This window comes from Sinorhizobium arboris LMG 14919 (assembly GCF_000427465.1).
Lineage (GTDB): Bacteria > Pseudomonadota > Alphaproteobacteria > Rhizobiales > Rhizobiaceae > Sinorhizobium > Sinorhizobium arboris.
In genome coordinates this window covers 2,236,818-2,290,842 of record NZ_ATYB01000014.1, presented here as the reverse complement: position 1 = coordinate 2,290,842, position 54,025 = coordinate 2,236,818, and the positions used below count along the sequence as shown (strand labels likewise).

Genomic DNA, 54,025 nt, shown 5'->3' with positions numbered 1-54,025 from the left:
GGACTTCTCCATCGAAGTCGCCGCACTCCGTGAGGCCGAGGAGGAGATCGGCCTCGATCCGCGTTTCGTCGAGACGGTCGCGCGGCTGCCGCATTACATGGCCATGTCCGGCTTCCGCATCACGCCGGTGCTTGCCGTGGTCCAGCCCGGCTTTATGCTCGCGCCGAACCCGGAGGAAGTGGAGAGCGTGTTCGAGGTGCCGCTGTCCTTCCTGATGAATCCGCGAAATCATGGACGCGGAAGCAGTCACTGGCAGGGCGCGGAGCGCCATTTCTACCGTATGCCCTATGGCGAAAGGAACATCTGGGGGATCACCGCGGGGATCGTCCGCATGCTCTATGAAAGGCTCTACGCATGACTTCCGTTGCCGCCGAGGCCTGGTTTCAGGCTCCTCATCTTCGCCGGATCTTCGAATTGTTGAACGCCGATGGCGGCGAGGTTCGGGTCGTCGGAGGCGCGATCCGAAACAGCCTCATGGGTTTGCCGGCCGGTGATGTCGACCTGGCAACCACGTGGCGTCCCGAGGAAGTGACCGAGCGGGCTAGGGACGCCGGCGTCAAGACGGTGCCGACCGGAATGGACCATGGCACCGTGACCCTCGTCATCGAAGGCGTTCCCTATGAGATAACGACGCTGCGCCGCGACGTCGCGACCGACGGGCGTCGCGCGGAAGTGGCCTTCGGCACCGACTGGAAAGCGGATGCGGAACGCCGCGACTTCACCATCAATGCCCTCTACGCCGACGCGGACGGCGACGTCATCGACCATGTCGGGGGTCTCCGAGACATCGAGGCGCGGGCGGTGCGTTTCATCGGCAGCGCGGCCGAACGCGTGGCGGAGGATTATCTCCGCATCCTCCGTTTCTTTCGCTTCTTCGCGCATTACGGCAGCGGTCGCCCGGATGTAGACGGCCTGAGGGCCTGTGCGCAGGCACGCGCCAAGCTTGCCACGCTTTCCGCCGAACGCGTCTGGATGGAAACGAAGAAGCTGCTTTCTGCCGACGACCCGGGCCGTGCGCTCCTGTGGATGCGGCAGGCGGGCGTCCTGAGCGAGATCCTGCCGGAGACCGAGAAATGGGGTATCGACGCAATTCCCGGCCTGATCGCGGCGGAGAAGAGTTTCTCCTGGCAGACGGACCCGCTCTTGAGGCTCGCGTCAATCGTCCCGCCCGATACCGGCCGGCTCGAATCGATGGCCAAGCGTCTGCGGCTGTCGAAAGCAGAGAGCGCCTATCTCGAGCGGTTCGCCAAAGCGCCGGCAATTGCCGCGACATTGGCGGATGCGGCGCTCGAGCGTCAGCTCTATCGTCATGGCTGCGAAGGCATCGTTGTCCGGCTGAAGCTGTCGCTTGCGTCGGCGCGCCGCAAGGCCGAAACCGATCCGGCATTCCTTGCCGACAGCGCGTCGTTTCATCGGCTTCTCGCGCGGGCGGAGAAATGGCAGCGGCCCGTTTTCCCGTTAAGCGGGGCCGATGTTCTGAAAGCAGGAATCCCGGCCGGTCCGAAGGTGGGAGAAGTGCTGGCGGAACTCGAAGACTACTGGGTCGAGCGGAACTTCAACGTCGAGCGGGCGACACTCGTCGCCCGGCTTGAGTCGATGGTGCGGCCCGCCTGACACCGGTTCGGGCCGGTCGCGGTCAGGCGGCCTTGGTTTCGTCGACGATGCGAGCCTTGATGTTTTCGACCATGTTTTCCCGGATGATCGTCTCGCCATGAGTCTCGCGCATGTGCTCGACGGCCCGGCGCACGACTTCCGCATCATTGTCGGCGCGGGTGTGCCAGGCGCAACCCGGGACGAGCGAGCCGCATTCGAAAAGGCGCATGGTGTTCCTCCTTCCTGTAATCGGCAAAGCCTCCCCTTGAAAAGCCTAGCATCAACCTGCGCTCTCGCCAAATTGTTCCGCCCCGGACCCTGGGCGAAGAAAATCCTGTAAACGGGCGCTTTGTTGGTGCTATGCCTGTGGCAATCCAAGATTCAGCAAAGGCCGCATTCACACATGACCGCTGTCCAATCGGAATTGATATCCGCCATTCGAAGCATTCCGGACTACCCGAAGCCCGGCGTCATGTTCCGTGACATCACGACATTACTCGGCAACCCGCGGGCATTTCGCCGGGCGATCGACGAACTCGTCCACCCCTATGCGGGCACCAAGGTCGACAAGATTGCCGGCATCGAGGCACGCGGCTTTATCCTGGGTGGGGCGATTGCGCACCAGCTTTCGGCCGGCTTCATACCCATCCGCAAGAAGGGAAAGTTGCCGCACGACACGGTGCGGATTGCCTACAGCCTGGAATACGGCGTGGACGAGATGGAGATGCACAGGGACGCGGTCGCTCCCGGCGACAAGGTGATCCTCGTCGATGACCTGATCGCCACTGGCGGCACCGCCGAGGGCGCCGCCAGGCTCCTGAAGCAGATGGGCGCGGAAATCGTCGCTGCCTGCTTCATCATCGATCTTCCTGAACTGGGCGGACGCAAGAAGCTCGAAGCGCTCGGCGTCAATGTGCGCACTCTCATCGAGTTCGAGGGGCATTGAGCGCCTGCAGCGCCGCCTTCATGCGAATTCGATAACCTTGCTCTCGAAACGGATGACCGGCTCGCCATGCTGGTTCTCACCCTCGCAGAGGATCGTGTTGATCCGCCAGCCGGGTCGCGAGGCGACGACCCGTGCCTCGATCAATGTGACCGCATAGGTGACCGTGTCGCCGGCATAGACCGGCTTCAGCCATCTGAGCTCCTTGAATCCGGGTGAGGGGCCGAGCTTCGGCGCGTGCAGTCCTTCGGCCGCAAGGCGGCGGACCTCCTCCGTCCAGAACCGCAGGAAGCACTGCATCCAGCCGGCGCTGGTATGCCAGCCGGACGCGCAAAGGCCACCGAAAAGGGTATGTCTCGCCTGCTCCTCATCTACATGGAAGGGCTGCGGGTCGAAATCGCGGGCGAAGCGGATGATGTCCTCCGCGGTGAATGTCAGGCTGCCGGTGACGACCTTGCGCCCGGCCTGATAGAGTTCTTCCAAGGTCATCATGCACGCGTCTCCCCATTGCGGCGCCTGAACATGACGGAGCACTCCGAGACTGCTACGGCCTCGCCGCTCTGGTTCTCGATCTCGTTGCGAAACTTGACGAGGCCGATCGCGGGCTTGGTCTTCGACGGGCGCGCTTCCAGGACCAGGCTGAAGCCTGAAAGCATATCTCCGGCAAGGACCGGCTTCTTCCACTCCATGAAGTCGATGCCAGGTGAACCTTGCGAGGACGAATTGCCGAGAAACGCCTCTATCATCATCCGCATGCCGACCGCGCTCGTGTGCCAGCCGGAAGCGGCGAGGCCGCCGAGAATGCTGCTCTTGCCGATCTCTTCGTCCAGATGCATAGGCTGCGGGTCGAACTCGCTGGCAAAGGCGATCATGTCGTTGGCCTGCATCAGGACCGGGCTGTAGTCGAAACGCCGGCCCTGCGTGAAATCCTCGAAATAGAGCATGCCTCATTCTCTCCTTTACGGCGCCGTGCGTCTCATCAGAAGCGCAAAGGCGGCTGTAACGCGTCAACTGCTGCATGTTTTTGCCCTTCAATCGGCTACGGTCATAAGGAAGCATGCAGGAGCCCCAGCCGGCCATTACGTGGCCCCAGCCGGCCCGATTTTCCAGGTTGCGTATGTCGATTGTTCATGCGATCACCTTACCGCAAGTTGTACGTAGCTGGTTTTCCCTCGAGGATCCGACCGTGACCGAATTGAACAGGGCGCTAAAGGCTGCCGCCGAAAAGGGACTTATATCCGCCGATCGTGTCAATGATCTTGCTGCTTTTCTTTCGGCGCAGGGGGTCTGTGCCGGGACGGCAAAAACGTCGGCAAGCCGCTATGACGAGACACTGCCCGATGCGCAAGCGGTGGAAGAGAGCGAGCAGCCGCGTTTCCTGCGGGGATTTCACGACATCTTGATCACGATCGGCGTGGCGGTCGTGTTGGTGGGCCTCTGGGGCATGGGCGGCGCGATCCTCGTGCTGCCCGCGATCATCCTTCTCGCGGAAATACTCGTGCGCCGCCAGAGACTGGCCCTGCCTGCGGTTGCGCTGACGCTGGCGCTCGTTCATTGGGTCGGCCTCGCAGCGTACGACGTCCTGGCGGCCGGGCAGCGCGCTTGGATGGATGAGAGCGATGAAGTGCTCGCCTATGTCTGTGCTTTTCCGGTTGCTATCGGATTGTTCTATTGGCGCTACCGGGTTCCACTGTCCTTCGCCCTGTTCCTGCTGTCGATCGCAACCGTGGCGGTCGCGTTCGTATTTCTCGCACTGGGCAAAGCCCTCGGGGTCAATTTCATTCTGGAAACCCATCCTCTTCTGGCCGCAGCGATTCTTTTCGTGGCGGGGCTGGCGATTTTTGCGCTTGCCATGCGCTACGACATCTCGGATCCGCATCGTCAGACCTTACGCTCCGACATAGCCTTCTGGCTGCATCTCGCCGCAGCCCCGGCCTTGCTCTATGCAACGCTCGGTTTCATCGTCGTTTGGTGGAGAGGCGAGGTGGACCTGGGTCAGGCAGTCGCCATCATCTTCCTCGTGGCGATCTTCATGACGATCGGTCTGGTGATCGATCGCCGCGCCTTCGTGACGTCGGGCCTTTTGTCGCTGGGTGCAGCCATCTGGACAATCCTCCAGAAAAGCGGCGCCTCGCTCGACACCTATGTCTTCGTCGTCTTCGCGGTGGTCGGTCTGACGGTACTCGTCATAGGCATCTTCTGGCAGCCGCTGCGCCGCGCAGCGATGAGCCTGCTGCCGCCGGCGATCACCGCGCGGCTGCATGCCGTGCGGTGATCGTGGCTCGGACAGGTTCGATACTTACGTATTGAACCGGAAATGGATCACGTCGCCGTCCTGGACGACGTATTCCTTGCCTTCGTCGCGAGCCTTGCCGGCTTCCTTCGCACCGGTTTCGCCGCCATAGGCGATATAGTCGTCATAGGCGATCGTGTTGGCGCGGATGAAGCCGCGCTCGAAATCCGAGTGGATGACGCCGGCGGCCTGCGGCGCCTTGGTTCCGCGCGGGATCGTCCAGGCGCGCGTCTCCTTCGGTCCGACGGTGAAATAGGTGATGAGATCGAGGAGCTTGTAGCCGGCGCGGATCAGCCGGTCGAGGCCGGCTTCCTCGAGGCCAAGCGCCGCAAGGAACTCCTTCGCTTCCTCTTCCGGCAGCTGCGCGACTTCGGACTCGATCGCCGCCGATATGACGACCGTTTCGGCGCCCTGTTCCTTGGCCATCTGCTCGACGGCGCGGGTGTGCTCGTTGCCGGTCGCGGCGTCGCTTTCGGCGACATTGCAGACGTAGAGAACCGGGTGCGAGGTGAGCAGGTTGAGGCTCTGCAGAATGCGCAGCTCATCGGCGTCGAGCTTGGAAAGAAGCGTGCGCACGGGTTTGCCCTCCTGCAGCAGCTTCAGAGATGCTTCCATGATGGGAAGCTGCGCCATCGACTCCTTGTCCTTGCCGGTCGCGCGTTTGCGCGTCTGTTCGGCACGCCGTTCAAGGCTGTCGAGATCGGCGAGCATCAGCTCGGTCTCTATCGTGTCGGCGTCTTCGACGGGATGGATGCGGCCTTCGACATGGGTAATGTCGTCGTCCTCGAAACAGCGCAACACGTGCACGACGGCATCCACCTCGCGGATGTTGGCGAGGAACTGGTTGCCGAGGCCCTCGCCCTTGGATGCGCCGCGCACCAGCCCGGCGATGTCGACGAAGGAGATCCGGGTGGGAATGATCTCCTTCGACTTGGCGATGTCGGCGAGCTTGCGCATGCGCGGGTCTGGCACGGCGACTTCGCCGGTGTTCGGCTCGATCGTGCAGAAGGGATAGTTTGCCGCCTGCGCCGCCGCCGTCTTGGTCAGCGCATTAAAGAGTGTGGACTTGCCGACATTCGGCAGCCCGACGATACCGCATTTGAAGCCCATGGCTGAAACCCGTCGTTCCTGATTGTTTGGCCGTGGCTATGGGATAAAGGAGAGGGACGGTCAAGCTTTTCGCGCATTTCCGATTACAGCCGGGGGCGAGTTTCACTTGAATGGATGGGACCGGAGCACGATATTGACGAGAGCGGGATAAGGAAACCTTGCGCGGTTCACCACCGGCGGCCCGCGTGATCGCGAACGCGTTCTCATGTCATCGATGGCGGATTTTCCGATGAGCGACAATGACGTAGCCGCAAAGCGCCTGACCAAGCCGAAGCTGGAACGGCCGAAGCTCTACAAGGTCCTGCTCGTCAATGACGACTACACGCCGAGGGAATTCGTGGTCATGGTGCTCAAGGCCGTTTTCCGCATGAGCGAGGAGGCGGGCTACCGCGTGATGATGACGGCCCACAAGATGGGCACTTCGGTGGTGGTGGTCTGCGCGAAGGACGTGGCGGAGACCAAGGCCAAGGAAGCGACCGACCTCGGCAAGGAGGCGGGCTTTCCGCTGTTGTTCACAGCAGAGCCGGAGGAGTGAGACGACGGCGGTTAGAGTGGGATGCGGGCGGAAAACCGCGCACACTTTCCCTCATCCCGCTCTAATCCCCTTTCGGTCCAAACATCTTCTTCAGCATGTCGGCCATGGGGCCGGTCACCGGCAGCTTTTTCGGCTGGGCTGCGGTACGAGCCTGATGGATATGGGATTGCGCCGCCTGCTTCTTCGCAGTGACGGGCTTTTCCGTCTCGGGCTTGCCTCCGGTCGCCAGCGCAATCTTGTTCATGAGCTGCGAATCCTCGGCCTTCACCAGCATTGCCGCATTGTCGGCGATGGCCTCGAGAAGGAGCGAAAGCCAGGCCCGGTCGGCCTTGGCAAAATCACCGAGCACATGCGCGTGGACCAGATCCTTGACTCCCGGGTGGCCGATGCCGAGCCGCAGGCGGCGGTATTCCTTGCCGCAATGGGCGTCGATCGACTTGATGCCGTTGTGCCCGCCGTGCCCGCCGCCCGTCTTGATCCGGGCCTTGCCGGCGGGAAGGTCCAGTTCGTCATAGATGACGACGATGTCCTTTGGCGCGAGCTTGTAAAAGCGCATGGCTTCGCCGACGGCTTCGCCGGACAGGTTCATGAAGGTCTGCGGCTTCATCAGCAGGACGCGTTCGCCGTCGATCTCTCCTTCGGAGATTTCCGATCTGAATTTCTTCGACCAGGAGGAAAAACCCTGGCGCTGCTGGATGGCGTCGACGGCCATAAAGCCGATATTGTGACGGTTTCCGGCATATTTCGGGCCGGGATTGCCAAGTCCCGCGATGATCAGCATGCGGTTAAACTCCTGCGTTCGCCTGTGGCGAGATATTTGAGCGGGGAGGGGACTTTCCCCTCATCCCGCTGCCGCGACCTTCTCCCCGTCATGACGGGGAGAGGGACAACCGGCCCGCTCTCAGTCGCCTCTCTCCGCCTGCGGGGAGAGGGCCAGGGTGAGGGGCAATCGCCACGCCCAGTTCCCTTCAGCCCAAAATCACCGCCATCATCCAAAGTCAACGGCTATTTTCCGATGCCACTTTATCCGGTTCGGGCGCAGCGCGCAGCGCTTGACAGGCAAAAGAAAACCCGCCCCACGAAATGGGACGGGTTTCTTTCACTCGGGGCGCGACACAGCCCGGATCGGGCGGCCGCCTGAAGCAGAGATCAAGCCTCTTCTTCGCCGCCTTCGGCTTCTTCAGTCGGCTCGGCTTCCTGCGTACGGCCGGTGATCGTGGCGACCGTGAAGTCGCGATCGGTAATGACCGGGGTCGCGCCTGCAGGGAGCTTGACGTTCGAAATGTGGACGGTGTCGCCGATCTTGAGGCCGGTGAGGTCGACCGTCAGGAATTCCGGAATGCTGTCCGCGGAAACGTTCAGTTCGACCTCGTGCCGGACGATGTTCAGGGCGCCGCCCTGCTTGAGGCCCGGGGACTTCTCTTCGTTTTCGAAGTGAACCGGAACCTGAACGGAAACCTGGCTGCCCTTCGAAACGCGAAGGAAATCGACGTGCATGGTGAAGTCGCGGACCGGATCGAGCTGATAGTCCTTGGGCAGGACGCGGATCTTCTCGCCGTTGACGTCGATCGTCGCAACGGTGGTCATGAAACCGCCGGCGTGGATCTTCATCGTCACGTCCTTGGTGGACAGCGCGATGGAAAGCGGGGGCTGCTTGTCACCATAGATGACAGCCGGAATAAGACCGTTGCGGCGAAGTTCACGGGAGGACCCCTTACCAACCCGATCGCGCGTCTCGGCCTTGAGCTCGTAAGTTTCGCTCATAGGTAGACCTTTCTGTGTTATTTGGAGAGTTCGTCCGTCAAAGGCGGAAAAACCTGAAGCCGCCGCGGGGCGGCCTCACCCGCGTTGCCTCCAAGGGTGTCTGCGCGGACGCGGGGTGCATAGCCGAGAACGGTCGTAAATGCAAGGCGCGGCCGTTCGGGCACTCTTGGGCCGCGACACGCATCACGCCTTACGCTTGGCGAAGCGCGCGAGCGTCAGCATCAGGCCGCCCGCGACAAGACCCCAAAAGGCCCCGGACACGCCGGCGAAGCCCACGCCCGAGGCGGTGACGAGAAACGTGATGGCGGACGCTTCGCGCGTCTCGCCCTTCGTGAAGGCGGCAACTGCGGAACCCGAGAAGGCGCCGATCAGCGCAAGGCCGGCAACCGCCTCGATCAGCACCGATGGCGCGAGACTGACGAAGGTCGTGACCGCCCCGGCCAGGAGGCCGAAGAGGACGTAGGCGATACCTGCATTGATGGCGGACCAGTAGCGGCGGGCGCGATCGGGATGGGAATCGGAGCCGGCGCACATCGCTGCGGTGATCGCGGCAAGATTGACCGCATGCCCGCCGAAAGGTGCGCTCAGCAGCGTAAAGAGTCCGGTCGTGGCGAAGAGGGGACCCGGATCGGGATCGTAGTCATTCACCTTCAGGACTGCGACGCCGGGAATGTTCTGCGATGCCATCGTGACGATGAAAAGCGGAAGAGCGATGCTGACCAGGGCGGAGGTGCTGAAGGAAGGCGAGACGAACTCGACCTTCGGAACGAGAGCGGCGGAGAGTCCGGCCAAGGCGCCGTCCGGAATGTCGATCCCGAGCGCGACGACAAGAACGAAGGCGAAGAGCGCGGCCGGAACGGCATAGAGCCTGCTGAAGCTGCCGACGACCGCCCATGCAAGAACGATCGGCAGGCCGAAGAGGGGATTGAAGGCGATCGCCTTCACCGGCGCGAAGCAGAGACTGAGGAGCACGCCCGCGAGCATCGCATTCGCCAGCGCCGGTGGAATTGCGGAAACGATCCTGCCGAGCGGCTTCCACAGGCCGGCGACGATGATCAGTAATCCGCAGACGAGAAAGGCGCCGACGGCGGCATTGAACCCGCCCTCCACCGCGCCGGAACTGGCAAGCAGGGCCGCGCCCGGCGTCGACCAGGCGATGCTGACAGGAAGCCGCGTGACGGCGCTGATGAGGATGGCGCAGGCACCCATGGAGATTGACAGGGCCATCAGGCCGGAGGCCGCCTGCGCCTCGTTCGCGCCGACGCCGGCGAGGCCGTGCAGAACGACGGCGAAGGAACTGGCAAAGCCCACAAATGCGATCAGCACGCCCATGAACAGGCTTTGGACGGAGAAATCACGGAGCATGGCGGACAACCGGGTGTTGCGACGAGTCGAGAGTATTTGTTTCGAGTAGCATATCATCCGGTCTGCCGATACCGGTCCGAGGTATCGCCCGGCCGCCGAGGAAAGACTTTAGTCAGGGTGGACCTCCCGCGGTATCGATGCCTATAGTTGGCAGGGGAGAATATGCCGTTGCAGAATTTGCCGCATGTTTGCGCCGGAGAACGCCGTCCAGGCGAAGGAGGAAGCGCGGTCCGCGCGCCCGGCTTACAGGCGTTGATCACGTCCGCGGGTCGGTTGACCCGGTCGCGGCGATCCAGGGAGGAGTGAATGGCTTCAATCAGGGACCATTCCGAGCGGGTCTATCGCGTAGCACATCAGTCTTCCGCCGCGGTGATTTCGCCGGTGGCTGCATCATGGCGCCGCTGCATGACGCTGCACGGCCTGGCGCCGGAGGAAGCGCGTTCGCCCTGGCGGCTTTCGGAAGCCGAATTCCGGCAGGCGCGTGAAAGCTCCGGCGCGCTGATCGCAGAAGCGGCCGGCGAGCTCGACCGGCTGTTCGCCGCCGTCGGCAAGGCCGGGTGCTGCCTGCTGCTTACCGACGGGAAGGGTGTGGCGTTGGAACGTCGCGGGGCCGGCGGCGACGATGCGGACTTCCGCGGCATCGGATTGTGGTCCGGAACCGTATGGAGCGAGGCGAGCGTCGGGACCAACGGCATCGGCACGGCGATCGCGGACGAGCGTCCGGTCCTCATCCATCGCGACCAACACTTCCTCAGCCGCAATATCGGCCTCAGCTGCGCCACGGCGCCGATCCGCGACGAGAGCGGAAAGCTCGCCGCGGCAATCGACATCTCCACCTGCCGCGACGACGCCTCCGAGGCGACGCTTTCGATCCTCTCGCAGGCGGTGCGCGATGCCGCGGCCCGCATCGAGGCCAATCTTTTCCGCCGCGCCTTTGCCGGCGCCCGTATCGTGCTCGTGCCGGTCGATCGGGCGGGACCTGCATTGCTTGCCGTCGACCGCGACGATCTCGTCCTCGGTGCGACGCGGGCTGCGCGGCTGTGCCTTGGGCTCGACAACGAGCGCATCGCCGGCGGGATTCCCGCGTCCGACCTGCTCGAGGAGGAACTGCCGGGCGAGCGGGAGGAATTGCCCGGAGCCGAGAGGGCGGCTCTGCGCCGCGCTTTATCGCGGGCCAAGGGCAATGTGTCCATGGCCGCCGATCTCCTCGGTATCAGCCGGGCGACCCTCTACCGAAAGATGAAGCGGCTTTCTCTCAACTGATCCTGTCTCAATTCTGAAACAGTCGGCGTCGCCAAGCACGGCGCCGCTCTACCGGAAATGCGCGTTCGGTCTCACTCTTCCTTCCACAGCAAGCGCAATGCTGTTTTTCCAAGGGAGGAAACCCATGCTGCATCAGAAGATCGTCGAGAACCCTTACAAGCAGAAATACGGAAACTTCATCGGCGGCCAATGGCGCGAGCCCGTTGCGGGACGCTACTTCGACAACACGACGCCGATCACCGGCGGCACGCTTTGCCAGGTCGCCCGTTCGGACGCCGCCGACATCGAGATCGCCCTCGACGCGGCGCACGCCGCCCGGGAAAAATGGGGCCGGACCTCGACGACGGAGAGGTCCAACATCCTCATGAAGATAGCCGCCCGCATGGAGGACAATCTCGAGCTCCTGGCACGGGCCGAAACCTGGGACAACGGCAAGCCGATCCGGGAGACGATGGCCGCCGACATTCCGCTGGCGATCGACCATTTCCGCTATTTCGCGGCCTGCATCCGTGCGCAGGAAGGCTCGATCGGCGAGATCGACCACGACACCGTCGCCTATCATTTCCACGAGCCGCTCGGCGTCGTCGGCCAGATCATTCCCTGGAACTTCCCGATCCTGATGGCCGCCTGGAAGCTTGCGCCGGCGCTTGCCGCCGGAAATTGCGTCGTGCTGAAGCCGGCCGAGCAGACGCCGGGCTCGATCCTCGTCTGGGCTGAACTTATCGGCGACCTCCTGCCGCCGGGTGTCCTCAATATCGTGAACGGCTTCGGCCTCGAAGCGGGCAAACCGCTCGCCACCAGCCCGCGCATCGCCAAGATCGCTTTTACCGGCGAGACGACGACCGGGCGGCTGATCATGCAATATGCCAGCCAGAACCTCATCCCGGTCACGCTGGAGCTCGGCGGAAAGTCGCCGAACATCTTCTTCGCGGACGTTGCCAGCGAGGATGACGACTTCTTCGACAAGGCACTGGAAGGCTTCGCCATGTTCGCGCTGAACCAGGGCGAGGTCTGCACCTGCCCGAGCCGGGCGCTTGTTCAGGAGAGCATCTACGACCGCTTCATGGAGCGGGCGGTAAAGAGGGTCGAGGCGATCCGCCAGGGCAATCCGCTCGATGACGCAACGATGATCGGCGCCCAGGCTTCGAGCGAACAGCTCGAGAAAATCCTCGCCTATATCGAGATCGGCAAGGAGGAAGGCGCCGAGGTCCTGACCGGCGGCGGCCGCAATGTGCTCGAAGGCGACCTTTCCGGCGGCTATTACGTCAAGCCGACCGTATTCCACGGCCATAACAGGATGCGCATCTTTCAGGAGGAGATTTTCGGCCCCGTCGTTTCCGTCACGACCTTCAGGACGGAGGCCGAGGCGCTGGAGATCGCCAACGACACGCTCTATGGGCTTGGTGCCGGCGTGTGGAGCCGCGATGCCAATCGCTGCTACCGCTTCGGTCGCGCGATCGAGGCCGGCCGCGTCTGGACCAATTGCTATCACGCCTATCCGGCGCATGCCGCCTTTGGCGGCTACAAGCAGTCCGGCATCGGGCGCGAGACGCACAAGATGATGCTCGATCACTACCAGCAGACGAAGAACATGCTGGTGAGCTACAGCCCGAAGGCGCTCGGCTTCTTCTGATAGGATCGCTGTAGGGCCGGATGCGGGCGGGGCCGCCTAGCCTTTCCTCGTGCCGCTCAGCCGGATGCTCACGGCGGGCTCCCGATGCTTCATCGGGGGCCCGCCCGCCTTGCGAATGAGGAGATGCAAATTGAGCGAGGAAGCAGCGGAGCCGCGCGTGCTTGCGACGGATGCGGCGATAGACCTCATCCGCGAAATCCGGCGCGATCATCCGGATATACTCTTTCATCAGTCGGGCGGCTGCTGCGACGGCTCGTCGCCCATGTGCTACCCGGCGGGCGACTATATCGTCGGCGATAACGATGTGAAGCTCGGCGAGATCGACGGCGTGCCCGTCTATATCAGCTCGAGCCAGTACCAGCTCTGGAAGCACACGCAGCTGATCATCGACGTCGTGCCGGGCAGGGGCGGCATGTTTTCACTGGATAACGGCCGGGAGAGGCGTTTCCTCACACGTTCCCGCTTGTTCGGCGGCGGAGGGGCTTGCGCGGTGCAGCCCCGCGCGTGACCGCGGGCGACAATCTGTTCGCTTTTTGTTCATTTCGTGCTATCGCTGGCAATCTCGAAGCACGGATGGCGGCATGGAAAAGCAGCAGGACAAATATCGGGCCTTCCGCGCATTGCACGAGCGCGAGGGCGCTTTCGTAATTCCCAATCCCTGGGATGCGGGATCCGCCCGAATTCTCGCGGCAATGGGCTTCGAGGCTTTGGCGACGACGAGCGCCGGGCTTGCCTTTTCCATCGGCCGGAGGGATTCGGCGGCGGCTCTGTCGCGCGACGTCATATTGCAGAATGCCCGCGCTATCGTCGAGGCGACCGAATTGCCTGTGTCCGCCGATCTGGAGGACGGCTTCGGCGAGGATCCCCGGTGCTGTGCCGAAACGGTATCGCTTGCGGCAGGCGTCGGGCTGGTCGGCGGCTCGATCGAAGATGCGACCGGTGATGCCGCCGATCCCGTTTTCGAGTTCGACTTGGCAGTAGAACGTGTCGCCGCCGCCGCGCAGGAAGCCCGCAAGCGTCCCTTTGTCCTGACCGCGCGTGCGGAGAACTTCCTGTGCGGGCGGCCTGACCTCGACGATACCATCCGGCGTCTTGTCGCGTTCGAGGAGGCCGGCGCGGATGTTCTTTACGCGCCGGGGCTGCCCGACATCGAAGCGATCCGGACGGTCTGCTCTTCCGTCAAGCGCCCGGTCAACGTGGTCATGGGCCTCGCCGGGCAGGTCTACACGGTGGAGCAACTGCAGGAGGCGGGCGTGAAGCGCATCAGTGTCGGCGGTTCGTTCGCGCGGGCGGCGCTCGCGGGACTCATGCGCGCGGCGCGAGAGGTGAGGGAGCACGGCACTTTCACCTATGCGAGCGACGCCATGCCCGCCCGCGAGGCCGCATCCTATATGCTGGACGTCAAGAGATGAGCGGCGGCCGCTCTGGAATTCTACCGCACCCGCCTATCCGTGTTTCGGCTTACCGGCCTATAGGGCTGGACGGTTACGCTGCTTAGTGATGACCTTTCAACACGCAGGTGGGCCAAAATCATCGCCCACCCGCGGGATAGTCTCGCCCACCCCATCGGCAGATTTCAGCGTCTTCCCTTCCCTCATTCCCTGACGAGCACAGGATGGAGGGCGAGCAGGCGTACCGAAGTCAGTCGAACAGGCTCGAGACCGATTCTTCCTGGCTCGTGCGGCTGATCGCCTCGCCGAGCAGTGCAGCGGTGGAGATCACACGGATGTTGTGCGCCGACTGAACCGCCGTCGTCGGCTGGATCGAATCGGTGATCACCAGCTCCTTCAGCATCGAAGACGTGACGCGGGCGACTGCGCCGCCGGAAAGGACGCCGTGGGTGATATAGGCGGTGACGCTCGTCGCGCCGTTCTTCAGCAGTGCCTCGGCGGCGTTGCAGAGCGTACCGCCGGAATCGACGATATCGTCGATGAGGAGGCAGTCCTTGCCGTTTACTTCCCCGATGACGTTCATGACTTCCGATTCACCGGGGCGGTCGCGACGCTTGTCGACGATCGCCAGCAGACAGTCGAGCCGCTTGGCGAGCGCCCGGGCGCGCACGACGCCGCCGACGTCAGGCGAAACGACCATGACGTTCTTGAGATTGTAGTTCTCCTTGACGTCTCGCGCCAGAATCGGAACGGCGTAGAGGTTGTCGGTCGGGATATCGAAGAAGCCCTGGATCTGGCCGGCGTGCAGGTCGAGGGTCAGAACCCGGTCGGCACCGGCTTCGGTAATGAGATTGGCGACCAGCTTGGCGGAGATCGGGGTGCGAGGACCGGGCTTTCGGTCCTGCCGGGCATAGCCGAAATAGGGGAGCACGGCGGTGATGCGGCGGGCCGAGGAGCGGCGGACCGCGTCGATCATGATGAGAAGTTCCATCAGATGATCGTTCGTGGGGAAGGAGGTCGACTGGACGATGAAGACGTCCTCGCCGCGCACGTTCTCGCCGATCTCGACGAAGATTTCCTGATCGGCGAAGCGCCTTACTGTGGCTTTGCCGAGCGGCAGGTTAAGATAGTTGCAGATCGCTTCGGCCAGCAGCCGGTTCGAATTGCCTGCGAAAACCTTCATTGACGGTCCGCCTTGAGCTGGCGCGGCCACGTCCGGTCGTCCGGGGGGTGGGTTCTCCGCGCAGATTCCGTGAGCCATTCCGATTGCGGGCAATCACTGCGGACGGCCGCTGTCAGAGCTGATCGGCCGCTTTTTAGCGTCCTTGAAGGTGAATGCAAGGGGATTGCTGCGGCGCAGCGCCCAATATCCGAAAAACTTTGCGTCAGCCGGCCGGGATGATGGCGATTCCGGGGCGGGCGGCCGGTATCCGAGCGTGCAGCAGCGGAATCCGAGCGGAGGCGCTAGCCCGCGGACGATCGGCGCCATTCGAGATAGGCGTCGATCGTCTCGCTGGCGATCGCCTCCATCGTCTCAGCCGGGACGGCGCTCCAGGGGTCGGTCGCGGTCTTTGCAACGGAGTCCTGTCCCTGGATGCGATGCAGGCGATTGCCGCTGCCGTCGAGTATGTCCCAGACATAGACGACCGTCGTCTTGCCGCCGTCGTTGAGCGCTGAAAAATATCCCTTGAGGATATGGTCGCTGGTTTTGTCGGTGGAGCTCTTGATCGCGAGCCCCTGGCTGCGCGCCGAGGCGCCGAGCTGTTTCGAGAGTGGCGTGACCGCCTGGACCGGCGCGCCGATGATCGGCAGGAATCGGATGCCGCCGGAGCCCGCTGTGGCTGCCGCAGGAGATGCGGCGGCATGCTGCCTTTGTGCAGGCTCCTCTGCCGTCTGGTCGGCTGCTGTCTGCTCGCCGCCAGCCTCCTGCGTCGCATCTTCCACCGGCGGAGCCGGATGCTGAGTGACCTGGGTGGGCGCCGCTTGAGGCTGAGTTGCCTGTATCGGTGCTTCACCCCCGGCCAGGCGGTTTGCCTGGCCTTCCAGCGTTCCGGCCGGGTCGGTGTAATCGCTATAGCCGACATTGCCGCTCGCGTGTCGGGGAGGCGGGCCCGAAATATTCGGCTGCGCGGCGAAGGCCGCGGTGCGGCCCGGCGGCACGCTTTCCACCGGCATCACCGCGGTCTGCGTCGACATGGCGTCGAGATCCGACTGGGTCACCGGTGGGGAGCGGAAAGTGCCTTCGCCCACGTCCACCTGCGGGATCAGGGCGTCCGTCGTGTTGCAGCCGACCAAGGCTGCGGCAAGGCCAAGGCTTGCGATCGGATTGATCTGCTTGCGCATCGTTCCCACCGTCTCCACTCGAACTTTCTCGGCGCCGGACGCGGCCGCCACAGGCCCGCGCGCCCCCTGGTAGGATGCGCAAAGGTCACTGCAACGGCATCAGCCGCCGGCGCGCTCTTCACTCCGGCGGAAATCATAGGGCGATTTCCTTACGCAGATATGAAGTCCAGTCCGTAGCGCGAGAGCGGCCGGGGGGTGTCGGCCGTGGTGAGATAGGTCTGGCCGAGCGTCATGGCGGTGCCGCTGTCGGAATCCATGATGATCATATGGACGAAGAGGGACATGTCCGGCTCGATCTCCTGCGGATTGCCGATATGGAACATCTGGTGCTCCATCCAGGAGGGCGAGAAGCGTGCGCCGAGCGAATAGCCGCAGGCGTTCAGACGGTGCCGGGCAAGGCCGCGCTCGTCCATGATTTTCGCATGCACGTCGAAAACCGTCCCGAAGGTATTGCCGGGCCGAAGCACCATTTCGATCGCCTGGATCGTTTCCCGGCAGGCGCTGTAGAGCTCGCGGTGGCGGTTGCTGGGTTCGCCGATCACGATCGTGCGCATCATTGCCGCATGGTAATGGGCGCTCACACCGGTCCATTCGAGCGTGAGCTGATCATTGGCGTCGAGGTTGCGCCGGCCCGCCTTGTAGCGGCAGAGCAGCGCGTCGGCTCCGGAACCGATGATGAACTCGTTCGCCGGATAGTCGCCGCCGCCCGCGAAGACGGCACCCTGCATGGCCGCGAGGATATCCGCCTCGCTGCCGCCTGGACGGATGAGTGGCAGCGCCGCGTCGAGCGCGTCGTCGGCAAGGCTAGCCGCCTTCTCGACATGCGCGATCTCCGCCGGGCTCTTGATCAGACGCAGGCGGCTGACGAGCAGCGAGGCGTCGACCAGTTCCCCGAAAGTTGAGAGCTGGTGATCGACGAGGCGCGCCGTTCTTCCGGTCATGCCGTGCGTGTCGTATTCGACACCGATGCGGCAGCCGAGGAGGTCGAGTTCGCTGAGCAGGTTCTTAAGATCCATCGCCGGATCCGCATTGACCCGGTCCACCCATATTTCGATGCGCTCGATATTCGATGTATGGCGCGCCTGGCGCAGGTCGGCCGAACGGGTGAGCAGGACCATCGTCCCATCCCGCTTGACGACGAGCGTCTGGAAGAAGCAATAGCCGAAGGTGTCGTAGCCGGTCAGCCAATACATGCTCTCCTGCGCGAAGAGCAGCATTGCGTCGAGCTTTTCTTCCTGCATCTTGGCCGTCAGCCGCGCCAGGCGGGCCGCATATTCCTCTTCGGCGAAATGAAGCGCCATCTCAAACCTCCCGTATGGAAATCGCGGACATCTGCCGTCCGTAATCAGGCTCCCGCCTATGCGTCGCGCGGCGATAGGAGAAGAAGCGGTCCTCGTCCGCATAGGTGCAGATGCCGAGGTTCTCCGCCGTTACGCCGGCTTCGGCCAGCCGCCGGACCGTCAGTCCGGGCAGATCGAACATGGCATGGCCGTCGCGTCCCGAAGGCGCGAAAAACGACTCGTAGCTTGCCTCGGCGTCGACGAAACGGGCTACGAATTCGGGGCCGACCTCATAATGCTTCTGGCTGATCGACGGGCCGAGGCAGGCGATGATTCGCTCGCGGCGGGCACCGAGCGAGGTCATCGCTTCGATGGTGCTTTCGAGCACGCCGCCGAGCGCGCCCTTCCATCCGGCGTGGGCAGCACCGATGACGCCTGCTTCCGGATCGGCGAAGAGGACGGGACCGCAGTCGGCGGAGAGGACGCCGAGGACGATGCCCGGCGTCGCCGTCACCAGCGCATCCGCATCCGGTCGTGCGCCGTCGTAACTGCCGTCGACGACGATTGCGTCCGCCGAATGGACCTGGTGCACCGTGGCAAGCCGTCGTGGCTCCGCCTCGAACCAGCGGGCGACCCGGGCTCGGTTCTCGCCGACACGTTCGCGCTCGTCGTTGGAGCCGAGACCGACATTCAAGCCGCGATAGATGCCCTCGGAGACGCCTCCCTTGCGGGTGAAATAGCCGTGTGCGATTGCCGGGCCTGCCTTCGCGTCGAAGAGCGGGCTCTGCACGGGGGATGGCGAGACATCATCCTGCATTCGGTGTTTTCGCCCTCGTGATTCTCTAAGTTCGTTGGAATTGAGGGCGCGTTGCGGCCCGTCGAATTGCAGCTGATTTGCCGGCGCGATGTTGACCCGGCAGGCGGGGGCTGTCAATTGCCCAACCAAGGGATGCCCGGCGGACGAAGGCAAGGACGTGGACCGTACGGCTTTTCTGAAAGGATTGACAGCAGAACGCGTACGCCGTGGCAAAATACGAGCGGCTCCTACGGCATCCTGGTTGCAGCTGTTGTTCACGGCATGCGCGATTCGGCGGCCTGGCTTTAAAGCGCCTTCTTCTGAAAAGGCGTCAAGGCGACTTCAGGACTGCTTACCACCAGCACCTTGAACAGTTCTCCCATGTTTCCCGTGCCCGAACCCGCAAGCCGCTCGACGTCGCCGCGGATGCCTTCCTGAGTCGTCTCGTCCTTGTCCCGGCCGAGGGCCGCGGCGCGTTCCAGGAGACCGAGGCCGACCAGGAAATCGCCCTGCCGGGCAAGTCCGTTGATCTGCACGCCCTCCGCTTTGGCACGGCTCGCCAACTGTTCGAAATCGACGTGGCTGGTCAGGTCGGCGAGGCCGGGATTGGCAAGCGGCGGATCGTATTCATGGTTGCGGACGGCCTGCAGCGTGTCGCCGTAGCCGGTCGCCAGATGACCGTAGTCGATAATGATCGCCGTGCCGCCGCCGGCGCGGAGGCGCTCGCAGAGCGCGGCCATCACCGCGTCGCGGGCCGGCGAAATCTCGAATATCATGCCTTCCGGGACGGATGCGGCGGCAGAGGGCAGCAATGTCGGATCGATGCCGGCAATGCCTGCGGCAAAGGTCAATCGGCCCTCCGCGTCGAGACCGACCATGCGCTCGCGGAAGCCCTGCGCGGTCCGCACGAACTGACGGATCGGAATTGCGTCGAAAAGCTCGTTCGCAGCCAGAAGCAGGAAACCTGAGGGAAGACCGTCGAAGCTCTCATGCCAGCGGACCTTGCCTTCGTGTTCGGCCAAGGTCCGGGCCTGCACCTGGCGAAGCCGCTCGCTGGTTTCGACGAGATGAACGGTGGCGGTCCGGTATAGTGCCGGCGCCAGCCGGCGGATGACGCGGAGCATGTCGGACATCATCGTGCCGCGGCCCGGACCGATCTCGGCGATAATCGCGTTTGCAGGCGCGGCGTGCTGCTGCCATGCATGCACCAGGAATATGCCGATCATCTCGCCGAAGAGCTGGCTGACCTCCGGCGCGGTGGTGAAGTCGCCCGCCCGTCCGAACGGTTCACGGGCGCGATAGTAGCCATGCTGCGGATCGGCAAGGCAGAGGGAAAAGTAGTCGGTCACGCTGATCGGCCCGGTGGTCCGGATCAGCGCCTTGATCTTGTCGGCGAGGGGATTCGTCATGACTTGTCCAGTCAAGCGGCGGCGGCCGCGCTGCGCGCTCGCGCAATAGCCCAGATTCCGACCAGCGCCATCGGCAGTGAAAGCACCATTCCCATGGTAAGCCAGCCCCCCGCAAGATAGCCGATCTGTGCGTCCGGTTCGCGGAAGAATTCCACGAAAATTCGGCTTGCCGCATAGCCGCAGACGAAGATGCCGGTGACCAGGCCGGGAATTTTCAAGGCTTTGCGGCGATAGACGAACCAAGCGAGCACGGCGAGAAGCACAATACCCTCGAGGGCAGCCTCGTAAAGCTGGCTCGGATGACGGGCAAAGGGGCCTCCCGTCGGGAAGACGACCGCCCAGGGCATCGAAGACAGGCGGCCCCAGAGTTCTCCATTGATGAAATTGGCTATGCGCCCGAAGAAGAGCCCGATCGGCACCACTGCTGCCACGACGTCGAACAGGCTCCAGAGGTGGATTGCGTTCCTGCGCGCAAAAATGATCATCGCCAGCGTCGTGCCGAGAAGGCCGCCATGAAAGGACATGCCGCCGTTCCAAATCTGGATCGCGCGGACGGGATTCTCAAGGATGGAGCCGAGATCGTAAAAAAGGATGTAGCCGATGCGCCCGCCAAGCACGATGCCGCCGGCCGCCCAGAGGAGGAAGTCGTCAAGCTGCGCCAGGTTGAAGGGCGCAGTGCCGTTGCGCCAGAGGGAAGCGTTCTGGATTATGCGGCGCGCATAGAGCCATCCGAGGAGTATCCCTGCGACATAGGCGAGCCCGTACCAGCGCACGGCGAGCGGCCCGATCGTGAAGATGACCGGGTCGATTTCGGGGAAGGGGAGGATGGCGAGGCGGGTCGCGATTGTTTCCAAGGTCTTCTCTCGTGCCGGACCGATAATTTCGCCGGAAGATGACGAGCGAATCCGGCGCGGTCAAGCACCTGCCGCCGCCGCGCAACGAGGCCGCCGCCACTTTCGAGCGTACAAGGTGGCCGCAGCACGCTATATTGCCGCATTGCCTCATCGCAAATACAAGGGGCCCGGAGAAGCTTGAACGGCGTCGCGGACGTCATTTTCCTTGCATCCTCACTTCGGGGATCCTACCTGAAATCATAAGCTCCGCCGCATGTGGCGGGATGAAATGGAGACCAGAAAGATGAGCACAGGGGCCAACCGTATTCTCGATGATCTCGCCCGGCTGATGACGGATGCCGCAGGCGCGGCCCAAGGGGTGCGGCGCGAGGTCGAGGCGGCATTCCGCGCGCAAACCGAAAACTGGCTGAATTCGCTCGACGTCGTCAAGCGCGAGGAGTTCGAGGCGGTCAAAGAGATGGCGGCGCGGGCACGGGACGAAAACGACGCCCTCCTTGCCCGCATCGAAGCTCTGGAAGCGCGCCTGGCCACGACCGGTCCGGCAGCCGGCGACATTACCACGGGTAAGTAAAAAGGGCAGCCTTGGCGCCGGACGTCGCTCGGATTCGGTCTTGGAGCTGCAGGCCTGCCGGCGGATGCTGCGCGGGGCCGGACGGCCACGCCGCCATGGCCTGTAGTCTTTCGTCTCGCCGCCGCCACGGTTAACAAAAGCTGAAAAGTTTTCCACCTGTGGACACTGGCAAAAAACCTTTATCGCAGAGTCGTTTAAGCAGCCGCGCTGAATCAAAATCATAGCGCCGGGCGCCATTCTTCCCTGCAATTTTTCGGCCCAGGGGCTGGCACGCTGACTCTGCCGTTATACACTGATTTTAAATGATGATTCGACACGGATCATGCAAGCTCCGGGCAGGGTAAGTAAGCCAGGATAGCCGCAGGTCCAGCAATCATAGTGTTCGTATCCGGTATTGGGTTTGCAGTGTTGCGTCCTGTGAGCGTGACTCTGCGCGCCTGTGCCGCGCCTTTAGGGTGATGCATGAGCCTTTTGGAAATGGAAGTCGAGCGCCAGTCCAACCCGGTCGATATGATCGAGTTCGTTGCCGCGAACAATGACTGGTCCTTCGAACGATCCGGCGAAGACGAAATTGCCATGACCGTCGAAGGCAGGTGGGCGGATTACCATGTTTCCTTTTCCTGGATGGAGGAGTTCGAGGCGCTGCATCTGGCTTGTGCCTTCGACATCAAGGTGCCGGACAGCCGCGCGAACGAGGTGATCCGGCTTCTATCCCATATCAACGGCCAGGTGCTGATGGGTCATTTCGATCTTTGGCGCCAAGAAGAAGTCATCATCTTCCGGCAATCTCTGTTGCTCGCTGGCGGAGCGGAGCCTACGAACCAGCAGGTCGAGGTGCTTCTTTCGAACGCGCTCGACGCCTGCGAGTCCTATTTCCAGGCATTCCAATTCGTCGTCTGGTCGGGCATGGATGCGCAGCGTGCGGTCGACGCGGTGTTGTTCGAGACCGTTGGGGAGGCATGAAGTGAGCATTGCCGTTTCGGGTCCGATCGTACTCGTCGGCGCCGGCAATATGGGCGGCGCCATGCTCGCGGGCTGGCTCAAAAGCGGAGTGCGTGGAAACGACGTGCTCGTCATCGACCCTGGTCCGTCGCCGGCGATGGCAAAGCTCATGGCGGATAGCGGTGTTCAACATGCGACCTCCGCCCCCGCGGGCGTCAAGGCCGGCGCGATATTCCTCGCCGTCAAGCCGCAGGTGATGGAAACTGCGCTGCCGCCCCTGAAGGGACTCGTCGGTTCCCAGACGGTTGTCGTGTCTGTGGCCGCCGGCAAGACGCTCGGTTTCATCGAGCGTCATCTGGGCGAGGCTGCGACGGTGCGCGCCATGCCGAACACGCCGGCCATGATCGGGCGTGGTGTTACCGGCGCCTTCGCAAATGCCCGCGTCAGCGAAGCGCAACGCGCGCTGGTGCAAGATCTGCTGAAAGTCAGCGGCCCCGTCGAATGGGTCCGAACCGAAGCGGATATCGATGCCGTGACCGCCGTCTCCGGCAGCGGCCCGGCCTATGTCTTCTATCTCGTCGAGTGCATGGCCGAGGCCGGGCGCAAGGCCGGACTCGAGGCGGACCTAGCCATGCGTCTTGCTCGGGAAACCGTCGCGGGGGCTGGTGAACTCCTCCATCAGTCCCCCGACGATGCAGCCCGCCTGCGCCAGAACGTCACATCGCCCGGTGGCACCACCGCGGCAGCGCTGGCGGTGTTGATGGCGGCGGATGGCATGCAGCCGCTATTCGACAGGGCCATTGCGGCGGCGCGCAAGCGCGCGGAAGAACTGGCCGGTTCCGTTTAGAGCATTTATTTCGATGCAAGGGACTGAAATGTCGGAACTCATCACTTTTTCTGATTTCGAGCGCGTCGATATTCGCGTCGGCACAATCGTCGAGGCCGAGGTCTTCCCGGAGGCGCGCAAGCCAGCCTATAAGCTCAAGATCGATTTCGGTCCGGACATCGGGATCAAGAAATCCTCCGCGCAGATTACGGTGCACTACAGGCCCGAGGAACTCGTCGGCAGGCAGGTGCTGGGCGTCGTCAATTTCCCGCCGCGTCAGATCGGCCCCGTCCGTTCCGAAGTGCTTACGCTCGGTTTCGAAGACGAGGGCGGCGCCATCGTGCTCGCGTCCACCGAAAAGCCGGTGCCGAACGGCAAGAAGCTGATGTGACGCGTCCTAATTTCCGTATCTTGTAAGTGACTGAACCCTACAGCGCCGCGCGTCTGATCAGACGCGCAAAGGTCGCAGCAGCACTTTGATCTGCTGCATGTTTTCGCCCTTCAATCGATTCCGATTAAAGGAAACATGCAGTAGAGGGGGTGGTGACGGGGCCGCTCACGTCGGCACACGCACCGTCGCACGCAGGCCGCCCAACGGGCTGTCTCCCAGGGTTACATTGCCGCCATGGCTTCGGGCGATGTCACGCGCGACGGCGAGTCCGAGACCGGTGCCTGAACTGTCAAGATTGCGTGCTTCGTCCAGGCGGAAAAACGGTTTGAACACGTCTTCGCGCGACCGCTCCGGAATGCCGGGTCCGTCGTCATCGACCGTGATGGTCAGCCATTTCGAGCTCTGACGCGCTTCGATATGCACGGTGTTCGCGTAGCGGTAGGCGTTGGAGGCGAGATTGGAGATGAGCCGTGTGAAGGCATTCGGCCTGACGTGAATTTCGTTCTCGCCCTGGATCGCGGTGGTCAGCGTCTTGCCGTACAGCTCCGCCTCCGCCGCAAGCCGGGCCATCAGATCGCTGAGCTTCAGCTGGCCGACGTCCTCTTCCGACTCTCCGCGAGCGAAGGCGAGATAGCCTTCCAGCATGTTCTGCATGTCCTCCACGTCCTGGTTGAGGCTTTCGAGGTCCGGATTGTTGCCCACAAGCGCGAGCTGCAGTTTGAATCGGGTCAGGATCGTCCTCAAGTCGTGGCTGACGCCGGTCAGCATCGCGGTGCGCTGCTCGATCTGACGCTCGATGCGCTCGCGCATCAGGATGAAGGCAAGGCCGGCGCGCCGGATTTCGTCGGCACCGCGCGGCGCGAAATCGTCTATCTTCTGCCCCTTGCCGAAGCTCTCTGCCGCGCTTGCCAGCGCCAGGATCGGCCTGATCTGCCCGCGAAGGAAGAGGATCGCAATCGTCAGCAGGACGAGCGAAGCGCCGACCATCCAGACGAGAAAGATGTGCGTGTTCGACGCGTAGGCCTGGTTGCGGCGGGCATAGACCCTGAGGATGCGGTCGTCCTCAAGCTTGATTCGGATTTCGACGATCTTCGAATTGCCGACGGTATCGATCCAGAAGGGACGCCGGATCTGGTCCGAAATCTCTTCGCTGAGGATCTGGTCGAGGATTTCGAAGAAGGGCTTGGGGCGCGGTGGCGGCAGCTCGCCGCCAGGCTCCACGGTTATGTTGAGGTCGAGCTGTTCGCGGGCGATGCGGACGATCTGGCCGATGTCACCCTCGCGCGGGAAGGTCGTGATCAGGTCGACGATTGCGGCGATGTCGTTGGTCACCGCCGAGGAGAGGCGCTGGGTGACGAGTTGCCAGTGCCGCTCCATGAATACGAAGGCGACCACCGACTGCAGCAGCACCATCGGGATGACCACGATCAGCAGCGAACGCGCGTAAAGACCCATCGGCAACCGGCGCCGCAGCCATCGGACCAGGCGCTTCCAGGCGCCGTCCGCCGGTGCCGATCCTTCACGCTTCAAACTGTCGAAACTTGCCATGGCCCCTCGATCCGGCCCCTTGATTCCCGGCCCATCGTCAATCAACACTCAGCCGGTAGCCGATGCCGCGAACGGTCTGCAGCCAGACCGGGTTGGAAGGGTCGTCTTCGATCTTGCGCCTCAACCGGTTTATCTGCACGTCGATCGTCCGCTCGCCGACTTCGGCGTCGTCGCCGATCAGTTCGTGGCGGGGAATGGTTTCGCCGGCGCGCTGCGAAAACAGAGTCATGATCTCCTGCTCACGGTCGGTGAGGCGGATATGGTCGGCCCCACGGCGCAGCTCCTTGCGGACCACCGAGAAAGTGTAGGGCCCGAAAATGACCTGGTCGACCTTGTGCGCCTGTGTCGGCTGGTTGCGGCGCAGGATGTTGTTGATGCGCAGCACGAGCTCGCGCGGCTCGAAAGGCTTCGGCAGGTAATCGTCGGCGCCCGCTTCCAGCCCTTCTATACGAGAGTTCGCTTCCGCCAGGGCCGTGAGCATGATGATCGGCACCGACTTGATCTGCCTGAGGCTTTGCGTCAGAGCGATGCCGCTTTCCCCCGGCATCATCACGTCGACGACCAGAAGATCGAAATCGATACCGATCAGCTTTCGTCGTGCCTCGTCGGCATCGGCTGCCGTCGTTACGCGAAACCCCTGCTCGACCAGATAGCGGTTGAGCAGGTCGCGGATGCGCCGGTCATCGTCGACGACCAGAAGATGTGCCGCATCGTCGGAGACTGTCGCCTTTGCTATCATCGTTCGGTACCCTCATTGCCGGTCACTGCCGGAAGGCTGCGCCCAAGATGCGGAAGACAAAGCGGCACATGCGCCGCGGTCTCCCGTCTATTCAAGGGGCTACCCGTTTTGCCACGAACGACAAGCCGGCGTCCAATCAGACCCGCACAGGTCGCGTAACATTTTGAATCGTTGTGTGACTCTCGGGCGTTCCCTTGGATCAGTCGCCTACGTCGTTCATCATATTGGCGAGGAACCGCTTCACGGTTTCCCGCGCGCCCGGTCCGGCCTTTGCCAAAGCATCCGCTATGCGGCGGGACTGTGGTTCGGCAAGAGCCCGTGCCAGGGCCTGGCCGTCCGGTGTCGTGTAAAGCATCCGCTGACGCCTGTCCTCGGGACCGGTGACCTGCCGGATATACCCGGAATCGATCAGTTGCTTGAGGACGCGGGCAAGACTCTGCTTGGTGATCTTCAGCGTGTCGAGAAGATCCGCCACGGTCATGCCAGGTTCGCGGTTGACGAAATGCACGACGCGGTGGTGCGCGCGGCCGAATCCGCTCTTCTCGAGAATGGCGTCCGGATCGCCGGTAAAGTCGCGATAGGCAAAGAACAGCAGCTCGATGATCTCGAAATCGATCGTGTCCGCATCTTCGCCAGCGCTGTTGCTTATGCTCGTGTTCCTGATCTGGCCGGCCACGCGTTCACATCCTTTCAATCGAATTGCTTTTCGCAAACATACCGCAATATATGTCAGTTTGGTTGACATATTTCCATCGAGTCGCAGGCATCCGGATCGAGATTGCGAACCGCTTTGGATGGCCCGTCCCCCCTTACGCAGAAAAGGCGGCCGCGGCCGCCTTTTACCTTGCCATGATGTTGCCTGAAGGGTCAGGCCTGTTTGCCGACGAACTGCCCGACGATGCCATTGAGCACGCCGCCGCCGATGAGGGCGCCGATCGCCTGCATGGCCAGACCGGTCGCGGCCGCCTCTCCGCCGAGCATTTGAATCAGGAACCCTCCGCCGAGACCGCCGATAGCACCGACGATCGTGCGGGCCACGACGCCAAATGCCTGTTGCTTCAGCATGGCGCTGGTTGCGTTGCCGCCGGCTGCCCCCGCAATCAACTGGGTAATGATAGGCACTAATGCTTCCATCGATCCCTCCGTCGTGCGACCCTCATCCAGAGTCGCGGCATACCGGACAATCCGGCACGGGAAGGTTGAGGCCGAAGCGAAAGATTGTCAATTTTGCCACCACCGGTGTGGTTCCCAGGTGCCGGCCGGGAAACCGCCGTGAGTGATAGTCGGTTGAGTTGTTTCGGGAATTTGTTTCTGGCGCTCGGGAGGCGCAAGGGTCTCTCGAGTACCGCCGCTCGCGCCGTTTTGCGGCCCGGCATGGGTCGAGCGGCTGATTCGCCTTGGCGCAGCGTGCTGCAAGGGACGCTGCGCCATTACCGGAGCATATTTCTCGCTCTGCCGCCCGACGGTCAGCGATAGACGTAGACCACCCTTCTCGTGCCAGGATCGACGAGGACGGGCTGACCGTTAATGGTCACATATTGGTACTCGTAATCGGGAATGGGCTGAACGGGCACCGTGTTCGGCAACGTGGCACCCACCACGGCCTCTCCATCCACATAAACAGTGTCGACGGGATTCTCGGTGATATAGGTGCGTACCGTAGGAGGCGGCGTCACGGCCTCAACCGGCTCGACCGGGCCGACCAGTTCGAGGGGTTCGGATGTCGCGACGACCGTCTCGCCCTCATAAGTCACGGTGGGGACCGAGAGTTCTGCGCGGCGTTCCTGTATAACCGCGGTTGTTCCGCCCATATCCGTCGCCAGGTAGCGGGCGTAAGCCCAGCCACGCAGGCCGTTGACGTCGATGCGGCACCAGTTGCTCCCCTCGATGCAGCCGTCGAGCACGGCGGCGCTGCCGCGTGTCGCGACGCCCACCGCAGGATATTGGGGCCCTGGGCCCGCCCGCACATTGAGGTCCGTGAGCGTCGTCGCGCTCATCTCGGCGTGGGCTGAGGGAATGGCGGCGAGTATCGCACCTGCTGCCAAAGCCGCTCTGAGGGGGGCCGCCTTGAACAGAGTCGGAGAGAAGGTCTTCATCATCTTGCTCCCTTTCATTGCAGGCCAGAACGCGCCGCGCCGCAGGGATGTTCCCCCTGTGACATCACGAAATGTGAGGATGAAACATAGTGTCGCGGCCAAGCGTTGCTTGGACTGGCGCAAGCCGACGGGCTCTTCGGCTATTCTCGTCCGCCGGCGAAATGCGTGGATTGGTCGATTTCTGCAGGACTGGCTGGCTCCAGGCCGGGAGTGACAAGATGCAAGGTGAGATATCGAACGATGGCGAGCTTGCCGCGAAGCGGCTGCGTCCGCTGGTGTTGGTCGTCGTGGCAGCGAAGCTCATGGTATCAGGGCTGCTTCTGGCGACGGTGCAATATTCGCCGCCGCCTTCGGAAATCGTGGCATTGCGCTGATTTGCGCTGTCATAGCGCTCGCATATCGCTATAGCTGGGAAAGCGGCCTGGTTCGGGAAAGACTTCTCATTCCCAGGCCACCTCACAAGCAAGAGCGAGGCATGGTCCGATGTTACAGGCAGGCATCATCCCGGTAACGCATTTCGAGCAGAACTGTACGGTCCTGTTCGACAGTGAGACCAAGGAGGGCGTGGTCGTCGATCCCGGTGGCGATGTCGACGTCATCCTCCAGACGATCCGCGAAAACGGCATCACGTTGAATGCAATCTGGCTCACACACGGTCATATCGATCATGCCGGCGGCGCCAAGGAATTGAAGGAAGCACTGGGGCTCGACATTGTCGGGCCACACAAGGACGATCTGCCGCTGCTCGAAAGACTGGAGGATCAGGCGGAGCGCTTCGGTCTCGCCATGAAGGTCCAGAACGTCGTGCCGGACCGATGGCTGGAAGACGGCGACACCGTCTCCTTCGGGGACCACGTCTTCGAAGTCTTGCATTGCCCCGGGCACGCGCCCGGTCATGTGGTCTATTTCAACCGGGCGCAGAATTTTGCCCATGTGGGCGACGTCCTTTTTCACGGCTCCATCGGCCGTACCGACCTGCCCGGCGGCAATCATCAGCAGCTTTTGGATTCGATCCGCGACAAGATACTGCCGCTCGGAGACAATGTGGGCTTCATCTGCGGCCATGGTCCGGGCGGGCAGATCGGCGAGGAGCGGCGCACCAACCCGTTTTTGCGCGGTCTTTAACGAGCGGTGCGAAAGGAAAAGGGCGCACAACTTCTTCAGTCATGCGCCCTTTTCGATTCAAACGCGGCGAGGTTCAGCCGGCGTTGCAGAAATGGCTGCGGCCGTCATAACCGACGAAGGTTCCGGTGTCCGGATTGAACGAGCGATAACGCTGCGAGCAATAGCGGTACCAGGCCGGTGTCCAGGGCTCGAGGCCGTACGTCTCGACCGCCACCGGGCGATAAGCCGGGCGGTAGACGGGGCGGGGCTCGTAATAGTCGGGCTCCGGATCGATATAGACCCGCTCGCCGTAATAGCGCGGCGGCGGCGGCGAGGCGATCGCGCTGCCGATGAGCGCGCCTGCGGCCAAGCCCACTGCGCCTGCTACCCACGCATCGTCGTGATTGCGGTGCCCTGCCTGGGCGGTGCCGAAGGTCGGGATAACGACGGCGGCTGCGGCGACCGAGAGGACGGCTGCTTTGATGAATTTGTTCATGGGCTTCAATCCTATGCATGCGACCGGACGGGTTCCGGATTTCATGATGAACAAAGTCTATATAAGCCAAACTGAACCGAGCCTGAACGAAAAAACCCGGCAAAATTGCCGGGCTCGAACTTAACTTTTTCAGCAGCGAACGGCGTTAGCCGACGATCTGCAGGTTGACCGCCTTCGGTCCCTTGCCGCGGCGATCCGGCTCCGTGTCGAAGGATACCTTCTGGTTTTCCGTGAGACCGCTCAGGCCAGAGGCCTGCACGGCTGAAATGTGCACGAAGATGTCCGCGCCACCGTTCTCAGGCTTGATAAATCCAAAGCCCTTGTCTGTGTTGAAGAATTTTACAGTGCCAGTCTCGGCCATGCGTCAGGTCCTTTTCTCTCCACCCGCTCTGCGGGCAGCATTGCAGTTTTGCCCAAATGGGCGTGGGGGCAGTTCTCGACAATTGAGGAAAGGGTCCTGGTTATCGCGACCAGCCGCAGGAAGGAAAAAACAGCCTCCCCCCGTTGGCCGCCCGGAGTGGGTTGCGTCTCCGGCCCGCTTTTATTCAAGATCTTCCCGTGTTCGCAGATTGCCCGAACACAGTAAGAGTGATGGGTTTATTTTGAATTGGCAAGCAAAACTTTTCTGACGAGGTATTGCGTCTTTCCATTGCTCAAAAAGAGGTCAGTTGGCCGTTTTGACTCGCTCGTTCAAAAAGCATTGCAAGCTGTTGAATTCAAAGCTTTTCGAGCAAAGGCGCAGGGCAGGGTGGACCATTTGCGCCAAATTCCGTCGCACATGGGCATGCCGCAACTTTGTGCAGCCTGGCTCCGGCCGCCAACCGCCTGATATCGCTTATCGTTCGAGCGTCGTACAGGCGGCAGACGGCAGCGGGACACATCCTTACAGAAAAACTGCAGGATATATCTCCTGGCCGAAGCGTTTTCGCTGATCCAAGCAAAATTGAGGGGTTTCGGAGAGTATTAGTAGTATTAAGTCCCCGAGGAGAAGCGCGGGGAAATTGCACGGAACGGCGCGCGGAAGCCGCCGTCAGGCAGCAGCTTGCGCTGCTTCGCGACGTTTCTTTGCCAGTTCCGGCACCAGCTCGACCGCAAGCATCGCCAGGAAGATGACGGCACAGCCGACATAGCCGACTGGAGGGATGATCTCCCCGAGCAGCAGCACGCCGAACAGGGCCGCGAACAGCGCTTCGCTCGACAGGAAGATGGCAGCCTGCGGCGCCGTCGTATAGCGTTGGCCAACGACCTGGCAGATGAAGGCGATACCGCTCGAGAAGATCCCGGCATAGAGGATCTGCGGGAGGGCGCCACGGATCGCGTCGGGGCTCAGTGGCTCGAACAGTCCGGCCAGCACGCAGCCTGCAACCGCGCAGACGGCGAACTGCGTCATCGACAGGAGCATCGGCCGACCCGTGGCGGGGGCGAATATGCCGACCAACATCAGTTGAACCGCCCAGAACAGGGCGCAGGCGATTGTCAGCAGATCGCCGCCGGTCAACGCGGTGAGCGTGCCGCCGCTCAGGAGAAAGATTCCGAAGGTTGCGAGCAGGGCGGCCGGCCAGATGACCCAGTGCGGCCGGCGACGCAGGAAGACGACCGTCAGTACGGGCACGAAAACCACATAGAGTCCGGTCAGGAAGCCGGAATTGGTGACGGTGGTGGTGAGCAGGCCGTATTGTTGCGTGACGGCTCCGCCGAAAAGCGCCAGTCCGATGAAGATGAAGTTGCGCACCGCGTTGCGCGGCAATGGGGTAGCGGCGGCCTGCCTCTTTTCAAGGAGCGCCAAGGGCAGTGCCACGAACGTCGCTATCGCAAAGCGCAGGCCGATGAACCAGAGCGGTCCGATTGCGTCCATGGCCGTCGATTGCGCCACGAAGCCCGCACCCCAGATTGCGCCGGCAAACAGCAGAAACAGATTGGCCTGGATGCGAGTCACGGATTGGCTCCCGGATCGTGGTCTTGGTTCGCGGGATGTGCATGGTACTGCGCACATCCCGCGACGTTCGAGAATCAGCGCAAAGCCATGCCGCTCCGGTGATTGCAGCGTCGGTCTACCAGTTGCATTTTTTCCGGGCAAGCCCGTCCCGTTTTCCCGATCGAGGTGTGAGTAGCGCCGGCGCACCCCGCTTGAGGAATCTTAGAGGAGCGGATTCACTGCGTGGCTGCTTTGGAGACCCTGAGCACGGCGCCATCCTCCTCGTCGGTGACCATGATCAGTGCTCCGTCCGCAGCGACGACGACGTCGCGGATGCGGCCGAACTCGCCGTCGAACAAGCGTTCCTCGGAGGTGACGGCGCCGGTCTCGTCGCGGTCCAGGCGGGCAAGCAACTGGTACTTCAGTGCCGCGATCATGAGATCGCCGTTCCACTCCGGAAACATGCTGCCGCGGTAGACGGCGATCGCGCCCGGCGCGATCGATGGTTCCCAGTAGAAAAGCGGCTGCTCCAGGCCTTCCTTCGCGGTGCCCTCGCCGATCTCCACGCCGGAATAATCCTTCCCGAAGGTAATCACCGGCCAGCCGTAGTTTCTGCCGGACTGCGGATTGTTCACTTCGTCGCCGCCGCGCGCGCCGTGCTCGACGGTCAAGAGCTTGCCGTCTTCGGGGTCGAAGGCGATGCCCTGAGGGTTTCGATGCCCGATGGACCAGATTTCCGCCAAGCCGCCGGTGCCGCCGCGATATGGATTGGAGGCAGGGATGCTGCCATCGGCATTGATGTGGAGGATCGAGCCGGCATGGTCGCGCGGGTCCTGGGCGCGTACGCCTTCGCCGCGATCGCCGATGCCGAAAAACAGACTGCCGTCGCTGTCGATGGCGATGCGCGAGCCGAAATGCTGGCCCTTCCGGGTGAACTTGTTCATCCGGAAGATCTCCTTGACATCCGCCAGGCTCCGCTCGTCCTGCGAGAGGACCGCCCGGACAAGGACGGTGCCGTAGCCGCCGTCGCCGCGAGCGGAGAGAGTGAGATAGAGTGTCCTGTTCCTCGCGAATTGCCGATCGAGGGCGACGTCCAGAAGGCCGCCCTGGCCGTGCGCGGCCGCCGCGGGCACTCCCTTGATCGCAGCCGACAGCTTGCCGTCGCGCAGGATGCGCAGCCGGCCCGGTCGTTCCGTGACGATCAGCGCCCCGTCGGGCATGGCTTCGACCGCCCAGGGGTGCTCCAGTCCCGAGGCAAGCGTCTCGACGAGAACGGTTCCTGTCTGCGTGGGAAATTCGCGCATCTCCTGCGCTGCGGCAGGGGATGAGGCGAAAACAAGAAGGAGCGCGACTGCAGCCGCCGCCGAGGATGCAACGACTGTTCCGGTGTTCGTCGAGCCGTCAGCTTTCCAGCGCGTCTGCCGCATTGCTTTCCTCGGTCCGTCCGCCTGCGCAGAATGCATCGTGCCGTCTCGGAGGTACGACCGCGCACGAACAACGGACAAACTGGGGCGGCAGGAACCGTTTTTCAAATCAAATCAGATCAATACGGCTTTATCGCTCCACCGAGCCCGTGATAAGCGGTCCCGGCGCTTCTCCGACCGCCTCAACGCGGTTCGGCCGGAGCTCGCCGCCCGTCGCGGGGCGGTGTCGCGCATCGAAGTTTCTCTGGAGCAGATATTGTGCGACCTCGTCTTTGGCCTTCACGTAGAAGCCTTTGCCGACGAGCATCAGGCCGGCCAGGGCGAAGAGGGCGACGATCGCCATGACGACCGTCTGTATCGCCGATAGCCGGGCGAAGAGGTCAGCGCTCGGCTGCACCTCGTTTTCGTTGTCAGACATGGCGCCCCGCCTCGTGCTGAATGTAGGCCGTCGTCGACTGTCGCCCGATGTCGACTTGCGTGGTCGCCTGCGTCATCAATCCGAGGATCATCACGATGCAGGCGGCAAGAGCGGCAAGCGCAATGTAGAAACCCCAGCGTGCCTCGTTGCGGCGCGTGCGTGAGGCGGCGACTTCATCATCGAGAAACATAGCATACCCCCAAGATGCCGATGCATCCGCATCGCGAAATGACGCTTGGAAATCGGCTCTTGCAGGACGGAATTGCGGCGCGCTGAGACAGTTGTTGTGGCGAAAAAAAGGCACGCCTGACCGGGCAGCGGAATGCGTGGGAAGAATGCCGAACCTGTGGCGGGAAGCGCACCGGCCTCTGTGCGCCGGCAGCCGCTCGCAGGCGCGAGCGTATCCGCTTTGATCGATGGCTTTGATCGCACTCATGAAACTTTGTCATGGTGACGCATTTTGCGCCGATTCACCGTCGTTTTTCGCCTGAAGCGCTTGCAAGACCGGGAGTCTTTCGACATAGACCTAACCGCTATGGAGCCTCGGTTTTCCGTTCCGTAGCGTCTCACGCCGTCTCGAAACGATCAGGAAACACACCATGGCCTTCCTTGCCGATGCCCTTTCCCGCGTAAAGCCTTCCGCCACCATCGCCGTTTCGCAGAAAGCCCGCGAGTTGAAAGCGAAAGGGCGCGATGTCATCGGCCTCGGCGCAGGGGAGCCGGACTTCGACACGCCTGACAACATCAAGAAGGCCGCGATCGACGCGATCAATCGCGGCGAGACGAAGTACACGCCGGTCTCCGGTATTCCGGAACTGCGCGAAGCCATTGCGAAGAAGTTCAAGCGCGAGAACAATCTCGACTACGCAGCGGCGCAGACGATCGTCGGCACCGGCGGAAAGCAGATTCTTTTCAATGCCTTCATGGCGACGCTCAACCCGGGCGATGAAGTCGTGATCCCCGCACCCTACTGGGTCTCCTATCCCGAAATGGTGGCGCTGTGCGGCGGCACGCCCGTCTTCGTCTCGACCAGGCAGGAGAACAATTTCAAGCTCAGGGCCGAGGATCTCGACCGTGCGATCACGCCGAAGACCAAGTGGTTCGTCTTCAACTCGCCGTCCAATCCCTCGGGTGCAGCCTACTCGCATGAGGAACTCAAGGCGCTGACGGATGTCCTCATGAAACATCCGCATGTCTGGGTGCTGACGGACGACATGTACGAGCACCTGACCTATGGCGACTTCAAATTTGCGACCCCGGTCGAAGTCGAGCCCGGCCTCTATGAGCGTACGCTGACGATGAACGGCGTTTCCAAGGCCTATGCTATGACCGGCTGGCGCATCGGCTACGCGGCCGGGCCGCTTCATCTCATCAAGGCGATGGACATGATCCAGGGCCAGCAGACTTCGGGCGCCGCCTCGATCGCGCAGTGGGCTGCCGTCGAGGCGCTGAACGGTCCGCAGGACTTCATCGGACGCAACAAGGAGATCTTCCAGGGCCGGCGCGACCTCGTCGTGTCGATGCTGAACCAGGCCAAGGGCATTTCCTGCCCGACGCCGGAGGGCGCCTTTTACGTCTATCCTTCCTGCGCCGGGCTGATCGGCAAGACCGCGCCTTCGGGCAAGGTCATCGAAACGGACGAGGATTTCGTCTCCGAGCTTCTGGAGACGGAAGGCGTGGCTGTGGTCCACGGCTCGGCCTTCGGCCTCGGCCCCAACTTCCGCATCTCCTACGCGACCTCCGAGGCGCTGCTGGAGGAGGCTTGCCGCCGCATCCAGCGCTTCTGCGCCGCCTGCAGATAATTCTCCTGCAGAGCGATGTGAAAAGCCCGCTTCAACGGCGGGCTTTTTCATGTTCAGAGCTTGATTCAGCGATCTGCCGATCCGATTCAGGCGGCAGCCCTATCCCATTGAAATGCGGTCATTTTCGCTTCCGGATCACCTCGATAACGGCCGAGATGTCGTCGCCGTGGCCGCCCCTGTCTATGCGGTCGCCGGCCAGAATGGAAATGCTGCTCATGATAGTTACCTTCCGAAGAATTTAATCAGGCGGCGGTCGAGAGCTTCTGGCCGAGACCGCCGTCCACGGCGAATTTCGCCCCGGTCGTGAAGGTCGCCTCGAAGGCGAGGAAGAGCACGGCGCGTGCCACTTCATCTGCGGTTCCGTTGCGTTTCATAGGCGTGATGTTGTCGCCGAGCGTCTTGAACTCGGCGCGCTCGGCTTCGGTGATGCCGGCGACGCCCTTGGTCGGCGTATCGATGAAGCCGGGGCTGACGCTGTTCACGCGGATACCGCGCGGCAGAAGTTCGGCGGCGAGCACGGATGCGAAGGAGACGAGTGCCGCCTTGCTCGCGCTGTAGACGCTCATGCCCGGATGACCGCCCTCGTCGGCGACGGAGGAGGTGAAGACGATAGATCCGCCTTCGCGGATCAGGGGCGTCAGCCGCTGCACGGTGAAGAAGGCGCCCTTGGTGTTGACGGCAAACTGGCGGTCATAGGAGGCCTCGCTCACCTGATCGAAGGGCTCCAGTTCCGAGACGCCGGCATTGATGTGCAGGAGATCGATCGCCCCGAGCGTCTGACCGGCGGCCGCACCGAGCACGGCGATTTCGTTGAGATCGGCGATGTCCGAGCGCAGCGCATGCACCCGGGTGCCGAACTCTTCCCTTATGCGGGCGAGATTGCTCTCGTTGCGGCCCGTGAGGAGCACCTCGGCGCCGCCCTCGACGAGGCGTCTGACGGTCGCCAGACCCATGCCGTGGGTCCCGCCGATGACGATTGCCTTCTTTCCCTGATAGTTACCCATGTCCGTTTCCTTTCGGTTCAACAATGATGATGAACAGATGCACTTGTGGACGAACTTGTGCTAGATGGCTCTTCGTGGACCTATCGTCCATGTTTGTGGATGATGGGAAGCCATGGCCAATCTCAACGACTTCACGTTCTTCGTTCACGTCGTGGACCACGGGGGTTTCGCGCCCGCTGCGCGAGCGCTGAACCTGCCGAAATCGACACTCAGCAAGCGGGTGGCCGAACTCGAAAAGGATCTCGGGGTCCGGTTGATCAACCGGACGTCGCGTCATTTCGCGGTGACCGAAACCGGCAAGGACTTCTATCGCCACGCGGCGGCGATGATGATCGAGGCGGAAGCGGCGGAGAATGTCGTCAAGGGCAGGCTTGCCGAGCCGAGCGGCACGGTGAGAATCACGGCTTCGGTACCGACCGCGCAGTTATCGCTGGCGCCGCTCTTGCCGCAGCTCGCACTTGCCTACCCGAAACTGCGCGTCACGCTGCATGCGACGGACCGCTTCGTCGACATCATTCAGGAAGGCTTCGATATTGCCGTGCGAGACCATTTCGCACCGCTGCCGGATTCCGGCCTCGTCCAGCGTCGGGTCGGATTCCAGGCCAAACTGCTCGTGGCTTCGCCGCTCTATTTGCACAGGAACGGCACTCCCGAACGTCCGGAGGATATCGAGCACCATGACGGGCTGCTCACGTCGCTGGCGTCCGAGGGATGGGAGATGGAGCGTGCCGATGGGGCGAGCGCATCGGTCTCGCCGAGGCCACGTTTCGTGGCGGACGAATCCCGCGTCCTGCGGGAAGCCGCTCTGGCGGGCCTCGGAATCACCACCTTGCCCGGCAAACTTTGCCAGCAGGAGATCGAAAGCGGCGCGCTGGTCCGCATTCTTCCGGAATGGACTGCCGGCAAGGTGACCACGACGTTGCTGATGCCGCATCGGCGCGGTCAACTGCCCTCGGTGCGGGCGACGGTCGATTTCATCGCCGGGCGGCTTGACGGCGGTTAGCCTTGACCGGATCAATTCGTCGAGGCTGTGAATAGCTGTGAATATGAAAAGGCCCGCACGCGGCGGGCCTATCAATTTCAGCGCTCTGCGAGTGCCGGTTCGCCTTTCTTCTCGCGAATAAGATTCAGGAAGCGGCGAAAGAGGTAATGGCTATCCTGCGGACCCGGCGAAGCTTCCGGGTGGTGCTGAACGGAGAAGACCGGCCTGCCGTCGACGCGCAGGCCGCAATTGGTTCCGTCGAACAGCGAAATATGAGTCTGTTCAACGCCTTGCGGAAGCGACTTCGCATCCACTGCGAAGCCGTGGTTCATCGACACGATCTCGACCTTGCCGGTGGTGTGGTCCTTGACCGGGTGGTTGGCGCCGTGGTGGCCCTGATGCATCTTCTCGGTCCTGGCTCCGAGCGCCAGTGCCAGCATCTGGTGGCCGAGGCAGATGCCGAAGACCGGAATATCCGTTTTGAGAAGCTCCTGAATGACAGGCACGGCATATTCGCCGGTCGCGGCCGGGTCGCCCGGACCGTTCGACAGGAAGATGCCATCCGGCTTGAGCGCAAGCACTTCTTCGGCGCTCGTCTGGGCCGGGACGACAGTGACACGGCAGTTCAGGCCGGCGAAGAGGCGCAGGATGTTGCGCTTGACGCCGTAATCGAGAGCCACGACGTGGTAAGCCGCGTCGGTTTCGCCCAGCGTCGAGTAGCTCTCGTTCCAGACCCAGGGTTTCTCGCTCCAGCGATAGGACTGGCCCGATGTGGCAACCTTGGCGAGGTCGAGGCCCTCGAGGCCGCTCCAGTCCTTTGCCTCGGCTTTCAGCGCCTCGACGTTGAAGACCCCCGCCGGGTCATGGGCGATGACGGCGTTCGGCATGCCGTTTTCGCGGATCCAGGCGGTCAGCGCCCGCGTATCGATGCCGCAAAGGCCGATGATGCCGCGCGCCTTCAGCCAGGCATCGAGGTGCTTTGCGGCGCGGTAGTTGGAGGGCTCGGTGATGTCGGCCTTGAAGATGACGCCGACGGCACCGTGGCGGGCGGCAGGCGTCAGATCCTCGATGTCCTCGTCATTGGCGCCGATATTGCCGATATGCGGGAAGGTGAACGTGACGATCTGGCCGAGATATGAGGGGTCGGTCAGGATTTCCTGGTACCCGGTCAACGCCGTGTTGAAACAGACCTCGGCCTGAACCTTCCCGGTCGCGCCGATGCCCTTGCCTTCGATCACCGTGCCGTCGGCCAGAACGAGCAGGGCAGTGGGTTTCTGGATTGTCCATGCGGGTGTCGCGGTCATCGTCTCTATCCCGTTGTGGCCGAGGACGAGGCTTGAAAGCCGGTCGGTTCAGGGCCATTTCAGATCGCATGCGGCATGGCGCGCGGAAACCCCGCGGGAGAAGGTTCATGCCGATGTACGTGCAGGTGCCGGAAAATAGCCAAAGGCTCTGGCAAGGTCAACCAGCCGCTGTGAATTGTCTGGAAATAAAATACCTTATTATTCAAGCGGTTGCCAAAGACGTTTGATTGTACCTGCCGCACTGGTTTAAGACGATGACAAAAGGACGCATCGAACCGGCCCCGCAGATTCAGCCCTGGGGTCGGTTTCGACATGGAGTTAAGACATGCGCGAGCATTTCGCCAATGCACTGAAAGAAGCCCTCAAGGCCAAGGATACCCGGCGCATCTCGACCGTCCGGCTCATCCAGGCCGCGATCAAGGACCGCGACATCGCCAATCGCGGCCACGGCAAGGACCCGGTCGGCGACGACGAGATCCTGCAGATCCTCGCGAAGATGATCAAGCAGCGCGAGGAATCCGCCCGCGTCTACGACGAGGGCGGCCGGCCGGAGCTTGCCGAGCAGGAACGGCAGGAAATCGCCATCATCAACCAGTTCCTGCCGGAGCAGCTTTCCGACGAAAAGGTCAAGGAAGTCTGCGCCAAGACCGTCGCGGAAATCGGCGCGCATGGACTGCGCGACATGGGCAAATGCATGAACGCCCTGAAAGAGCGCTACCCGGGCAAGATGGACTTCGGCAAGGCCTCCGGGGTGGTCAAGGACCTCCTGAAGTGAGCCGCAGCGCCCGCTTCGGCGGGCGCTCCTTCCTTGAGCCGCCGGCGGCAATCGACCCGCGCCGCGCCGGCCGACAAGCGTTACCTCTTCGGCTTGAGCGCGTGCCTGTGAATAGCGGGCAAGGCGCAGGCTGCCTGTGGCTTCCTTCGGCCATGCCGCTTATATGGAGGTTTGCATGCATGTCGTTGCCCGAAGCCGCTGCACGGATTCGGGCGCATGCAGTAGAGGTAGTCCATGCGCTTTTCACCGTCCTTCCTCGACGAGATACGCGACCGCGTTCCCATTTCGGACGTGATCGGCAAGCGCGTCACCTGGGACCGGCGCAAGACCAATGTTTCGCGCGGCGATTATTGGGCCTGCTGCCCGTTCCACGGCGAGAAGTCTCCGAGTTTCCACTGCGAGGACCGCAAGGGCCGTTATCACTGCTTCGGCTGCGGCGTGTCCGGCGATCATTTCCGCTTCCTGACCGAGCTTGAGGGCCTTAGCTTTCCGGAGGCCGTGCAGCAGATCGCCGACATGGCGGGCATCCCCATGCCGCAGCCCGACCCCCAGGCCGAGCAGCGCGAACGGGAGCGCACGAGCCTGCTCGACGTCATGGAACTCGCGACGCAGTTCTTTCAGGATCAGCTTCAGGCCGCGAACGGGGCAAAGGCGCGCGCCTATCTGCGCGAGCGCGGACTGACCGGCCGCACGATCGAGACGTTCCGTCTCGGTTTTGCACCTGACAGCCGCAATGCACTGAAGGAGTTTTTGGCAGGGAAGGGTATCGGCAAGGACCAGATCGAGGCCTGCGGCCTCGTCGTCTACGGTCAGGATGTTCCTGTCTCCTATGACCGCTTCCGCGACCGCATCATGTTCCCGATCCTTTCCTCACGCGAGAGGGTGATCGCCTTCGGCGGGCGCGCCATGTCGCCGGACGCGCCGGCCAAATATCTGAACTCCAACGAGACCGAGCTCTTCCACAAGGGCAATGTGCTGTTCAATTTCACGCGCGCGCGGCGAGCGGCGCAGGGTGCCGATGGCGCGGGAACGATCATCGCCGTCGAAGGCTATATGGACGTGATCGCGCTTCATCAGGCGGGAATCGAAAATGCCGTTGCGCCGCTTGGCACGGCGCTTACCGAAGTTCAGCTCGACCTTCTCTGGAAGATGACCGCTCAGCCGGTGCTCTGCTTCGACGGTGACGGCGCCGGAATCCGCGCCGCCCATCGGGCCGTCGATCTCGCCTTGCCCTATCTGAAACCCGGCCGGTCCGTACGGTTTGCCGTGCTGCCGGAGGGCAAGGACCCGGACGACGTGGTGCGCCATGATGGCCGCGAGCCCTTCGACAAGGTGCTCGCCAATGCCCGCTCGCTTGCCGACATGGTCTGGCTGCGCGAGGTGCAGGGCGGCGATTTCGACACGCCGGAAAAGCGCGCCGAACTCGAGGCGCGGCTGCGGCAGGTAACGTCGGTCATTGCCGACGAGAGCGTGCGCCGTCACTACGGACAGGACATGCGCGACCGCCTGAACGCATTCCTCCAGGGAAGCGCGCCGTTCAGAGGCGAACGGCGGCCGTTCGAGCGGGGCCCAAGGCAGGCGGGCAGGCAGGGCGGCAGGGGTTGGTCGCCGGCTCCCAACCCGGTCATGGGCGCGGCCGTGGAGGCCGGTACCGCCGGCAGTTCCAGACTCAATCAGATGCTGAAGGCCGGCAGCTCGCTTCGGCCGCCGGTGCTGCGCGAAAGCGTGCTTGCATTGACGATCGTCAATCATCCGCAATTGCTGTTCGACGAGTATGACGAGATTGCCACGATCGAGTTCGACCACCGTGACCTGCAGCGCTGCTGGGCCGCGGTTCTGAATGCCGCGGCGGCAAACGGGTTGCGGCTGACGCGGGAAACCCTCATGGAGCAACTCGAGGCGGAGGGGTTCTCCGCGCTGATCGGCGCCCTGGACCAGCAGGTACGCTATGCGCGGCTCTGGACGGCAACGGCGGCGGCGGCTCCGGAGGACGCACGCGAAGGTTATCTTCAGGCTCTGACGCTTCATCGGCGGACCAAGGCGCTGCTCTGGCAGAAGCGGGAGCTCGAGCGCGAGATCGCGGAAGCTACGGCGTCCGAAGACGCGGAGCAGGGTCAGCGGCTCGTGCGCGCCATGGAAGAGGTGCAGCTCGAGCTCCACCGGATGGACAAGCTCGAAGCGATCATCGAAGGCTTCGGCGTCCTGTCCGGCCGCGTCAAAGGACCGGCGGCGCGGTAGCCGGTTCTCTCACCACGGGCGGGTCGAGCAGAGATTCTGCCGCGTTTGCCTTCGGCCAGCCGCGACTCCATACTGCGCGCACTCGACGAAAGCGATTCCATGCCCAAAAGCCACAACACCGCCCGCCTGTTCGAAACGGAGGGCGTGCGCAATCCCCTCGAAGTGCTGAAGCGCATCTATGGCTATTCCAGCTTCCGCGGCCAGCAGCAGGCGGTCGTCGATCATGTGATTGCCGGCGGCGATGCCGTCGTTCTCTTTCCGACGGGGGCGGGAAAATCGCTCTGCTTCCAGATCCCGGCGCTGTGCCGCGGGGGAGTCGGCATCGTCGTTTCGCCGCTGATCGCCTTGATGCGCGACCAGGTGGAGGCGCTGAAGCAACTCGGCATCCGGGCGGCCGCACTCAACTCCTCCCTGACGCGGGAGGAGGCGATTGCGGTCCGCCGTGCCCTCGCGGCGGGCACTCTGGACCTCATCTATGTGACGCCGGAACGCGCCGTCACCGACGGCTTCGCCGACATGATCGCCGATGCCGATATTGCCCTGTTCGCGATCGACGAGGCCCATTGCGTATCGCAATGGGGCCATGATTTCCGCCCGGAATATCGCGGTCTCGGCTGCCTGGCCGAGCGCTTTCCCGGTGTGCCGCGCATCGCGCTCACCGCCACCGCGGATCCCCACACGCGTGACGATCTGATCGAGCGACTGGCACTCGGCGGGGCGCGCGTTTTCACCTCGAGCTTCGACCGCCCGAATATCGCCTATGAAATCGTGGAACGCGACCAGCCTCGCCAGCAATTGCTGCGCTTCCTTTCGCGTTTCAGGGATGCAAGCGGCATCGTCTATTGCCTCTCGCGCGCGAAAGTCGAAGACACGGCGGAATGGCTGAATGCGCAAGGCATCCGTGCGCTTCCCTATCATGCCGGCATGGATCGGACATTGCGCGATGCGCATCAGGATGCGTTCCTCAAGGAAGAGAACCTGTGCCTCGTCGCAACCGTCGCTTTCGGCATGGGGATCGACAAGCCGGATGTGCGCTATGTCGCTCATCTCGACCTGCCGGGCTCCGTCGAAGCCTATTACCAGGAGACGGGGAGGGCGGGCCGCGACGGGCTGCCTTCGGAAGTGTGGATGGCCTATGGCATGGCCGACGTCATCCAGCGCCGGCGGATGATCGACGAGGGGGGAGCGCCCGAGGAAATCAAACGCATCGAGCGGGCGAAGCTCAATTCGCTGCTTGCCATTTGCGAGACGGCAGGCTGCCGGCGCCAGGCCATCCTCGCGCATTTCGGCGAGGCTCATCCGGGCGGCTGCGGTAATTGCGACACCTGCCTGAAGCCGGTCGAGACCTGGGACGGCACGGAAGCGGCGATAAAGGCGCTTGCCGCCGTCTATCGGACTGGCGAGCGTTTCGGTACCGGCCGTCTGATCGACGTGCTTATGGGCAGCGTGAACGAGAAGACCGAACGCTTCGGCCATGTCGACATGCCGGTGTTCGGGGCCGGCAAGGACCTGCCGGCGCGCACCTGGCAGTCGATCTTCCGGCAACTGCTGGCCGCAGGACTGATCTCCGTGGATCACGGCGCCTTCGGAGCATTGAAGCTGGAGCCCGAGGCCCGGGGCGTCTTCCGGCGCGAGCGGCAGGTGCTCTTCCGCCGGGACCGTCCGGGTTCCGGCAAAGCCGCTCGCGGGCAGAAGGCGACGCGAGAGCGATCGGACCTCGCGGGCTCCGACCTCGAGCTGTTCGAGCGCCTCCGCTCGGAGCGTCTTACGATCGCCCGCGAGATGGACGTGCCGCCCTATGTCGTCTTCCCGGATACGACCTTGATCGCTCTAGCCAAGCGGCGCCCGCGCGATTTCGACGAGCTGCTTGACGTTCCCGGTATCGGCGAGAGCAAGCGGGCGAGATATGGCGAGGCGTTTCTGGCGGTAATCGAAGCGTTTCTTGACGAGGGTGGATGACGCGGGTTCCAAGGGGCGAGGCGCTGGATATGATGAACCGAGAAATTGCTGCAAGTGGCCTGCCATCGTGTTAGTCCTCTAGACGGTGATGTCCTTTGATCGCGAGCACCCAGCCATGACCACGGCCTTCCTCTCCCATCTCCGTTCGGAACTCGAAGGCCTTAAGCAGGCCGGGCTCTATAAGTCCGAACGCGTCATCACTTCCAAGCAGTCGGGCGAGATCGAAGTCGCTTCCGGCGAGCGTGTCCTGAATTTCTGCGCCAACAACTATCTCGGACTCGCCGATAGCGAGGAGCTTGCGCAAGCCGCGAAAAGCGCGCTCGACCGTTATGGCTACGGCATGGCGTCGGTGCGTTTCATCTGCGGCACGCAGGAGGAGCACAAAGAGCTTGAAGCGCGCATATCCTCCTTCCTCGGCATGGAGGACACGATCCTCTATTCCTCCTGCTTCGACGCCAATGGCGGCTTGTTCGAGACGCTGCTCGGCGAGGACGACGCGATCGTCTCGGATGCGCTGAACCATGCCTCGATCATCGATGGCGTGCGCCTCTCCAAGGCCAGGCGCTTCCGCTACGCCAACAACGACATGGCGGCGCTGGAAGAAGAACTGAAGAAGGCGGAAGGCAGCCGGTTCAAGATGATCGCCACCGACGGCGTCTTCTCGATGGACGGCATCATTGCAAATCTTGAAGGCGTCTGCGATCTCGCCGAGAAATACGGCGCGATGGTCATGGTGGACGACAGCCATGCGGTCGGCTTCGTCGGCAAGAGCGGGCGCGGCTCTGCCGAGCATTGCGGCGTAGAAGGCCGGGTCGATATCATCACCGGCACGCTCGGCAAGGCGCTTGGCGGCGCTTCGGGCGGGTATACGTCGGCGAAGGCAGAGGTCGTCGAGTGGCTGCGCCAGCGCTCGCGGCCCTATCTCTTTTCCAATACGCTCGCACCCGTTATCGCCGCCGCCTCTCTCAAGGTTTTCGAGCTGATCGAAAACGGGGACGCATTGCGCAGACGGCTTTATGCAAACGCGGCGCTTTTCCGAAGCGAGATGTCCAGGCTCGGCTTTACGCTTGCCGGCGAAGGCCATCCGATTATTCCGGTCATGCTCGGAGACGCTGCGCTCGCACAGGAAATGGCCGCGCGCATGCTGGAGAAGGGCGTCTACGTCATTGGCTTCTCCTTCCCGGTGGTGCCGAAAGGGCAGGCGCGCATCCGCACGCAGATGTCGGCCGCGCACAGCGAAACCGATGTCCGCCGCGCCATCGCGGTCTTCGAAGAGGTGGGCCGCGAGCTGGGCGTGATTTGAGCGAGGTTGCGCCTCAGCGTGAGGGGCAAGGGGCAGGGAGCTTCGAGATGACCAACATGATGAAGGCACTCGTCAAGACGAAGCCGGAAGCCGGGCTATGGATGGAGCGGGTGCCGGTGCCGGACGTCGGACCGAACGACGTGCTGATCCGCGTCAGGAAATCGGCGATCTGCGGCACCGACGTCCACATCTGGAACTGGGATCAGTGGGCGAAGAAGACCATTCCGGTGCCGATGGTGGTCGGGCATGAATTCATGGGCGAGGTCGTCGAGATCGGGCCGGCCGTCACCAAGCACCATGTCGGCGAACGGGTTTCCGGCGAAGGGCACATCGTCTGCGGCAAGTGCCGCAACTGCCGCGCCGGCAGGGGACATCTGTGCCGCAACACGCTCGGCGTCGGCGTCAACCGTCCGGGCTCCTTCGCCGAATTCGTCTGCCTGCCTGAATATAATGTCGTGTCGATTCCCGACGACGTGCCGGACGAAATCGCTGCCATCTTCGATCCCTTCGGCAACGCCGTGCACACGGCGCTCTCCTTCGACCTCGTGGGCGAAGACGTGCTGGTCACCGGCGCGGGGCCGATCGGCATCATGGGTGCGATGGTGGCCAAGCGTTGCGGCGCCCGTAAGGTCGTGATCACCGATATCAACCCCGTCCGTCTCGATCTCGCGCGCAAGCTCGGCATCGACCACGTCGTCGACGCATCGAAGGAAAACCTCGCCGACGTGATGCGGATCATCGGCATGACCGAGGGCTTCGACGTCGGGCTGGAGATGTCGGGTGCCGCGCCCGCCTTCCGAGACATGATCGACAAGATGAACAATGGCGGCAAGATCGCAATCCTCGGAATTGCGCCGGCGGGCTTCGAGATCGACTGGAACAAGGTCATCTTCAAGATGCTCAATCTGAAGGGCATTTATGGTCGCGAGATGTTCGAGACCTGGTACAAGATGATCGCCTTCGTCCAGGGCGGGCTCGACCTGTCGCCGATCATCACTCACCGGATCGGCATCGATGATTTTCGCGACGGTTTCGAGGCGATGCGCTCAGGCAATTCCGGTAAGGTCGTGATGGACTGGTAGGCGCAGCCGCAGAGGTACGGCGCGGAACTGGCCGCCGTCGCGACCGCTTCGAGGCTCATAATTCTGGAAAACCGGTGCGGCCCTTGTCTTTCTTTGGGGCGCTCCTACATGTTGAGCGAAAGCTGATGAACAGCCGCAAAGTCCCGTCCATTAGCGTTTTTTGCCGAATCACGCGGTTTTTCACCGGAAACGCTTGACGGGATCAAAAATTCTGGGAATCACCATTTCAAGCAGAAATGGCGACATGGTACGGCGGATAGGAAATCATGCCAGGGACGTTTCAGTGGCAGGACTGTAGAGGCTTGCCCGTTCACCGCGATCGCTGTCGTGGTTAATCAGGAATTAAATATCATCCCGTTACGTCAGGGGAAATAATCGGTGGCGGGTGCGCGGCGTGCCCGAACCTCCGAGTGGCATTGATTACCGGGCGCCGGCCGGTTGCGACAAGGAAAGCGACGAATAAATGGCAACAAAAGTCAAAGAAAACGAAGAAGCCGACGTTGAGCGTGAAGGTGCACCGGACGGTCCGCTTCTCGATCTTTCCGACGACGCTGTCAAGAAGATGATCAAGGCCGCCAAGAAGCGCGGCTATGTGACGATGGACGAGCTGAACTCCGTTCTGCCTTCCGAGGAAGTGACTTCCGAGCAGATCGAAGACACGATGTCCATGCTTTCCGACATGGGCATCAACGTCATCGAGGACGAGGAAGCCGAGGAGGCCGCCGGCGGCGACGACGATGACGGCGGCGACGAAGGCGAAAGCGAGGGCGGCGAACTGGCGCCTGCCGGCGGTACCGCGCTTGCGACCAGCAAGAAGAAAGAGCCGACGGACCGTACCGACGATCCGGTGCGTATGTATCTGCGCGAAATGGGCTCCGTGGAGCTTCTTTCGCGCGAAGGCGAAATCGCCATCGCCAAGCGCATCGAGGCCGGCCGCGAAACGATGATTGCCGGGCTCTGTGAGAGTCCGCTTACCTTCCAGGCGTTGATCATCTGGCGCGACGAATTGAACGAGGGTCAGACGCTGCTGCGCGAGATCATCGATCTCGAAACGACCTATTCCGGCCCCGAGGCCAAGGCTGCACCGCAGTTCCAGAGCCCGGAAAAGATCGAAGCCGACCGCAAGGCGGCCGAGGAGAAGGAAAAGGTCCGCAAAACCCGCGCTGCGGCGAACGACGACGACATCACCAATGTCGGCGGCGAAGGTCAGGCGCCCGAGGAGGAAGAGGAGGACGACGACGAGTCGAACCTCTCGCTCGCCGCGATGGAAGCGGAACTGCGTCCTCAGGTGATGGAAACACTCGACGTCATCGCCGAAACCTACAAGAAGCTCCGCAAGCTGCAGGACCAGCAGGTGGAGGCGCGCCTTGCCGCGACCGGAACTCTGTCGCCGGCGCAGGAGCGCCGCTACAAGGAGCTGAAGGACGAGCTGATCAAGGCCGTGAAATCGCTGTCGCTCAACCAGAACCGCATCGACGCTCTGGTCGAGCAGCTCTACGACATCTCCAAGCGTCTGACGCAGAACGAGGGCCGGCTGCTGCGCCTGGCCGAATCCTACGGCGTCAAGCGCGAGGCGTTCCTGGAGCAGTATTCCGGCGCCGAGCTCGATCCGAACTGGATGAAGTCGATCAGCAATCTCGCCGGCAAGGGCTGGAAGGAGTTTGCCAGGGCCGAGAACCAGACGATCCGCGACATCCGCCAGGAGATCCAGAATCTTGCGACGGAGACCGGCATTTCCATTGCCGAGTTCCGCCGCATCGTGTCGATGGTGCAGAAGGGCGAGCGTGAAGCGCGTATCGCCAAGAAGGAGATGGTCGAGGCCAACCTCCGCCTGGTGATCTCGATCGCCAAGAAGTACACGAACCGCGGTCTGCAGTTCCTGGATCTGATCCAGGAAGGCAACATCGGTCTGATGAAGGCGGTAGACAAGTTCGAGTATCGCCGCGGCTACAAGTTCTCGACCTATGCCACATGGTGGATCCGGCAGGCGATCACCCGTTCGATCGCCGACCAGGCCCGCACGATCCGCATTCCGGTGCACATGATCGAGACGATCAACAAGATCGTCCGGACTTCGCGCCAGATGCTGCACGAAATCGGCCGCGAGCCGACGCCCGAGGAGCTGGCGGAAAAACTCGCCATGCCGCTCGAAAAGGTGCGCAAGGTCCTGAAGATCGCAAAGGAGCCGATCTCGCTCGAAACGCCGGTCGGCGACGAGGAAGATTCGCATCTCGGCGACTTCATCGAGGACAAGAATGCGCTGCTGCCGATCGATGCGGCCATTCAGGCGAATCTGCGCGAGACGACGACGCGCGTGCTCGCCTCCTTGACGCCGCGCGAGGAGCGGGTGCTGCGCATGCGTTTCGGCATCGGCATGAACACCGACCACACGCTGGAAGAAGTCGGCCAGCAGTTCTCGGTCACCCGCGAACGCATCCGGCAGATCGAAGCGAAGGCGCTGCGCAAGCTCAAGCATCCGAGCCGTTCGCGCAAGCTGCGCTCGTTCCTGGACAGCTGATCCCCAGGATCTTCATCCGATGGAGAGGAGAAGCCGGGCCAAGTGCCCGGCTTCTTCGTATCGTCGCTACGGCGGAAAACCGTTAGACGCTTTTCCCGGAAATGCCTTATACTTTGCGGCTGCGGCAGAGAGGCGCGTTCCCCATCGCCGGGAATGGCGCTCCGCGCCGGCACATGAACGCGCGAATGCGCTCCGGCCTTTTCAATGACAGAGCATCTTGGGCGCCCTCGACCGAGGGCGGGATGCTTTGCGGGAGGTGTGAGATGACCACTTACGTCGTGCTTATCAATTGGACGGAGCAGGGGATCAGGAACGTGCGCGAGTCGCCCAAGCGGCTCGATGCGGCCAAGAAGCTGCTCGAGGACATGGGCGGCTCCTTCAAGGACGTCTACCTGACGATGGGCGAACACGACATGGTCGCGATCTGCGAAGCGCCCGACGATGCGATCGCGGCGCGCTTTGCCCTCACGCTCGGCATGAACGGCAACGTGCGCACGCGTACGCTGAAGGCCTTTCCGGAGGCGGCCTATCGTGAACTGATAGGCACGCTCTGATAGAGCGCTTCCGGATCGCCCGTCATCCGCAGCCTGCGCCTTCTCCCCGCAAGCGGGGGCGAAGGGCCTCGCGGCGATTCGGTCAGGGCGCGTCCCCTCTCCCCGCCCGCGGGGAGGGGTTGGTCCTCGGGTTAACCCCGGCCAAGCCCGAGGAGAAGGGCAGACCGCCATCGCCATCGCATAAAAACCGATCCTTAAGATTTACGTCTTATCAACCTCTCGCAAACGAGAGGTTCCGCGATGCGTTGCGTTTTGGTCGTCGTCCTCCTGTTGTTGGCCGGCTGCGGAACGGTGCCGAGAGAGACCCGGAACGCCTGTGCGGTTTTCGAGCAGCGAGATGGTCTTTTCAACAACTGGCGCCGGGCTGCCTACGCGGCAGAGCGCGAATATGGCGTACCCGTGCCGGTGCTGATGGCGACGATCTACGCGGAGTCGGGCTTCCGCCATAATGCCAGGCCGCCGCGGACGAAGCTCTTCGGCTTCATCCCGTGGACGAGGGGCTCTTCGGCCTACGGCTACTCGCAGGCGCTCGACGGCACCTGGGCGCGCTATCAGTCCGAGACTGGCCGTTGGACGGCGCGCCGGTCTGATTTCGGCGACGCGATCCGCTTCATCGCCTGGTATCACAACCAAAGTCACCAGCGGAACGGCATCGCCCTCAACGACACGTACAGGCTCTATATCGCTTACTACCACGGCCAAAGCGGCTACGCCCGAGGCAACTGGAGCGACACGGCCAAAGCCGGCGCCAAAAGAGCATCCGGCATGGCCGCCATCTATGCGCGCCAGCTGCGCGGCTGCGGCTCTTGACGCAAGCGGATGACGGCAGCCATCAAAATGTCGTCCCCCTGTCGGAACCTGTGCTCTTCGATCGTCCTTGTGTTGTCTTTCAAAAAATGGAGGAGACCAAAATGGCATATGTGGACGGTTTTATCGTTGCAGTACCGACGGCCAACATAGAGGCTTATAAGAAGCTGGCGAGCGAGGCAGGCGCGGTGTGGAAGGAGCATGGCGCGCTCAATTACGTTGAATGCCTGGGAGACGACGTGCCCCGCGGCGAGCTGACTTCCTTCCCGCGTGCGGTTCAGGCGAAGGACGACGAGACGGTCGTCTTCTCGTGGGTCGTCTACCGGTCGCGCCAGGAACGCGATGCGATCGTCGCCAAGGTGATGGCGGATCCGAGACTCCAGGGCGACGAATGGAAGTCCGTCTTCGATGGAAAACGCATGATCTATGGCGGGTTCGAAGCTTTTCTCGAATTGTAGGATCGGCATTGCGGCCTGCCTTCGGGTCTTCCCGGGCCGCAGCACCGGCAGAGCAGGCGGAGGGGAAAATTGGCGCAGACCGTGGTCGCCATATCGACGAAAGGGCAGGGGCTTTACGAGTTTACGGCCGAGGCTGCCCAATTCGTGCGCGCATCCGGCATTGCCGAGGGACTGCTCACGGTTTTCGTCCGCCATACCTCCGCTTCGCTGATCATTCAGGAGAACGCCGACCCGGACGTAAAGCGTGACCTCCATGCTTTCTTCCACCGGCTGGTGCCGCCATCCTCCGATCCCACCATGCGCTGGATCGTCCACACCATGGAGGGGCCGGACGACATGCCGGCCCATATCAAGGCGGCCCTCACGCAGGTTTCGCTCGGCATTCCCGTCATGCAAGGGCGCCTGGCGCTTGGAACCTGGCAGGGGCTTTACCTCTTTGAACACCGTGACCGGCCGCACCGCCGCGAGATCGTCCTGCATCTCGGCAGCTAGAGCGGGGAGCCTAACTCGGAGGAGAGAATGACAGACGCCCAGACGATAGCCAGCCGTTTCATCGAAGCCCTGAACGATCGCGACTTCGAAACGCTTTCGCGCCTCGTCGGCGAGGACGTTGCGTTCGACTCGCTCACCGGAGAGCGAACTCTCGGCGCCGGCGCGCTCAGAAGCTGGATGATGCACTATTTGCGCCATTTCGACGAGAACTTCGGCGACGTCGTGTTGATGCGGGACGCCGCCGGCCAGCGCGTGGCGGCGGATACGACCGTCCGCGGCATTTATCGGGAGACGATGGCCGGCTTCCCCGAAGCCTCCGGTCAGGCCTATTCCGTTGCGAGCGTCTTCGTCTTCGAGATCGATGACGGGGTCATCGCGCGTCTCAGCCACTATCGCAATATCCTTCTCTTCAAGCGGGAACTCGCGGGCTAGAGCCTTTCCGGGAAAAGTGCGCAACGGTTCTCGGTGCGGAAGTGCGCGGTCTCGGACAAGGGGCCTTTCGTCGTTCAATGAAACGGTGACGATCCGAGTCCGCTGTTCGCGGGCATTCCCCCCCCGTTAAATCGATTGAGTGGCCTGCCGGAAAGCGTCGCGGGGCTGAACCGGCTGCTGCGCATCGGAGGGGTGATCAACCTGAATACCGCATGAACGGAGGGTTCCGGTGCCGTTCAGTTTGGCCGGACTATTGTTGCCTCAATCGCCAACAAGAACCGCGCAAACAGAACCGCTTCGTCACACCGGAGAAAAGCCATGAAGAAGTTCCTCGTTAATGCCGCCGTCGCTGTCGTGATCGGATTGACCGGTCTGGCTTCCACGGCTTCCGCCCAGTCGCTTACCTTGGAATTGGGTCCGGGTGGCGGCGTCCACTACCGCGACTATGACCGCTACGACGATTGGCGCGATCGCCGGCACTATGACCGCCGTGACCACCGCGGCCGCTGTTCACCCGGCCTCGCCGTCGACAAGGCACGTGACCGTGGTCTTCGGCGCGCCTATGTTGCCGACGTGACGCGTCGCCGTGTCGTCGTCGAAGGCCGCCGCCACGGCTACCGCCAGGCGATCGTTTTCGCCAACGCCCGCGGATGCCCGATCATCGGCCGCTGGTAAATCCTCGAATTTCCGTCTTGTCTCCCCCGGCCGACGGAAATGGAGCCCTCACGCCCTGGCGTGGGGGCTCTTTGCTTATGCTTCGGATCGCACCGTTACTGATTGACGGCGAATGTCACGTTGACGGTGACGGTGTAGGCATTCTCGCCGGTCGCTATCGGAACCGAATCGGCGGCAAATTCCTTTGCCATGCTGCGAACCACGGGGATCGGTTCGGGCCGGGAGGGCTGTTCCGAGATCTCGATCAGGCGGCCGAGCGAGACGCCCGCCGCTTCGGCCAGAACCCTCGCCTTATTGATGGCATCGGCGACTGCGGCCTTGCGGGCCTCGGTGATCACGGCGTCCGGCTTGTCGTTGGTGAACTCGATCCCGCCGCCCTGATTGACGCCGAGGCTTACGGACTTGTCGAGGATTTCGCCGAGTTGCCCGAGATCGCGCACGCGCACGCCGACGCCGTTGACGACCTGATAGCCCACCAGTTCCGGCGGCCGGTTGCCGCCGTCATTGTTCGGCGGGTAGTGATATTGCGGATTGATCGAGAAGCCGCTCGTCTGCAGGTCGCGCTCGGCGATCCCCGCCTGCTTCAGAGCGGCGAGCACGTCGGCCATCGCCTTGTTGTTGGCGTCGAGCGCTTCGCGTGCAGTCTTGGCGTCCTTGACGACGCTGAGCTGCAGGACCGCCATATCCGGAGCGGTCGTCGAGCGGCCTTCACCGGAGACCTTGATCACCGCCTGACGGCCCCTGACGCCGTCCGGGCGCCCCTTGCCATCCCCCTTGCCGGCGGCGGCGTTGTCCTGCGCGGCCGCCGCGGCAACGAAGGCGCCGGTCAACGCGGCTGCAACTGCGGCGACACGAACGGTGCGGGCAATGCGTGTAGAAGTCATCGACGTTTCTCTCCGGTTGTTTGTCGTCGATTCCATGCTTACCGATTGTGTAGCTATTGCGGCAATGGCTTGTCGGCAAAAAGGTTTTACGCTAGAGCCTGACAGCGGACTGCCATTGGTCCGCAACCGCCGACGACAACGGCAGGGCCTGTAGCTCAATGGTTAGAGCCGGCGGCTCATAACCGCTTGGTTGGGGGTTCGAGTCCCTCCGGGCCCACCATTTCCTTTTAAAATCAAAGGCTTAAGGGTGGATTTTCCACTTTTTTTGGCAAACTCTGGATCATTTCCGATTTGCATCTGGAATTCGGTGTAGCTCGCCGCGAATTTCCGGAATTTTGACAACCAAACCCGGTGACCTTCGCGAGCGAATGAAGGCGCTGGCACATGAACGCCGCCGCTTCGGATATCGACGCCTTCATGTGCTGCTCCGGCGCGAGGGACACCTTGTGAACCACAAGAAGCTCTTCCGGCTCTATCGGGAGGAGAAGCTGATGGTGCGCAAGCGTGGCGGCCGGAAACGAGCGATCGGCACAAGAGCACCGATGCTGATCCCGATGGCAGCCAATGATCGTTGGTCGCTGGACTTCGTGGCGGATCAACTCACCGATGGGCGCAGGTTGCGGATTCTGACCGTTGTCGACGATTGCACCAGGGAATGCCTGGCACTCGTCGCCGACACATCACTTTCCGGTCTGCGGGTTGCCCGTGAGCTTGACCGGATTTTCGAGGAGCGTGGCAAGCCGAGGATGATCGTCAGCGACAACGGCAGCGAGTTCACCAGCAACGCGATTTTGCAATGGACGGATCGGAGCAAGGTGGATTGGCACTACATCGCGCCGGGCAAGCCGATCCAGAACGCCTTCATCGAGAGCTTCAATGGGCGGCTGCGCGACGAGCTCCTGAATGAGACGCTCTTCTCGTCACTGGCCCATGCTCGATCAGCGCTTTCAAACTGGCGCGGCGACTACAACGATCACCGACCCCATTCCGGTCTCGGCTGGCTGACACCTGCCGAGTTCGCTCAGACCATCAACCCGCGACGTGATGCGGTGCTGCGCAGCCGGCACGGCTCCGCACCGCAACCCGCCGCTACCGCCCCGAATACAGCAACCCAAAACCGCTGGAGCGAACTCAAAGCTGGATAAAACTTGGGGGCAAGGTCAGGAGCAAAAGAAACGGGGGACAGAGCGCCTCTTTCCCGATCTAAGGCGTGATAGCCGGGGATATTACTCGGATGGCTTCCAGAAGTGGTTTTCGCGCCTGCTTGAAAAGCAATCCGCCTCCGAGGAGCGAACGTCGTTCCATTCTTTCAGACACAATTGGCGTGACGCAATGCGCAACGCTGGCGTTCCCCAAGAGAGGGTACGCCTGATTGGAGGATGGAAGAGAACCGCCACTGATGAGCAGTATGGCTCGAACTTACCGCTTCAAGAGGTGCGCAAAGAAATCGCGAAGATCACCTATGCCGGAGTGAAATCGCTCGGGGCTCTATGATGTCAATTCGGGGACCCGGTCCGGTCCATTCGGTTAAAAGCAGCGCGCCAACCTGGAGGGAACTAGGTGCAACCTGTTGCACTCTCCACTTATGGGAACATCTAGTATCCAAATGGCGCACGCCAATTAGTCGTCATCGAACGACAATAAATCGCGCTCCGCGTGGACAGAGGGAACCTCATCTTCGACAGGTTTCCGCCTCGCTGCCTCCGCCATCTCT

At 62.6% G+C, this 54,025-nt stretch carries 58 protein-coding genes, 1 tRNA gene and 1 pseudogene (2 of these 60 only partly in view); 32 read left to right on the top strand and 28 right to left on the bottom strand.

Features of this window, described 5'->3' with window-relative positions; all coding sequences use genetic code 11:
• On the top strand, nucleotides 1–358 hold the 3' portion of the coding sequence (locus SINAR_RS0122425) for a CoA pyrophosphatase (protein ID WP_028001153.1). The gene continues 275 nt to the left of window position 1, outside the view; the window shows 358 of its 633 coding nt (coding positions 276–633); the start codon falls outside the window, past its left edge; its stop codon occupies nucleotides 356–358.
• Complete coding sequence (locus tag SINAR_RS0122420) at nucleotides 355–1,614, top strand: CCA tRNA nucleotidyltransferase (RefSeq protein ID WP_028001152.1); 1,260 nt, start codon at nucleotides 355–357, stop codon at nucleotides 1,612–1,614. Before SINAR_RS0122425 ends, SINAR_RS0122420 begins: the two co-directional genes overlap by 4 nt.
• 22 nt (nucleotides 1,615–1,636) lie before the next feature.
• On the opposite strand, the gene SINAR_RS0122415 is transcribed toward SINAR_RS0122420, so the two are convergent.
• A complete protein-coding gene (locus SINAR_RS0122415; RefSeq protein WP_028001151.1) occupies nucleotides 1,637–1,822 on the bottom strand; it encodes a DUF1059 domain-containing protein in 186 nt (61 codons plus the stop codon).
• A gap of 174 nt (nucleotides 1,823–1,996) precedes the next feature.
• On the opposite strand from SINAR_RS0122415, the gene SINAR_RS0122410 reads away from it, so the two are divergent.
• On the top strand, nucleotides 1,997–2,539 hold the full coding sequence (locus SINAR_RS0122410) for an adenine phosphoribosyltransferase (RefSeq protein ID WP_028001150.1): 543 nt from the start codon (nucleotides 1,997–1,999) through the stop codon (nucleotides 2,537–2,539).
• 18 nt (nucleotides 2,540–2,557) lie between these two features.
• Here the strand turns inward: SINAR_RS0122410 and SINAR_RS0122405 are convergent, their stop codons facing one another.
• Both SINAR_RS0122405 and SINAR_RS0122400 read right to left on the bottom strand, forming a co-directional pair.
• The gene (locus SINAR_RS0122405) at nucleotides 2,558–3,028 is read right to left on the bottom strand and encodes a MaoC family dehydratase (protein WP_028001149.1); all 471 of its coding nucleotides are present in this window, start codon (nucleotides 3,026–3,028) and stop codon (nucleotides 2,558–2,560) included.
• Complete coding sequence (locus tag SINAR_RS0122400; RefSeq protein WP_028001148.1) at nucleotides 3,025–3,480, bottom strand: MaoC family dehydratase; 456 nt, start codon at nucleotides 3,478–3,480, stop codon at nucleotides 3,025–3,027. Before SINAR_RS0122400 ends, SINAR_RS0122405 begins: the two co-directional genes overlap by 4 nt.
• A 242-nt stretch (nucleotides 3,481–3,722) precedes the next feature.
• Between SINAR_RS0122400 and SINAR_RS0122395 the strand changes: the two genes are divergently transcribed.
• Nucleotides 3,723–4,811 (top strand): hypothetical protein, encoded by a 1,089-nt coding sequence (locus SINAR_RS0122395; RefSeq protein ID WP_028001147.1) that lies wholly within the window; start codon nucleotides 3,723–3,725, stop codon nucleotides 4,809–4,811.
• A 24-nt stretch (nucleotides 4,812–4,835) separates the two neighbouring features.
• Here SINAR_RS0122395 and ychF read toward each other — a convergent pair whose 3' ends face one another.
• Nucleotides 4,836–5,939: a redox-regulated ATPase YchF gene (ychF, locus tag SINAR_RS0122390; RefSeq protein ID WP_028001146.1), complete on the bottom strand. Its 1,104-nt coding sequence runs from the start codon at nucleotides 5,937–5,939 to the stop codon at nucleotides 4,836–4,838.
• Nucleotides 5,940–6,168: 229 nt separating this feature from the next.
• Between ychF and clpS the strand changes: the two genes are divergently transcribed.
• Nucleotides 6,169–6,474 carry an ATP-dependent Clp protease adapter ClpS gene (clpS, locus tag SINAR_RS0122385; RefSeq protein WP_028001145.1) on the top strand — a complete coding sequence of 102 codons (306 nt, stop codon included), beginning with the start codon at nucleotides 6,169–6,171 and terminating at the stop codon, nucleotides 6,472–6,474.
• Nucleotides 6,475–6,535: 61 nt separating this feature from the next.
• On the opposite strand, the gene pth is transcribed toward clpS, so the two are convergent.
• The 3 genes from pth to SINAR_RS0122370 form a co-directional block, all read right to left on the bottom strand.
• A complete protein-coding gene (pth, locus tag SINAR_RS0122380) occupies nucleotides 6,536–7,255 on the bottom strand; it encodes an aminoacyl-tRNA hydrolase (protein WP_028001144.1) in 720 nt (239 codons plus the stop codon).
• Between the two features lie 368 nt (nucleotides 7,256–7,623).
• A complete protein-coding gene (locus tag SINAR_RS0122375) occupies nucleotides 7,624–8,238 on the bottom strand; it encodes a 50S ribosomal protein L25/general stress protein Ctc (protein WP_028001143.1) in 615 nt (204 codons plus the stop codon).
• Nucleotides 8,239–8,421: 183 nt separating this feature from the next.
• Nucleotides 8,422–9,603: a benzoate/H(+) symporter BenE family transporter gene (locus SINAR_RS0122370; RefSeq protein WP_028001142.1), complete on the bottom strand. Its 1,182-nt coding sequence runs from the start codon at nucleotides 9,601–9,603 to the stop codon at nucleotides 8,422–8,424.
• Nucleotides 9,604–9,909: 306 nt separating this feature from the next.
• Here SINAR_RS0122370 and SINAR_RS0122365 point away from each other — a divergent pair, with 306 nt between their 5' ends.
• The 4 genes from SINAR_RS0122365 to SINAR_RS0122350 all read left to right on the top strand — a co-directional run bounded on the left by SINAR_RS0122365 (nucleotide 9,910) and on the right by SINAR_RS0122350 (nucleotide 13,911).
• Nucleotides 9,910–10,866, top strand: a complete 957-nt coding sequence (locus SINAR_RS0122365; protein ID WP_028001141.1) for a GAF domain-containing protein — start codon at nucleotides 9,910–9,912, stop codon at nucleotides 10,864–10,866.
• A gap of 124 nt (nucleotides 10,867–10,990) precedes the next feature.
• Complete coding sequence (gene adh, locus SINAR_RS0122360) at nucleotides 10,991–12,499, top strand: aldehyde dehydrogenase (RefSeq protein WP_028001140.1); 1,509 nt, start codon at nucleotides 10,991–10,993, stop codon at nucleotides 12,497–12,499.
• A 130-nt stretch (nucleotides 12,500–12,629) separates the two neighbouring features.
• Nucleotides 12,630–13,007 (top strand): DUF779 domain-containing protein, encoded by a 378-nt coding sequence (locus SINAR_RS0122355; RefSeq protein WP_028001139.1) that lies wholly within the window; start codon nucleotides 12,630–12,632, stop codon nucleotides 13,005–13,007.
• A gap of 73 nt (nucleotides 13,008–13,080) precedes the next feature.
• On the top strand, nucleotides 13,081–13,911 hold the full coding sequence (locus SINAR_RS0122350) for an isocitrate lyase/PEP mutase family protein (protein ID WP_028001138.1): 831 nt from the start codon (nucleotides 13,081–13,083) through the stop codon (nucleotides 13,909–13,911).
• Nucleotides 13,912–14,140: 229 nt separating this feature from the next.
• On the opposite strand, the gene SINAR_RS0122345 is transcribed toward SINAR_RS0122350, so the two are convergent.
• From SINAR_RS0122345 to lgt, 6 genes are all read right to left on the bottom strand, one after another.
• Entirely contained in the window at nucleotides 14,141–15,073 is a 933-nt protein-coding gene (locus SINAR_RS0122345; protein ID WP_018095645.1) for a ribose-phosphate pyrophosphokinase, read from the bottom strand.
• Between the two features lie 281 nt (nucleotides 15,074–15,354).
• The gene (locus SINAR_RS0122335; RefSeq protein WP_028001136.1) at nucleotides 15,355–16,233 is read right to left on the bottom strand and encodes a hypothetical protein; all 879 of its coding nucleotides are present in this window, start codon (nucleotides 16,231–16,233) and stop codon (nucleotides 15,355–15,357) included.
• A 149-nt stretch (nucleotides 16,234–16,382) separates the two neighbouring features.
• Complete coding sequence (locus SINAR_RS0122330) at nucleotides 16,383–17,534, bottom strand: M24 family metallopeptidase (protein ID WP_028001135.1); 1,152 nt, start codon at nucleotides 17,532–17,534, stop codon at nucleotides 16,383–16,385.
• Nucleotide 17,535: 1 nt separating this feature from the next.
• On the bottom strand, nucleotides 17,536–18,330 hold the full coding sequence (gene pgeF, locus SINAR_RS0122325; protein WP_028001134.1) for a peptidoglycan editing factor PgeF: 795 nt from the start codon (nucleotides 18,328–18,330) through the stop codon (nucleotides 17,536–17,538).
• Between the two features lie 284 nt (nucleotides 18,331–18,614).
• On the bottom strand, nucleotides 18,615–19,718 hold the full coding sequence (locus SINAR_RS0122320) for a class I SAM-dependent methyltransferase (RefSeq protein WP_028001133.1): 1,104 nt from the start codon (nucleotides 19,716–19,718) through the stop codon (nucleotides 18,615–18,617).
• A gap of 11 nt (nucleotides 19,719–19,729) precedes the next feature.
• Nucleotides 19,730–20,572: a prolipoprotein diacylglyceryl transferase gene (lgt, locus tag SINAR_RS0122315; protein WP_028001132.1), complete on the bottom strand. Its 843-nt coding sequence runs from the start codon at nucleotides 20,570–20,572 to the stop codon at nucleotides 19,730–19,732.
• Nucleotides 20,573–20,855: 283 nt separating this feature from the next.
• Between lgt and SINAR_RS0122310 the strand changes: the two genes are divergently transcribed.
• The 4 genes from SINAR_RS0122310 to SINAR_RS0122295 all read left to right on the top strand — a co-directional run bounded on the left by SINAR_RS0122310 (nucleotide 20,856) and on the right by SINAR_RS0122295 (nucleotide 23,302).
• Entirely contained in the window at nucleotides 20,856–21,143 is a 288-nt protein-coding gene (locus SINAR_RS0122310) for an accessory factor UbiK family protein (protein WP_028001131.1), read from the top strand.
• A gap of 462 nt (nucleotides 21,144–21,605) precedes the next feature.
• Entirely contained in the window at nucleotides 21,606–22,106 is a 501-nt protein-coding gene (locus tag SINAR_RS0122305; protein WP_018095638.1) for a type III secretion system chaperone family protein, read from the top strand.
• A 1-nt stretch (nucleotide 22,107) separates the two neighbouring features.
• Nucleotides 22,108–22,932 (top strand): pyrroline-5-carboxylate reductase, encoded by an 825-nt coding sequence (proC, locus tag SINAR_RS0122300; protein WP_028001130.1) that lies wholly within the window; start codon nucleotides 22,108–22,110, stop codon nucleotides 22,930–22,932.
• Between the two features lie 28 nt (nucleotides 22,933–22,960).
• Nucleotides 22,961–23,302 carry a tRNA-binding protein gene (locus SINAR_RS0122295; protein WP_028001129.1) on the top strand — a complete coding sequence of 114 codons (342 nt, stop codon included), beginning with the start codon at nucleotides 22,961–22,963 and terminating at the stop codon, nucleotides 23,300–23,302.
• A 165-nt stretch (nucleotides 23,303–23,467) separates the two neighbouring features.
• Here the strand turns inward: SINAR_RS0122295 and SINAR_RS0122290 are convergent, their stop codons facing one another.
• The 5 genes from SINAR_RS0122290 to SINAR_RS0122270 all read right to left on the bottom strand — a co-directional run bounded on the left by SINAR_RS0122290 (nucleotide 23,468) and on the right by SINAR_RS0122270 (nucleotide 27,685).
• Entirely contained in the window at nucleotides 23,468–24,850 is a 1,383-nt protein-coding gene (locus SINAR_RS0122290; protein WP_028001128.1) for an ATP-binding protein, read from the bottom strand.
• A gap of 37 nt (nucleotides 24,851–24,887) precedes the next feature.
• Nucleotides 24,888–25,589 carry a response regulator gene (locus tag SINAR_RS0122285; protein ID WP_028001127.1) on the bottom strand — a complete coding sequence of 234 codons (702 nt, stop codon included), beginning with the start codon at nucleotides 25,587–25,589 and terminating at the stop codon, nucleotides 24,888–24,890.
• A gap of 199 nt (nucleotides 25,590–25,788) precedes the next feature.
• The gene (locus tag SINAR_RS0122280; RefSeq protein ID WP_028001126.1) at nucleotides 25,789–26,265 is read right to left on the bottom strand and encodes a MarR family winged helix-turn-helix transcriptional regulator; all 477 of its coding nucleotides are present in this window, start codon (nucleotides 26,263–26,265) and stop codon (nucleotides 25,789–25,791) included.
• Between the two features lie 191 nt (nucleotides 26,266–26,456).
• Nucleotides 26,457–26,723, bottom strand: coding sequence for a hypothetical protein (locus tag SINAR_RS0122275; protein ID WP_028001125.1), 267 nt, complete (start codon nucleotides 26,721–26,723; stop codon nucleotides 26,457–26,459).
• A gap of 332 nt (nucleotides 26,724–27,055) precedes the next feature.
• Nucleotides 27,056–27,685 (bottom strand): DUF1236 domain-containing protein, encoded by a 630-nt coding sequence (locus tag SINAR_RS0122270; protein WP_028001124.1) that lies wholly within the window; start codon nucleotides 27,683–27,685, stop codon nucleotides 27,056–27,058.
• 218 nt (nucleotides 27,686–27,903) lie between these two features.
• Here SINAR_RS0122270 and SINAR_RS01000000133785 point away from each other — a divergent pair, with 218 nt between their 5' ends.
• A complete protein-coding gene (locus SINAR_RS01000000133785) occupies nucleotides 27,904–28,059 on the top strand; it encodes a hypothetical protein (protein ID WP_084617770.1) in 156 nt (51 codons plus the stop codon).
• Nucleotides 28,060–28,168: 109 nt separating this feature from the next.
• The gene (locus SINAR_RS0122260; RefSeq protein WP_028001123.1) at nucleotides 28,169–28,810 is read left to right on the top strand and encodes an MBL fold metallo-hydrolase; all 642 of its coding nucleotides are present in this window, start codon (nucleotides 28,169–28,171) and stop codon (nucleotides 28,808–28,810) included.
• 73 nt (nucleotides 28,811–28,883) lie between these two features.
• Here SINAR_RS0122260 and SINAR_RS0122255 read toward each other — a convergent pair whose 3' ends face one another.
• The 6 genes from SINAR_RS0122255 to SINAR_RS0122230 form a co-directional block, all read right to left on the bottom strand.
• Entirely contained in the window at nucleotides 28,884–29,285 is a 402-nt protein-coding gene (locus SINAR_RS0122255) for a BA14K family protein (protein WP_028001122.1), read from the bottom strand.
• Nucleotides 29,286–29,430: 145 nt separating this feature from the next.
• On the bottom strand, nucleotides 29,431–29,646 hold the full coding sequence (locus SINAR_RS0122250; RefSeq protein WP_003532915.1) for a cold-shock protein: 216 nt from the start codon (nucleotides 29,644–29,646) through the stop codon (nucleotides 29,431–29,433).
• Nucleotides 29,647–30,315: 669 nt separating this feature from the next.
• Entirely contained in the window at nucleotides 30,316–31,221 is a 906-nt protein-coding gene (locus SINAR_RS0122245) for a DMT family transporter (RefSeq protein WP_028001121.1), read from the bottom strand.
• A 215-nt stretch (nucleotides 31,222–31,436) separates the two neighbouring features.
• Nucleotides 31,437–32,627 (bottom strand): PQQ-dependent sugar dehydrogenase, encoded by a 1,191-nt coding sequence (locus SINAR_RS0122240; protein ID WP_028001120.1) that lies wholly within the window; start codon nucleotides 32,625–32,627, stop codon nucleotides 31,437–31,439.
• Between the two features lie 127 nt (nucleotides 32,628–32,754).
• Nucleotides 32,755–33,042, bottom strand: a complete 288-nt coding sequence (locus SINAR_RS0122235; RefSeq protein WP_028001119.1) for a membrane protein — start codon at nucleotides 33,040–33,042, stop codon at nucleotides 32,755–32,757.
• Nucleotides 33,035–33,232 (bottom strand): hypothetical protein, encoded by a 198-nt coding sequence (locus SINAR_RS0122230; RefSeq protein ID WP_028001118.1) that lies wholly within the window; start codon nucleotides 33,230–33,232, stop codon nucleotides 33,035–33,037. The genes SINAR_RS0122235 and SINAR_RS0122230 overlap by 8 nt, the downstream gene beginning before the upstream one ends.
• A 409-nt stretch (nucleotides 33,233–33,641) precedes the next feature.
• Here SINAR_RS0122230 and SINAR_RS0122225 point away from each other — a divergent pair, with 409 nt between their 5' ends.
• Nucleotides 33,642–34,844: a pyridoxal phosphate-dependent aminotransferase gene (locus SINAR_RS0122225; RefSeq protein ID WP_028001117.1), complete on the top strand. Its 1,203-nt coding sequence runs from the start codon at nucleotides 33,642–33,644 to the stop codon at nucleotides 34,842–34,844.
• Nucleotides 34,845–35,086: 242 nt separating this feature from the next.
• Here the strand turns inward: SINAR_RS0122225 and SINAR_RS0122215 are convergent, their stop codons facing one another.
• Entirely contained in the window at nucleotides 35,087–35,848 is a 762-nt protein-coding gene (locus SINAR_RS0122215; RefSeq protein ID WP_028001116.1) for an SDR family oxidoreductase, read from the bottom strand.
• Nucleotides 35,849–35,960: 112 nt separating this feature from the next.
• Here SINAR_RS0122215 and SINAR_RS0122210 point away from each other — a divergent pair, with 112 nt between their 5' ends.
• Entirely contained in the window at nucleotides 35,961–36,851 is an 891-nt protein-coding gene (locus SINAR_RS0122210; RefSeq protein WP_028001115.1) for a LysR substrate-binding domain-containing protein, read from the top strand.
• A 77-nt stretch (nucleotides 36,852–36,928) separates the two neighbouring features.
• Here the strand turns inward: SINAR_RS0122210 and carA are convergent, their stop codons facing one another.
• Complete coding sequence (gene carA / locus SINAR_RS0122205; protein WP_028001114.1) at nucleotides 36,929–38,134, bottom strand: glutamine-hydrolyzing carbamoyl-phosphate synthase small subunit; 1,206 nt, start codon at nucleotides 38,132–38,134, stop codon at nucleotides 36,929–36,931.
• Nucleotides 38,135–38,459: 325 nt separating this feature from the next.
• Between carA and SINAR_RS0122195 the strand changes: the two genes are divergently transcribed.
• The 12 genes from SINAR_RS0122195 to SINAR_RS0122140 all read left to right on the top strand — a co-directional run bounded on the left by SINAR_RS0122195 (nucleotide 38,460) and on the right by SINAR_RS0122140 (nucleotide 51,427).
• Nucleotides 38,460–38,909 carry a GatB/YqeY domain-containing protein gene (locus tag SINAR_RS0122195; RefSeq protein WP_028001113.1) on the top strand — a complete coding sequence of 150 codons (450 nt, stop codon included), beginning with the start codon at nucleotides 38,460–38,462 and terminating at the stop codon, nucleotides 38,907–38,909.
• Between the two features lie 234 nt (nucleotides 38,910–39,143).
• Entirely contained in the window at nucleotides 39,144–41,147 is a 2,004-nt protein-coding gene (gene dnaG / locus SINAR_RS0122190; RefSeq protein WP_028001112.1) for a DNA primase, read from the top strand.
• 45 nt (nucleotides 41,148–41,192) lie between these two features.
• The gene (recQ, locus tag SINAR_RS0122185; protein ID WP_028001111.1) at nucleotides 41,193–43,106 is read left to right on the top strand and encodes a DNA helicase RecQ; all 1,914 of its coding nucleotides are present in this window, start codon (nucleotides 41,193–41,195) and stop codon (nucleotides 43,104–43,106) included.
• 115 nt (nucleotides 43,107–43,221) lie between these two features.
• Nucleotides 43,222–44,409, top strand: a complete 1,188-nt coding sequence (locus tag SINAR_RS0122180) for a glycine C-acetyltransferase (protein ID WP_028001110.1) — start codon at nucleotides 43,222–43,224, stop codon at nucleotides 44,407–44,409.
• A 47-nt stretch (nucleotides 44,410–44,456) separates the two neighbouring features.
• Nucleotides 44,457–45,491: an L-threonine 3-dehydrogenase gene (gene tdh / locus SINAR_RS0122175; RefSeq protein ID WP_028001109.1), complete on the top strand. Its 1,035-nt coding sequence runs from the start codon at nucleotides 44,457–44,459 to the stop codon at nucleotides 45,489–45,491.
• Between the two features lie 463 nt (nucleotides 45,492–45,954).
• The gene (rpoD, locus tag SINAR_RS0122170) at nucleotides 45,955–48,009 is read left to right on the top strand and encodes an RNA polymerase sigma factor RpoD (RefSeq protein ID WP_028001108.1); all 2,055 of its coding nucleotides are present in this window, start codon (nucleotides 45,955–45,957) and stop codon (nucleotides 48,007–48,009) included.
• Nucleotides 48,010–48,272: 263 nt separating this feature from the next.
• Nucleotides 48,273–48,563 carry a GYD domain-containing protein gene (locus tag SINAR_RS0122165; RefSeq protein WP_028001107.1) on the top strand — a complete coding sequence of 97 codons (291 nt, stop codon included), beginning with the start codon at nucleotides 48,273–48,275 and terminating at the stop codon, nucleotides 48,561–48,563.
• A 240-nt stretch (nucleotides 48,564–48,803) separates the two neighbouring features.
• Nucleotides 48,804–49,373: a transglycosylase SLT domain-containing protein gene (locus tag SINAR_RS0122160; RefSeq protein ID WP_028001106.1), complete on the top strand. Its 570-nt coding sequence runs from the start codon at nucleotides 48,804–48,806 to the stop codon at nucleotides 49,371–49,373.
• Nucleotides 49,374–49,474: 101 nt separating this feature from the next.
• Nucleotides 49,475–49,828, top strand: a complete 354-nt coding sequence (locus tag SINAR_RS0122155; protein WP_028001105.1) for a DUF1428 domain-containing protein — start codon at nucleotides 49,475–49,477, stop codon at nucleotides 49,826–49,828.
• Nucleotides 49,829–49,897: 69 nt separating this feature from the next.
• Complete coding sequence (locus SINAR_RS0122150; RefSeq protein ID WP_028001104.1) at nucleotides 49,898–50,320, top strand: secondary thiamine-phosphate synthase enzyme YjbQ; 423 nt, start codon at nucleotides 49,898–49,900, stop codon at nucleotides 50,318–50,320.
• Between the two features lie 27 nt (nucleotides 50,321–50,347).
• The gene (locus SINAR_RS0122145; protein ID WP_028001103.1) at nucleotides 50,348–50,752 is read left to right on the top strand and encodes a ketosteroid isomerase-related protein; all 405 of its coding nucleotides are present in this window, start codon (nucleotides 50,348–50,350) and stop codon (nucleotides 50,750–50,752) included.
• A 318-nt stretch (nucleotides 50,753–51,070) separates the two neighbouring features.
• Nucleotides 51,071–51,427: a hypothetical protein gene (locus SINAR_RS0122140; RefSeq protein WP_028001102.1), complete on the top strand. Its 357-nt coding sequence runs from the start codon at nucleotides 51,071–51,073 to the stop codon at nucleotides 51,425–51,427.
• 95 nt (nucleotides 51,428–51,522) lie between these two features.
• Here the strand turns inward: SINAR_RS0122140 and SINAR_RS0122135 are convergent, their stop codons facing one another.
• Nucleotides 51,523–52,311, bottom strand: a complete 789-nt coding sequence (locus tag SINAR_RS0122135) for an SIMPL domain-containing protein (RefSeq protein WP_028001101.1) — start codon at nucleotides 52,309–52,311, stop codon at nucleotides 51,523–51,525.
• A gap of 144 nt (nucleotides 52,312–52,455) precedes the next feature.
• Between SINAR_RS0122135 and SINAR_RS0122130 the strand changes: the two genes are divergently transcribed.
• The 3 genes and pseudogenes from SINAR_RS0122130 (at nucleotide 52,456) to SINAR_RS1000000138505 (ending at nucleotide 53,805) form a co-directional block, all read left to right on the top strand.
• A tRNA-Ile gene (locus tag SINAR_RS0122130) sits at nucleotides 52,456–52,531 on the top strand.
• Between the two features lie 133 nt (nucleotides 52,532–52,664).
• A pseudogene (locus tag SINAR_RS01000000133780) lies at nucleotides 52,665–53,456 on the top strand (IS3 family transposase); the annotation flags it as partial.
• Nucleotides 53,356–53,805 carry a tyrosine-type recombinase/integrase gene (locus SINAR_RS1000000138505; protein ID WP_084617590.1) on the top strand — a complete coding sequence of 150 codons (450 nt, stop codon included), beginning with the start codon at nucleotides 53,356–53,358 and terminating at the stop codon, nucleotides 53,803–53,805. The pseudogene SINAR_RS01000000133780 and the gene SINAR_RS1000000138505, both read left to right, overlap by 101 nt.
• Nucleotides 53,806–53,931: 126 nt before the next feature.
• Here SINAR_RS1000000138505 and SINAR_RS01000000133775 read toward each other — a convergent pair whose 3' ends face one another.
• Nucleotides 53,932–54,025: the 3' end of a hypothetical protein gene (locus SINAR_RS01000000133775; protein ID WP_050577537.1), read on the bottom strand. Its footprint extends 686 nt past the window's final position; 94 of the gene's 780 nt are visible here — the last part of the coding sequence; the start codon falls outside the window, past its right edge — the gene reads right to left on this strand; it ends in the stop codon at nucleotides 53,932–53,934.

What these genes read in the sequence shown, in the direction of transcription:
- SINAR_RS0122420 (WP_028001152.1), top strand. Translation starts at nt 355, where the DNA reads ATGACTTCCGTTGCCGCCGAGGCCTGGTTTCAGGCTCCTCATCTTCGC.
- SINAR_RS0122415 (WP_028001151.1), bottom strand. Translation starts at nt 1,822, where the DNA reads ATGCGCCTTTTCGAATGCGGCTCGCTCGTCCCGGGTTGCGCCTGGCAC.
- SINAR_RS0122410 (WP_028001150.1), top strand. Translation starts at nt 1,997, where the DNA reads ATGACCGCTGTCCAATCGGAATTGATATCCGCCATTCGAAGCATTCCG.
- SINAR_RS0122405 (WP_028001149.1), bottom strand. Translation starts at nt 3,028, where the DNA reads ATGATGACCTTGGAAGAACTCTATCAGGCCGGGCGCAAGGTCGTCACC.
- SINAR_RS0122400 (WP_028001148.1), bottom strand. Translation starts at nt 3,480, where the DNA reads ATGCTCTATTTCGAGGATTTCACGCAGGGCCGGCGTTTCGACTACAGC.
- ychF (WP_028001146.1), bottom strand. Translation starts at nt 5,939, where the DNA reads ATGGGCTTCAAATGCGGTATCGTCGGGCTGCCGAATGTCGGCAAGTCC.
- clpS (WP_028001145.1), top strand. Translation starts at nt 6,169, where the DNA reads ATGAGCGACAATGACGTAGCCGCAAAGCGCCTGACCAAGCCGAAGCTG.
- pth (WP_028001144.1), bottom strand. Translation starts at nt 7,255, where the DNA reads ATGCTGATCATCGCGGGACTTGGCAATCCCGGCCCGAAATATGCCGGA.
- SINAR_RS0122375 (WP_028001143.1), bottom strand. Translation starts at nt 8,238, where the DNA reads ATGAGCGAAACTTACGAGCTCAAGGCCGAGACGCGCGATCGGGTTGGT.
- SINAR_RS0122370 (WP_028001142.1), bottom strand. Translation starts at nt 9,603, where the DNA reads ATGCTCCGTGATTTCTCCGTCCAAAGCCTGTTCATGGGCGTGCTGATC.
- SINAR_RS0122365 (WP_028001141.1), top strand. Translation starts at nt 9,910, where the DNA reads ATGGCTTCAATCAGGGACCATTCCGAGCGGGTCTATCGCGTAGCACAT.
- adh (WP_028001140.1), top strand. Translation starts at nt 10,991, where the DNA reads ATGCTGCATCAGAAGATCGTCGAGAACCCTTACAAGCAGAAATACGGA.
- SINAR_RS0122350 (WP_028001138.1), top strand. Translation starts at nt 13,081, where the DNA reads ATGGAAAAGCAGCAGGACAAATATCGGGCCTTCCGCGCATTGCACGAG.
- SINAR_RS0122345 (WP_018095645.1), bottom strand. Translation starts at nt 15,073, where the DNA reads ATGAAGGTTTTCGCAGGCAATTCGAACCGGCTGCTGGCCGAAGCGATC.
- SINAR_RS0122335 (WP_028001136.1), bottom strand. Translation starts at nt 16,233, where the DNA reads ATGCGCAAGCAGATCAATCCGATCGCAAGCCTTGGCCTTGCCGCAGCC.
- SINAR_RS0122330 (WP_028001135.1), bottom strand. Translation starts at nt 17,534, where the DNA reads ATGGCGCTTCATTTCGCCGAAGAGGAATATGCGGCCCGCCTGGCGCGG.
- pgeF (WP_028001134.1), bottom strand. Translation starts at nt 18,330, where the DNA reads ATGCAGGATGATGTCTCGCCATCCCCCGTGCAGAGCCCGCTCTTCGAC.
- SINAR_RS0122320 (WP_028001133.1), bottom strand. Translation starts at nt 19,718, where the DNA reads ATGACGAATCCCCTCGCCGACAAGATCAAGGCGCTGATCCGGACCACC.
- SINAR_RS0122310 (WP_028001131.1), top strand. Translation starts at nt 20,856, where the DNA reads ATGAGCACAGGGGCCAACCGTATTCTCGATGATCTCGCCCGGCTGATG.
- SINAR_RS0122305 (WP_018095638.1), top strand. Translation starts at nt 21,606, where the DNA reads ATGAGCCTTTTGGAAATGGAAGTCGAGCGCCAGTCCAACCCGGTCGAT.
- SINAR_RS0122295 (WP_028001129.1), top strand. Translation starts at nt 22,961, where the DNA reads ATGTCGGAACTCATCACTTTTTCTGATTTCGAGCGCGTCGATATTCGC.
- SINAR_RS0122290 (WP_028001128.1), bottom strand. Translation starts at nt 24,850, where the DNA reads ATGGCAAGTTTCGACAGTTTGAAGCGTGAAGGATCGGCACCGGCGGAC.
- SINAR_RS0122285 (WP_028001127.1), bottom strand. Translation starts at nt 25,589, where the DNA reads ATGATAGCAAAGGCGACAGTCTCCGACGATGCGGCACATCTTCTGGTC.
- SINAR_RS0122275 (WP_028001125.1), bottom strand. Translation starts at nt 26,723, where the DNA reads ATGGAAGCATTAGTGCCTATCATTACCCAGTTGATTGCGGGGGCAGCC.
- SINAR_RS0122270 (WP_028001124.1), bottom strand. Translation starts at nt 27,685, where the DNA reads ATGAAGACCTTCTCTCCGACTCTGTTCAAGGCGGCCCCCCTCAGAGCG.
- SINAR_RS01000000133785 (WP_084617770.1), top strand. Translation starts at nt 27,904, where the DNA reads ATGCAAGGTGAGATATCGAACGATGGCGAGCTTGCCGCGAAGCGGCTG.
- SINAR_RS0122260 (WP_028001123.1), top strand. Translation starts at nt 28,169, where the DNA reads ATGTTACAGGCAGGCATCATCCCGGTAACGCATTTCGAGCAGAACTGT.
- SINAR_RS0122255 (WP_028001122.1), bottom strand. Translation starts at nt 29,285, where the DNA reads ATGAACAAATTCATCAAAGCAGCCGTCCTCTCGGTCGCCGCAGCCGCC.
- SINAR_RS0122250 (WP_003532915.1), bottom strand. Translation starts at nt 29,646, where the DNA reads ATGGCCGAGACTGGCACTGTAAAATTCTTCAACACAGACAAGGGCTTT.
- SINAR_RS0122240 (WP_028001120.1), bottom strand. Translation starts at nt 32,627, where the DNA reads ATGCGGCAGACGCGCTGGAAAGCTGACGGCTCGACGAACACCGGAACA.
- SINAR_RS0122235 (WP_028001119.1), bottom strand. Translation starts at nt 33,042, where the DNA reads ATGTCTGACAACGAAAACGAGGTGCAGCCGAGCGCTGACCTCTTCGCC.
- SINAR_RS0122230 (WP_028001118.1), bottom strand. Translation starts at nt 33,232, where the DNA reads ATGTTTCTCGATGATGAAGTCGCCGCCTCACGCACGCGCCGCAACGAG.
- SINAR_RS0122225 (WP_028001117.1), top strand. Translation starts at nt 33,642, where the DNA reads ATGGCCTTCCTTGCCGATGCCCTTTCCCGCGTAAAGCCTTCCGCCACC.
- SINAR_RS0122215 (WP_028001116.1), bottom strand. Translation starts at nt 35,848, where the DNA reads ATGGGTAACTATCAGGGAAAGAAGGCAATCGTCATCGGCGGGACCCAC.
- SINAR_RS0122210 (WP_028001115.1), top strand. Translation starts at nt 35,961, where the DNA reads ATGGCCAATCTCAACGACTTCACGTTCTTCGTTCACGTCGTGGACCAC.
- carA (WP_028001114.1), bottom strand. Translation starts at nt 38,134, where the DNA reads ATGACCGCGACACCCGCATGGACAATCCAGAAACCCACTGCCCTGCTC.
- SINAR_RS0122195 (WP_028001113.1), top strand. Translation starts at nt 38,460, where the DNA reads ATGCGCGAGCATTTCGCCAATGCACTGAAAGAAGCCCTCAAGGCCAAG.
- dnaG (WP_028001112.1), top strand. Translation starts at nt 39,144, where the DNA reads ATGCGCTTTTCACCGTCCTTCCTCGACGAGATACGCGACCGCGTTCCC.
- SINAR_RS0122180 (WP_028001110.1), top strand. Translation starts at nt 43,222, where the DNA reads ATGACCACGGCCTTCCTCTCCCATCTCCGTTCGGAACTCGAAGGCCTT.
- tdh (WP_028001109.1), top strand. Translation starts at nt 44,457, where the DNA reads ATGACCAACATGATGAAGGCACTCGTCAAGACGAAGCCGGAAGCCGGG.
- rpoD (WP_028001108.1), top strand. Translation starts at nt 45,955, where the DNA reads ATGGCAACAAAAGTCAAAGAAAACGAAGAAGCCGACGTTGAGCGTGAA.
- SINAR_RS0122165 (WP_028001107.1), top strand. Translation starts at nt 48,273, where the DNA reads ATGACCACTTACGTCGTGCTTATCAATTGGACGGAGCAGGGGATCAGG.
- SINAR_RS0122160 (WP_028001106.1), top strand. Translation starts at nt 48,804, where the DNA reads ATGCGTTGCGTTTTGGTCGTCGTCCTCCTGTTGTTGGCCGGCTGCGGA.
- SINAR_RS0122155 (WP_028001105.1), top strand. Translation starts at nt 49,475, where the DNA reads ATGGCATATGTGGACGGTTTTATCGTTGCAGTACCGACGGCCAACATA.
- SINAR_RS0122145 (WP_028001103.1), top strand. Translation starts at nt 50,348, where the DNA reads ATGACAGACGCCCAGACGATAGCCAGCCGTTTCATCGAAGCCCTGAAC.
- SINAR_RS0122140 (WP_028001102.1), top strand. Translation starts at nt 51,071, where the DNA reads ATGAAGAAGTTCCTCGTTAATGCCGCCGTCGCTGTCGTGATCGGATTG.
- SINAR_RS0122135 (WP_028001101.1), bottom strand. Translation starts at nt 52,311, where the DNA reads ATGACTTCTACACGCATTGCCCGCACCGTTCGTGTCGCCGCAGTTGCA.
- SINAR_RS1000000138505 (WP_084617590.1), top strand. Translation starts at nt 53,356, where the DNA reads ATGCGGTGCTGCGCAGCCGGCACGGCTCCGCACCGCAACCCGCCGCTA.